37 protein-coding genes are annotated in these 46,673 nt (G+C 70.9%); 21 read left to right on the forward strand and 16 right to left on the reverse strand.

Annotation, left to right across the window (positions count from 1 at the left end):
• Nucleotides 1-654 precede the first annotated feature (654 nt).
• The 8 genes from VT52_RS39375 to VT52_RS08970 all read left to right on the forward strand — a co-directional run bounded on the left by VT52_RS39375 (nucleotide 655) and on the right by VT52_RS08970 (nucleotide 10,577).
• Complete coding sequence (locus VT52_RS39375; RefSeq protein WP_276207940.1) at nucleotides 655-786, forward strand: hypothetical protein; 132 nt, start codon at nucleotides 655-657, stop codon at nucleotides 784-786.
• Between the two features lie 178 nt (nucleotides 787-964).
• Nucleotides 965-1,252, forward strand: coding sequence for a hypothetical protein (locus VT52_RS08940; protein WP_143070856.1), 288 nt, complete (start codon nucleotides 965-967; stop codon nucleotides 1,250-1,252).
• Nucleotides 1,253-1,841: 589 nt separating this feature from the next.
• The gene (locus VT52_RS08945; protein WP_240509694.1) at nucleotides 1,842-3,521 is read left to right on the forward strand and encodes a ricin-type beta-trefoil lectin domain protein; all 1,680 of its coding nucleotides are present in this window, start codon (nucleotides 1,842-1,844) and stop codon (nucleotides 3,519-3,521) included.
• Nucleotides 3,522-4,064: 543 nt separating this feature from the next.
• Entirely contained in the window at nucleotides 4,065-4,430 is a 366-nt protein-coding gene (locus tag VT52_RS08950; RefSeq protein WP_046425746.1) for a DUF805 domain-containing protein, read from the forward strand.
• Nucleotides 4,431-5,005: 575 nt separating this feature from the next.
• Complete coding sequence (locus VT52_RS08955; protein WP_046425744.1) at nucleotides 5,006-6,589, forward strand: FMN-binding glutamate synthase family protein; 1,584 nt, start codon at nucleotides 5,006-5,008, stop codon at nucleotides 6,587-6,589.
• A 16-nt stretch (nucleotides 6,590-6,605) separates the two neighbouring features.
• Nucleotides 6,606-8,363 (forward strand): thiamine pyrophosphate-dependent enzyme, encoded by a 1,758-nt coding sequence (locus VT52_RS08960; RefSeq protein ID WP_046425741.1) that lies wholly within the window; start codon nucleotides 6,606-6,608, stop codon nucleotides 8,361-8,363.
• 324 nt (nucleotides 8,364-8,687) lie between these two features.
• Nucleotides 8,688-9,770, forward strand: coding sequence for a protein kinase family protein (locus VT52_RS08965; protein ID WP_046425780.1), 1,083 nt, complete (start codon nucleotides 8,688-8,690; stop codon nucleotides 9,768-9,770).
• A gap of 300 nt (nucleotides 9,771-10,070) precedes the next feature.
• Entirely contained in the window at nucleotides 10,071-10,577 is a 507-nt protein-coding gene (locus VT52_RS08970) for an SRPBCC family protein (RefSeq protein WP_046425739.1), read from the forward strand.
• A gap of 407 nt (nucleotides 10,578-10,984) precedes the next feature.
• Here the strand turns inward: VT52_RS08970 and VT52_RS08975 are convergent, their stop codons facing one another.
• Nucleotides 10,985-11,155: a hypothetical protein gene (locus tag VT52_RS08975; RefSeq protein WP_046425737.1), complete on the reverse strand. Its 171-nt coding sequence runs from the start codon at nucleotides 11,153-11,155 to the stop codon at nucleotides 10,985-10,987.
• Nucleotides 11,156-11,389: 234 nt separating this feature from the next.
• Here VT52_RS08975 and VT52_RS08980 point away from each other — a divergent pair, with 234 nt between their 5' ends.
• The gene (locus tag VT52_RS08980) at nucleotides 11,390-11,653 is read left to right on the forward strand and encodes a hypothetical protein (RefSeq protein WP_046425734.1); all 264 of its coding nucleotides are present in this window, start codon (nucleotides 11,390-11,392) and stop codon (nucleotides 11,651-11,653) included.
• 96 nt (nucleotides 11,654-11,749) lie between these two features.
• On the opposite strand, the gene VT52_RS08985 is transcribed toward VT52_RS08980, so the two are convergent.
• The gene (locus VT52_RS08985; RefSeq protein ID WP_046425731.1) at nucleotides 11,750-12,115 is read right to left on the reverse strand and encodes a hypothetical protein; all 366 of its coding nucleotides are present in this window, start codon (nucleotides 12,113-12,115) and stop codon (nucleotides 11,750-11,752) included.
• 188 nt (nucleotides 12,116-12,303) lie between these two features.
• Nucleotides 12,304-13,650: a DUF2254 domain-containing protein gene (locus VT52_RS08990; RefSeq protein ID WP_046425729.1), complete on the reverse strand. Its 1,347-nt coding sequence runs from the start codon at nucleotides 13,648-13,650 to the stop codon at nucleotides 12,304-12,306.
• 409 nt (nucleotides 13,651-14,059) lie between these two features.
• On the opposite strand from VT52_RS08990, the gene ctaD reads away from it, so the two are divergent.
• Entirely contained in the window at nucleotides 14,060-15,778 is a 1,719-nt protein-coding gene (gene ctaD, locus VT52_RS08995) for an aa3-type cytochrome oxidase subunit I (protein WP_046425727.1), read from the forward strand.
• Nucleotides 15,775-16,167: an aa3-type cytochrome oxidase subunit IV gene (gene ctaF, locus VT52_RS09000; RefSeq protein ID WP_046425725.1), complete on the forward strand. Its 393-nt coding sequence runs from the start codon at nucleotides 15,775-15,777 to the stop codon at nucleotides 16,165-16,167. Before ctaD ends, ctaF begins: the two co-directional genes overlap by 4 nt.
• A 54-nt stretch (nucleotides 16,168-16,221) precedes the next feature.
• On the opposite strand, the gene qcrB is transcribed toward ctaF, so the two are convergent.
• Nucleotides 16,222-17,871, reverse strand: a complete 1,650-nt coding sequence (gene qcrB, locus VT52_RS09005) for a cytochrome bc1 complex cytochrome b subunit (RefSeq protein ID WP_046425778.1) — start codon at nucleotides 17,869-17,871, stop codon at nucleotides 16,222-16,224.
• Between the two features lie 247 nt (nucleotides 17,872-18,118).
• Here qcrB and VT52_RS09010 point away from each other — a divergent pair, with 247 nt between their 5' ends.
• From VT52_RS09010 to VT52_RS09040, 7 genes are all read left to right on the forward strand, one after another.
• The gene (locus VT52_RS09010; RefSeq protein WP_046425723.1) at nucleotides 18,119-18,679 is read left to right on the forward strand and encodes a hemerythrin domain-containing protein; all 561 of its coding nucleotides are present in this window, start codon (nucleotides 18,119-18,121) and stop codon (nucleotides 18,677-18,679) included.
• 535 nt (nucleotides 18,680-19,214) lie between these two features.
• A complete protein-coding gene (locus tag VT52_RS09015; protein ID WP_107481273.1) occupies nucleotides 19,215-20,039 on the forward strand; it encodes a potassium channel family protein in 825 nt (274 codons plus the stop codon).
• Nucleotides 20,040-20,301: 262 nt separating this feature from the next.
• A complete protein-coding gene (gene hpnR / locus VT52_RS09020) occupies nucleotides 20,302-21,813 on the forward strand; it encodes a hopanoid C-3 methylase HpnR (protein WP_046425720.1) in 1,512 nt (503 codons plus the stop codon).
• Between the two features lie 163 nt (nucleotides 21,814-21,976).
• Nucleotides 21,977-23,449 (forward strand): cation:proton antiporter domain-containing protein, encoded by a 1,473-nt coding sequence (locus VT52_RS09025; RefSeq protein ID WP_046425718.1) that lies wholly within the window; start codon nucleotides 21,977-21,979, stop codon nucleotides 23,447-23,449.
• 335 nt (nucleotides 23,450-23,784) lie between these two features.
• The gene (locus tag VT52_RS09030; RefSeq protein ID WP_079174939.1) at nucleotides 23,785-26,877 is read left to right on the forward strand and encodes an FAD-binding and (Fe-S)-binding domain-containing protein; all 3,093 of its coding nucleotides are present in this window, start codon (nucleotides 23,785-23,787) and stop codon (nucleotides 26,875-26,877) included.
• Nucleotides 26,878-26,951: 74 nt separating this feature from the next.
• The gene (locus tag VT52_RS09035; RefSeq protein ID WP_206306469.1) at nucleotides 26,952-28,781 is read left to right on the forward strand and encodes a thiamine pyrophosphate-requiring protein; all 1,830 of its coding nucleotides are present in this window, start codon (nucleotides 26,952-26,954) and stop codon (nucleotides 28,779-28,781) included.
• A complete protein-coding gene (locus VT52_RS09040) occupies nucleotides 28,781-29,914 on the forward strand; it encodes an enolase C-terminal domain-like protein (RefSeq protein ID WP_046425714.1) in 1,134 nt (377 codons plus the stop codon). Before VT52_RS09035 ends, VT52_RS09040 begins: the two co-directional genes overlap by 1 nt.
• A 109-nt stretch (nucleotides 29,915-30,023) precedes the next feature.
• Here the strand turns inward: VT52_RS09040 and VT52_RS09045 are convergent, their stop codons facing one another.
• From VT52_RS09045 to VT52_RS09075, 7 genes are all read right to left on the reverse strand, one after another.
• The gene (locus VT52_RS09045) at nucleotides 30,024-30,239 is read right to left on the reverse strand and encodes a hypothetical protein (protein ID WP_046425711.1); all 216 of its coding nucleotides are present in this window, start codon (nucleotides 30,237-30,239) and stop codon (nucleotides 30,024-30,026) included.
• Between the two features lie 38 nt (nucleotides 30,240-30,277).
• On the reverse strand, nucleotides 30,278-31,522 hold the full coding sequence (locus VT52_RS09050; RefSeq protein WP_046425709.1) for an MFS transporter: 1,245 nt from the start codon (nucleotides 31,520-31,522) through the stop codon (nucleotides 30,278-30,280).
• Complete coding sequence (locus VT52_RS09055; RefSeq protein WP_046425707.1) at nucleotides 31,519-32,427, reverse strand: phytanoyl-CoA dioxygenase family protein; 909 nt, start codon at nucleotides 32,425-32,427, stop codon at nucleotides 31,519-31,521. The genes VT52_RS09050 and VT52_RS09055 overlap by 4 nt, the downstream gene beginning before the upstream one ends.
• Before the next feature lie 200 nt (nucleotides 32,428-32,627).
• On the reverse strand, nucleotides 32,628-33,341 hold the full coding sequence (locus tag VT52_RS09060) for a dienelactone hydrolase family protein (protein WP_046425704.1): 714 nt from the start codon (nucleotides 33,339-33,341) through the stop codon (nucleotides 32,628-32,630).
• A gap of 98 nt (nucleotides 33,342-33,439) precedes the next feature.
• Nucleotides 33,440-34,873 (reverse strand): MmgE/PrpD family protein, encoded by a 1,434-nt coding sequence (locus VT52_RS09065; protein ID WP_079174941.1) that lies wholly within the window; start codon nucleotides 34,871-34,873, stop codon nucleotides 33,440-33,442.
• A gap of 462 nt (nucleotides 34,874-35,335) precedes the next feature.
• Entirely contained in the window at nucleotides 35,336-36,622 is a 1,287-nt protein-coding gene (locus VT52_RS09070; RefSeq protein ID WP_079174942.1) for a citrate/2-methylcitrate synthase, read from the reverse strand.
• 59 nt (nucleotides 36,623-36,681) lie between these two features.
• Complete coding sequence (locus VT52_RS09075) at nucleotides 36,682-37,395, reverse strand: L-threonylcarbamoyladenylate synthase (protein WP_079174943.1); 714 nt, start codon at nucleotides 37,393-37,395, stop codon at nucleotides 36,682-36,684.
• Nucleotides 37,396-37,741: 346 nt separating this feature from the next.
• Here VT52_RS09075 and VT52_RS09080 point away from each other — a divergent pair, with 346 nt between their 5' ends.
• Entirely contained in the window at nucleotides 37,742-38,704 is a 963-nt protein-coding gene (locus VT52_RS09080) for a Vgb family protein (protein ID WP_420856272.1), read from the forward strand.
• A gap of 140 nt (nucleotides 38,705-38,844) precedes the next feature.
• Here VT52_RS09080 and VT52_RS09085 read toward each other — a convergent pair whose 3' ends face one another.
• The gene (locus VT52_RS09085) at nucleotides 38,845-40,104 is read right to left on the reverse strand and encodes a citrate/2-methylcitrate synthase (protein WP_143070857.1); all 1,260 of its coding nucleotides are present in this window, start codon (nucleotides 40,102-40,104) and stop codon (nucleotides 38,845-38,847) included.
• Between the two features lie 787 nt (nucleotides 40,105-40,891).
• On the opposite strand from VT52_RS09085, the gene VT52_RS09090 reads away from it, so the two are divergent.
• Nucleotides 40,892-41,518 (forward strand): RNA polymerase sigma factor, encoded by a 627-nt coding sequence (locus VT52_RS09090; protein WP_079174944.1) that lies wholly within the window; start codon nucleotides 40,892-40,894, stop codon nucleotides 41,516-41,518.
• A gap of 36 nt (nucleotides 41,519-41,554) precedes the next feature.
• On the opposite strand, the gene VT52_RS09095 is transcribed toward VT52_RS09090, so the two are convergent.
• The gene (locus VT52_RS09095) at nucleotides 41,555-42,448 is read right to left on the reverse strand and encodes a hypothetical protein (protein ID WP_046425764.1); all 894 of its coding nucleotides are present in this window, start codon (nucleotides 42,446-42,448) and stop codon (nucleotides 41,555-41,557) included.
• Nucleotides 42,449-42,646: 198 nt separating this feature from the next.
• On the opposite strand from VT52_RS09095, the gene VT52_RS09100 reads away from it, so the two are divergent.
• The gene (locus VT52_RS09100) at nucleotides 42,647-43,912 is read left to right on the forward strand and encodes an MFS transporter (protein ID WP_053055655.1); all 1,266 of its coding nucleotides are present in this window, start codon (nucleotides 42,647-42,649) and stop codon (nucleotides 43,910-43,912) included.
• Between the two features lie 32 nt (nucleotides 43,913-43,944).
• Here VT52_RS09100 and VT52_RS09105 read toward each other — a convergent pair whose 3' ends face one another.
• The 3 genes from VT52_RS09105 to VT52_RS09115 all read right to left on the reverse strand — a co-directional run bounded on the left by VT52_RS09105 (nucleotide 43,945) and on the right by VT52_RS09115 (nucleotide 46,276).
• Nucleotides 43,945-44,343 carry a DUF6234 family protein gene (locus tag VT52_RS09105; RefSeq protein ID WP_046425759.1) on the reverse strand — a complete coding sequence of 133 codons (399 nt, stop codon included), beginning with the start codon at nucleotides 44,341-44,343 and terminating at the stop codon, nucleotides 43,945-43,947.
• Between the two features lie 77 nt (nucleotides 44,344-44,420).
• Nucleotides 44,421-45,728, reverse strand: a complete 1,308-nt coding sequence (locus VT52_RS09110) for an MFS transporter (RefSeq protein WP_053055650.1) — start codon at nucleotides 45,726-45,728, stop codon at nucleotides 44,421-44,423.
• Nucleotides 45,729-45,943: 215 nt separating this feature from the next.
• Nucleotides 45,944-46,276 carry a YidH family protein gene (locus tag VT52_RS09115; RefSeq protein ID WP_206306470.1) on the reverse strand — a complete coding sequence of 111 codons (333 nt, stop codon included), beginning with the start codon at nucleotides 46,274-46,276 and terminating at the stop codon, nucleotides 45,944-45,946.
• Nucleotides 46,277-46,673 lie beyond the last annotated feature (397 nt).

The raw sequence follows: 46,673 nt of genomic DNA on the forward strand, positions 1-46,673 counted from the left end.
AACGGTTGCGGCATATCGGTGCGGGCCAGTTGATCCAGCCCCGGCGGCATGGGAGAAGATAAGAGGGCAGGCACGGTCTTCACTTGTGATCATGGGACTTCGACACTCACATGATCACGCAGACCGTGCCTGCAGCCGCATCCGGACCTACCTACAACCGACATGCCGGCCCATCAGCGAATCAACCGCCCAACTCGCGAGCACGCAACGGCCCTGCCGCTCCGCAGGCCTTCACCTTCCACCACTCGTTCGCCCCGGACGGAACTCCGGCCGGGATCAAGGGCATCGGGCCGAAGAGCGACCAGGTTCCCTGACAGGGGCCCGAACGACCGGCACTGGCCGAAGGCTCGCTCGTGCAGGTGGGAGTGCCGGGCCGGGATGGAGCACCAGGGCATGTGCGGCTCGTCAGGCGTGCGGGCATAGCCACGTCGGCTCCACGAGGGGCAGGTGTCGAGAGTGCCGGTGCGGCACGGTCGGCCTCGGGTCAGGGGCGTCGTCGCCGCGGCGGCCGGCATGGTGGTCGCGGCCCTGGTCTGCGCCGCGCCGCAAGTCAGCGCGGCGGCAGGCGAAGGGGCACCACCGGTTCCGGCCGATCGGTTCGGGCTCACTCAGGTCGCCCCTGCCACCGGTACCGCCACGAACTTCGTGATCCCCGTGGCCACGAACGAGGTGGCGGGCGAGCACCACATCCGCGTCCTGCTGCCCGGCGGCTGCCAGGACCACTCTGATCAGCGGTATCCGGTGTTCTACCTGCTGCACGGCGCGCGATCGGGCAGACCGCTCTGAAATGGCTCCGATGTCACCTTCGACGGCCGCCGCTCCGCGGCCCGCCGGCAACCGTCGCCCCGGTTTCACCGTTCGTTCGGCAGACCCGCCGCCCGCTGCGATCAGTCACCTGATGAGACGAATGGCCGGTTTGTTTCCGCACAGCGGGGCAGAGGGGCCGGTGAAAGGCGGTGATTTCATGGACGAGAGGATCCGCAGGTATTTCACCCGCGCCTCGCTGATGGGACTACTGACCGGAGCTTTGGTCGGCTTCGCGTCGGGAGGAGTCTTCGGTGCCCTGGTGGGCGCGGGAATCGGCTTCGCCCTGGCCGCCGGCAGCGTCCTGTACTGGGGCGAGCACGGTGGCGCACGCCGCGGCAAGCCGACGGGTGAGGTGCCGTCGGTCCGCTGGGACCAGCGCCTCGTGAGGACGGGCACGGTACCCGGTCAGAGGACCGGCACCGGTCGGCCCCACCTGCGTCACTGACCTCGCGGGCGACCTGACCGGTACGGCTTCGTGGGTCCAGGGACCTCCGCTCTTCGCACACGGCTTCCCGGCCGTGTGCGAAGAGCGGAGGGACCGCACCGGCGAATGGCCCGGAAGCAGCCGACACGACACGCGGCCTCGCTCGCGGAACCAGCGGAGCATCAGCACCGCGCGCCGGAACGGACCCAGCGCCCGGGGCAATCCCGGCGGGCCGATCCGTCGGCGGTGGACGGCCATGTCGCGCAGCCTTGACGGTGTTGGTCTGGGCCAATACCGTCTGCCTCGCACAGAACTCCACACGGCACAACACCATTCATCTTCATCGGAGTTGACGACGCATCCGCTGGTCGGGGGACGAGAGCCCCGGCCGTCCGCCGTGGGCATGTCCGGCGACGGCAGCCCGGACGCCGGCCGTCGCCACCCGTCGTCGTCATCCAGATCCGCAAGGGCGCGTGCACTGCCGACCGCCGATGGCGACCACCAGAGGCGGTGCGGCGAACAGACGCGATCATGTCCTTCCCCGGAGGTCAGACCTATGCAATCACTCCCCGCAGGGGCACAGCGCGGCGGGTGGAAGAGAGCGCTCTCTTTGATTCCCGTCGTCGTGCTGACGGTGGCGTTCAGCGTCACCACGACGCTGAACGCCCAGGCGGCAGTGCCCTCGGCACCGCCGGGCTTCACACTCACCTGGAGCGACGACTTCAACGGTGCGTCCGGCACCGGCATCGATCAGAACCTGTGGAAGTACGACACCGGGCCGGGCGGCAACTTCGGCACCGGCGAGATCGAGACGATGACCAACAGCACCTCGAACGTCTACTACGACGGTCAGGGTCATCTGGTGCTCCAGGCCCTGCACTCGGGTTCCGACCCCCGCGGCGGGTGGACCTCCGGGCGCGTGGAGACCCAGTCGGCGGGCTTCGGCGCCCCGGCGGGTGGTGTCGTACGCATCGAGTCCGTCCTCCAGCAGCCCAATGTCTCCACCGCCAACGGGGCGGGCTACTGGCCGGCGTTCTGGATGCTCGGCGCGCCCCTGCGCTCCGGTGTGACCTGGCCGAAGTCCGGCGAGGTCGACATCATGGAGGACATCAACGGCCGCAGTTCCGTCTTCAGCACCCTGCACTGCGGTGTGAACCCGGGCGGACCGTGCAACGAGTCGACCGGCATCGGCTCGGGTGAACGCGCCTGTCCGGGCTGCCAGGCCGGCTTCCACGACTACGCGGCGGAGATCGACCGCTCGGTGTCACCGGAGCAGATCAGGTTCTACCTCGACGGGAACAACTTCTACACCGTCAGCGCCAACCAGGTGGACGCCACGACCTGGTCCGACGCGGTCGACCATCCCTTCTTCATCATCTACGACCTGGCGATCGGCGGCGGCTTCCCGGACGCCTTCGGCGGGGGCCCGAACGCGTCCACGGTCTCCGGCGGCAAGCTGGTCATCGACTCGGTGGCCGTCTACAACAAGGCGCCCGGCTCGGGAGGCGGTGGCGGCGGCGGTTCGGTGAGCGGCCAGACGATCACCGGCCCCGGCGGCAAGTGCGTTGATGTCTCGGGTGACGACACCGGCGGCGACGGCACCGCGGTCCAGCTCTGGGACTGCCAGTCGGCGGCCAAGGACCAGCACTGGACCTGGAGCGGACAGACCCTGCAGACGCTCGGCAAGTGTCTGGACATCGCCGGTGGCAACAGCGCCGCCGGTACGAAGCTGCAGCTCGCCACGTGCAACAGCGGGGGCTACCAGTCCTGGGTGCGGCAATCCGACGGCTCGCTGCGGAACCCGACGAGCGGCCGGTGCGTCGACTCGCCGTCGGGTGCCACCGCGAACGGCACACGCCTGCAGATCTGGGACTGCAACGGCTCCGCCGCCCAGAAGTTCGCCATCGGTACCCCGATCTACGGACCGGGCGGCAAGTGCGTGGACGTGGCGGGCGACGACACCGGCGGCGACGGCACCGCGGTCCAGCTCTGGGACTGCCAGCAGGCCACGTCGCTCGACCAGAAGTGGACCTGGAACGGCCAGACCCTGCGGACGCTCGGCAAGTGCCTGGACATCGCGGGCGGTGTGAACGCGGCCGGCACAAAGCTCCAGCTGGCCAACTGCAACGGCGGCGGCTACCAGAACTGGGTCGTCAACGCCGACGGATCGATGTCCAATCCGACCACCGGCCGATGCATCGACTCGCCGTCGGGTGCCACCGCGAACGGCACACGCCTGCAGATCTGGGACTGCAACGGCTCCGCCGCCCAGAAGTTCTCGCCGGCGTGAGCACGCGCGATCCTGCCTGAAACGCGACAGGGGGCGTCGAAGGGCCGCACCTCGACCGGTGCGGCCCTTCGGTATCTCGCCGCCGCGCGGACGACCCGCGCTGTCTTTGTCCGCACCGCCGGCTCGCCGGGATCCGCCCCCGCCGACCGCACCCGGGGCAGGCACCACTGGAGAGCGCGGTCTTCTTCCCCTCGGTCCCGGCCGACGACCGAGGCGACGCACAGGCCGCGGTGTCGGACACGGACGGAGTTCGTTCCGGTACCGAAGCGGTCGCGGACCGGCCTCGGTTCACCTTCGGTTGGATCACGGAACGAACTCGATGTTCCGGGTGACGTGCCGCCATCCGGCGGAAGAGCCCTGCTCATGGGGAGATCTGTCCTGGAATCGATGTTTGAGGCAGGGTGATTCGCGCCCTCAAGCCGCGGTCGGGGTGTTGACCTGGGCTCCTCAACCGGAATGACGCGGTCGTGACAAGCCTCTAATCTCTGCGCTGGCCGGATCCGGTTCACGGACGGTCCGAACATCGATCCCAGGGGGGTTCTCATGAGCTGGTTCATTGCCGCGCTCAAGAAGTACGCGGTCTTCAGCGGACGTGCGCGCCGCAAGGAGTACTGGCTGTACGTGCTGTTCATGTACATCATCTTCGCCGTGCTGGGCATCGTCGCCGGTGCGAGCCACGCGTCGGCCGTCTTCGCCCTCATGGGCGTCGCCTACCTCGGCTTCCTGCTGCCGACCTGGGGCGTGAGCGTGCGTCGACTGCACGACACGGGGCGCTCCGGCTGGTGGATCCTGTTCGGGATGGTCCCGCTCGTCGGCGGTATCACCCTGCTGGTCTTCTTCTGCACGGACGGCGACGCGGGCGCCAACAAGTACGGCCCGAACCCCAAGGAGGTCCAGGCGTTCGCCTGAACGCCTGGTGCACGGGACCAGGATCCCGGAGGGAACCGGTGTCCGCGAACGGCTGCCGGTGTCCCGCCGCGGGGTGGCCTCCCGAAGGTCGACCAGTGGGCCGGTGGCTCGGTCAGGCGCTCACGCCACCGCCACCGGTCCGTGCTGGCCGGGGCTCAGTAGCGGATCCGGCCGGCTCGGGCCGGTCGTAGCCGATGCCGCACGCGTACCCGGGACGGCCGCCCCGGTGGTCCGCGAACCGGAGTGGCGTTCGCCGAACCCGGTCATGCCGACGGCGTGAGCGTCTCCGTTCACGTACACGTTCATGAGGGCCCTGCCGGTCGTCCGGCAGGGCCCTCATGGTCGAAGCGCCGGTCCGGTGGCGGTCCTCCGCTCGCAGGGCCGCTCGGACGCTCTCCCCGTCCACTTCTGCCGGGGCCGTCCGAGCGCGTTCCCCGCCGGCCCGATCCGCCACGGCGGGCCGGCGGGCAAGGAGCACGCCGCCGAGGGGGTCGTGCCGGCCGCCGCGCGAGGAAATGACAGGTTCTTGGCCGGCCGGGGCGCATAGAGGCCGGTCATCGGGCAATGCGCGAGTCGTGACACGCATTGTGATCGTCTTCCTTACTCTGATCGCCGCGACCGTGAGCGCCGCGATGGCCGTCGGAAGCTCGCCCTATTGGTGGTTCGTGGCCGTTCCCCTGATGTTCCTGGGCGTGCTGGGCGGCTGGGACCTGGTCCAGCGAAAGCACTCGGTGCTGCGCAACTACCCCGTCCTCGGCCATGCCCGCTTCCTGCTGGAGCGAATACGGCCGGAGCTCCAGCAGTACTTCATCGAGCGGAACTTCGACGGCCGCCCCTTCGACCGGGACGTGCGCAGCATCGTCTACGAGCGCGCCAAGGGCACGGACGCGGAGGAGCCGTACGGCACCGAGCGCGACGTGTACCGGCCGGGCTACGAGTTCCTGGTTCCGTCGATGGCGCCGTGCCCGGTGCCGACGACCGCGCCGCGCGTGCGGATCGGCGGGCCGGACTGCGCCCGGCCCTACGACATGGCCCTGCTGAACGTGTCGGCGATGAGCTTCGGCTCGCTGTCGGCCAACGCGGTCCTGGCGCTCAACGGCGGCGCCGCGGCGGGGAATTTCGCCCAGGACACCGGCGAGGGCGGGCTGTCGGAGTACCACCTGCGTCCCGGCGGCGACCTGGTGTGGGAGATCGGCACCGGGTACTTCGGCTGCCGCACCCCGGACGGGGACTTCGACGCGGCGGAGTTCGCCGGCAAGGCGGCGCACGACCAGGTCAAGTGCGTGTCGCTGAAGCTGTCCCAGGGCGCGAAGCCCGGCATCGGCGGGGTGCTCCCGGGGGCCAAGGTGAACGCCGAGATCGCCCGTGTCCGGGGCGTGCCCCAGGGCCGGACGGTCGTTTCCCCGCCGTACCACCGGGTGTTCTCCACCCCGCGTGAACTCGTGCGCTTCGTCGCCCGCATGCGCGAGCTGTCCGGTGGCAAACCCGCCGGGTTCAAGCTGTGCGTGGGCTCGCGCCGGCAGTTCCTGGCCGTGTGCAAGGCCATGCTGGAGGAGGGCACGGCGCCCGACTTCATCGTGGTGGACGGCGCGGAAGGCGGCACCGGCGCGGCGCCGCTCGAGTTCGCCGACCACATGGGCACCCCACTCACCGAGGGACTGCTCACGGTGCACAACGCCCTCGTGGGGGCGGGCCTGCGCGACCGGATCAGGATCGGGGCGAGCGGCAAGATCGCCACGGGTACCGATCTCGTCAAGCGCATGGTCCAGGGCGCCGACTACGGCAACGCGGCGCGCGCGATGATGTTCGCCGTGGGCTGCATCCAGGCGCAGAGGTGCCACACCAACGCCTGCCCCACCGGCGTCGCCACCCAGGACCCCCGCCGGGCCCGCGCCCTCGACGTCCCTGACAAGACGGCACGCGTCCAGCGCTTCCAGGAAGCGACCGTGGCCGGCGCGCTGCAGCTCATGGCATCCATGGGTGTCACGGATCCCGCCCAACTGCGTCCGCACATGCTCCGTCGACGCGTCGACCCGCTCACCCAGCGCTCCTACGCGGAGCTGTACGAGTGGCTGGAGCCCGGCCAGTTGCTCGCCGAGCCGCCGGCCTCGTGGGCGGCGGACTGGAAGAGCGCCGACCCCGACCGATTCACCGTCTGAGACCCGGAGGACCCACATGTCCCGTACCGTTGCCCGCGCCATCGTGGACGCGCTGAGCGAACTCGGCGTGCGCCAGGTGTTCGGCGTCGTCGGAGACGCGCTCAATCCCCTGACCGACGCCATCCGCAGCACCGAGAGCCTGGAGTGGGTGGGCTGCCGGCACGAGGAGGCGGCGGCCTTCGCCGCCGGCGCCCAGTCCCAGCTCACCGGAAACCTCGGCGTGTGCATGGGCACCGTCGGACCTGGTTCCGTCCATCTCCTCAACGGGCTGTACGACGCCGCCAAGAGCCACGCCCCGGTCCTGGCCATCGCCGGTCAGGTGCCGCTCGCCGAACTCGGCAGCGACTACTTCCAGGAGGTCGACAACGACGCCCTCTTCAGCGACGTGGCCGTCTTCCGCGCCACCATCACCTCGCCCGACCAACTGCCGCAGATGCTGGAGACGGCGGTGCGCAACGCCCTCGGCCGCAAGGGAGTCGCCGTCCTCAGCGTGCCGGGCGACATGGGAGAGCGCGAGCTGACGGACGACCGGCCCGCCCGGTTCTCCCTGACCCCTGCGGTGAGCCGGCCGGAGGGTTCGGCCGGCCGGCGCGCCGCGGAACTCCTCGACCGGTCCGAGCGCGTCACCCTGCTCGTGGGGGAAGGAGCGCGTGCCGCCCGCGAGGACGTCCTCGCCCTCGCCGACCGTCTGGCGGCGCCGATGGTGCTCACGCTGAAGGCGAAGGCGGGTTTCGAGGGCGACCACAACCCCTTCCAGGTCGGTCAGACCGGCCTGATCGGCAACCCCGCCGCAGCGGCGGCCCTCCAGGACGCGGACACCCTTCTGCTGCTCGGCACCGACTTCCCCTACCGGGACTGGTACCCCGAGGGCAGGACGGTGATCCAGGTCGACACCGAGGCCACTCACATCGGACGCCGGGTGCCGGTCGACGTCGGGCTCGTGGGCGACACCGGCGCCACCGTACGCGACCTCCTGGACCACCTTGCCACCGCGCCCGGAGGCGAACGTGACCGTTCGCACCTGGACAAGGCGCGCGAACGCTTCGACCAGTGGCGCGCCGGCCAGGCCCGGCTCGCCGACCCCGCTCATGACGAAGGCATCGTGGGGCGGCTCCGCTCCGCGCTGGACAACCGCGCCCACGACATCAGGCCCGAGGTGCTGGCCGCAGCGGTGGACCGGGCCGCCGCCGACGACGCCGTCTTCACCTCCGACACGGGCATGGCCACGGTGTGCCTCTCCCGCTTCGTCGAGATGCGCGGTGAGCGGCGCCTCATCGGTTCGTACAACCTCGGTTCGATGGCCAACGCCATGCCGCAGGCCCTGGGCGCCCAGTGCCTGGACCGTGAGCGCCAGGTCGTGGCCTTCTGCGGCGACGGCGGGCTGAGCATGCTCCTCGGCGACCTCATGACCCTCAAGACCCACCGCCTGCCCGTCAAGCTCGTCGTCTTCGACAACCGCCGTCTGGGGATGGTGAAACTCGAACAGGAGCAGGCCGGTCTGCCCGAGTTCGGCACCGTGCTCGACAACCCCGACTTCGCCGCCGTGGCGGAGGCCATGGGCATCACGGGCATCCGCGTGACGGACCCGTCGGAAGTGGAGAACGCGGTGCGACGGGCATTCCGCAGTCCGGGCCCGGTCCTGCTCGACGTCCTGACCAACCCCGACGAGGTCGCCGTTCCGGCCAAGCCGACCGTCGAACAGGGCTGGGGATTCGCGGTGGCCAAGGTGAAGGAGGTCGTACGCAGCCACGGAGACAACACCGGCGGCCACTGAGCGCTCCGAGGCGTCCCGCGGCGAACGGCCCCCGCCGGCCTCGCTCCCGGCCACGGGAGGAACGACCGCGCTCGTCGTCGTCCTCGTCCGACTCGATCGTGTCCGGGTCGCTCAGCGGGCGCGGGGCGCCGGCCGGCCGGGACGCCGGCGGTGCAGCCGCAGCGGCCGGGCGGGTTCGGATCGCGGTGCTTCAGCGGGGAGCGCCGGGCGTCGTCCTCCTCGCGGATCTCGTGGTCTCCGGCCGGGAACCGGGCGACAGCGAATAGGCTCGGCGGCGTGCACGAGATCATCGGCACTCTGGTTCCGGGCACCGAGGAGTCGTCGATGCGTCAGCTGGACCCGCGGCATGCCGCACGGCTCGCCACTCATGGGACCGTGGCCACGCGCCTGTCCCTGCTGAGCGACCGCCGGCTCGGCGAGGTCGTGGCCGCCGCCGACCCGCTCGGAGCCGGCATCGGCGGCAGATCGGCGGAGCTGGACGTCGCAGGCACGCGGGTGTTCGTCAAGCGGGTCCCTCTCACGGACACCGAGTTGCGGCCGGAGAACGCGCGGTCGACGGCGAACCTCTTCGGACTGCCGATGTTCTACCAGTACGGTGCGGGCTCGGCGGGTTTCGGAGCCTGGCGGGAGCTGGCCGTGCACGTCATGACCACCAACTGGGTCCTCGGGAACGAGTACGAGGGCTTTCCTCTGATGTACCACTGGCGGATCCTGCCCGACTCCCCGCCCGAGGGCTTCACCGACGCGTTCGGGGGCGTCGACGGGGCGGTCGCGCACTGGGAGGGGTCACCGGCCGTGCGCGAGCGGCTGGAGGCCATCGGGAGTTCCTCGTTCAGCCTGGTGCTCTTTCTGGAACATGTTCCGCGGACACTCGCCGACTGGCTGCACGACCACCGGACCGCGGCGCCGGAAGGCAGCGAGGGTTCGCCGTACCCATGGGTGGAGGAGACTCTGGCGCGCGGGATCGGCTTCATGAGCTCGCGCGGACTCGTCCACTTCGATGCTCACTTCGCCAATGTTCTGACCGACGGCCGGCTGCTCTATTTCGCGGACTTCGGACTCGCCTTGAGTTCCGGGTTCGAACTGTCCGCGGCGGAGGCGGAGTTCCTCTCCGACCACCTCGTGTACGACCGCTGCCACACCGTGAGCCATCTGCTCCGCCACCACCTGCCCGAGGGCCTGCGTGGCGGTATGGAACACGACGCGTTCCTGCGCCAGTGGATCAACGGTCACCGGCCCGACGGCGTCCCGCGCGAGATCGCCGCGATCATCGACCGGCATTCCCGGGCCGCCCTGGCCTTGGGCGAATTCCAGCGCCAGTTTCTGACCGAGAGCAAACAGACGCCGTTCCCGGCCGCCGAGATCGAGCGGGCCTGGCGCACCGTTGCTGTCACGGCGCCCCGCTGAGACCGGAATGCCGCGGAAGACCGCCATCAGGACGCACATCGCGCGACGGCGGGTGCGCCGGGCCGAGGCGACGACGCCGCGGTGCGCGGTTCTCGCTCCGGGCGGCGGGGGCCTGCCCCACGGGTGCGCCGGCCGCTGCCTGTCGCAAGCTCTGCAAGCTCTCGCCCCGGTTCCCCCTCTGCCCGTGATCGAGCAGATGCAGCGTCGCCGGTGGTCCGCGACGGCCGGCGGTGACGGCATGCCACAATCCCTACCGAGGAGTAACTCCCAGGATGTCGAAGAGTCGAGGAAAGGTGCCCCATGGCCCGCGTGTTCACGGTGAGCGGCAGCATCCGTATCGACGTACCGCCCGATGTGGCCTACCGGGCCATATGCCGTCCCGGTGACATGGGCCGCTGGAGTCCGGAGAATCTCGGCACCGCGGAGGGGACGGGGCAGGCACCGGCGGGGCTCGGCACCACGTTCGTCGGACGGAACAAGCGTGGCCGGTTCCGCTGGGTGACCCGGTGCACGGTCACGGCGGCCGAGCCCGGCCATCGCTTCGCCTTCCGTGTTCACGCCATCGGCATCGGCCGACCGCGCCTGCGCGGCCCGATCGCCAGCTGGGAGTATCGTTTCGAGCCCGCCGACGGCGGTACGCGGGTCACCGAGACCTGGACGGACGACCGGCGCGCCTGGCCCGCCTTCGTGGCCAACGCCTTCGATCGAATCGCCACCGCGGGACACACCTTCGCCGCCTTTCAGGCCCGCAACATCAACGTGACGCTGCGCAACCTCAAGCGCGAGCTGGAGACCGGCGCGAACTGACCCGCGCGGTCACGCCGGTCTCGGACCGCGCTCGATCCGGTCGGCGTTCGGGCGGTCCGAGGCAGGCTACGGCCGGCTTCCGGTCTCCATGACTCTCGCGGCGGGCCGGGGAGCCGAGCCGGCCTCCGGCGTCCGGGCGATCCCGACGAACCGCGACGTCATGGCGCTCTCCCCGCCGCGTCGATGGGCCCGCTCCCGTGACGCCGGGGGCGGGGACGTGACAAGGAGGTCGCGCGGGTTCCTGGCGCGCGTGTCCGTCCCGCCCCCGGCTGCGACGCGCCTGCCCCGGTTCCGGTTCGGGACGCGTTCTCCCGGTGCGATTCCTGGCCGGTGCCCGGACGTGCCCGCAGGGCCCGGCGGTGTGGTCGGCCGAGCCCTGTGGAACAGCGGGTGTCTGATCTGTCAGGTCACCATCGGTACCAGCGGCCACGGCCGCCGCCGGCGTTCGTGGAACGCATGACGAACCCGAGCAGCCACACCACCAGGACGATCAGCGCCACCCACCACAGAATCTTGAGGGCGAAACCGGCGCCGAACAGGACGAGCGCGAGAAGCAGGACGAGCAAAAGGGGAACCATGTTTATCAACCTCCTGACCCGCCGTGTGCCCCCCATCATGGAGGGCATTCCTCGGCTTCGCCTTTGTTTACGAGGGGCATGCCGGGGCATGAGCCGGCCGCCCCAGCAACCGAAGAACACGTCGAGGCCTTCGAGGAAGGCAGGGCAACGCATCGCTGCATCCGCATGAGATGAATGGAAGGAAAAGGGATTGGTTACTCCGACAGGCAACCCCCACGGAACGGAGACAGTCCCATGGTGATCAAGAAGATGCACGACATGGGCATCCGCAGCGAGCACGCCTACATCGCCGGCCTCGCCTCGATCGGCCTGAGCTTCGCCTCCTGGTTCACGAGCCTGCAGGCCGAGAAGGCCGGCGTGGAGCGCGCCGACAGGTGGGGCATCTTCGTCGGTGAATGGGCGCCGACGTTCATCGGCCTCGGCCTCGCGCTCTCCCACTACGAGCAGCAGGAGGGCACCCTCAGCGGCTCTCTGCACGTGGCGAAGCAAGCCGACTGACAGCCCGCGTCCACCTTCGTCGCCGCGGGGGAATCCGTGTCCGGGTCCCCCACTGCCCGTCACGGTGGGGACATGGACGCTGCCTCGCCGCCCTGGTCACGCGAGGTCTGTCAGGTCCTCCGCGAACACCTGCGACAGGGGCTGCGGTCCCACGTACTGCTGGCAGTTGCACTGACCGGCCTCGAAACGCAGTGGCTTCTTGTTCTCGTCCCAGGCCGTCGGCACCTCGACGCGCTCGTGGCATCGGCCCTGCTTGTCATGCTTGGCGAGATGATGCGTGCATCCGCACACGGGCTCCGGAGGTCTGTGCGCCGCTTCGACCGCGGACCGTTCCCCTCTCGCCGCCTCCAGCAGCTGCAACTTGCGCTCATGTCGATTGCGCAGCGCGGTGCGGACGTTGTCGGCCACCCACGCGAAGCCACCTGTCCAGAAGACGATGAGCACCCACCAGAACCAGTCCATCCGCTGTCCCCCTGTTCTCCTGCGGACCAGCATAGATGGCTCATCGCAAGCGTGTTCGCAGCGTCACGCCCGCCTCGGACGTGGCTTGTTCTCGGGCGGGCGTCGCCGTCACGTCGCCCGAGGGCAGGATGCCCCGTGGTCGGGCAGATCGGTAAGTGCACGCGGTGGCCGGGGAGATGGGGTGCACGTCAGGATACGGTGGGGGGCCATCGGCCGGTCAGGGCTTGCTCGACGCCGTCGGCGAGGCCGGCCAGGCCGGCTCTGTCGTCGGGGTGGAAGTCCTGGGCGGCGGCGGTCGAACGTACCCGCACGAGGTGGCCGGCGATGGTGGGGCGCTGCTCGGTCGTGCTGTGCCAGGCCAGTTCGCGCAGCAGCATGCAGAGGCGGGCCAGGACCGCCGGCTCCGCGGCGCCGTATCGCAACGGCTGGGCCACCGCGAGGTGAAGCAGCTCCGCCAGGGTGGGGCGGCGCAGCACGACGCGAGTCCGGCCCTGGTCGTCGTGCAGGAGTCGGGGGGAGAGGTCACGCCGCGCCAGCTCGCACAGCAGCGCGGAGGAATGGGAGAGCGCGTGCACCGCCGTGGTGGGGTCGTTGATGCCGGGCGAGAGCGCCTTGACGGCCACATCGGTGAGCTGGCGCAGCCCGAAGGCGATGTCCTGCTCGGGGGTCAGCTCGAACTCGTTGGTGAGAGCGCCGGCCGCCCGCTCGACCAGGCGGTTCCGTGTGTTCCGGGCGAACGGCTCGCCGTCGAGGGGCCAGGCGGCTCCGGTCGGGGTGCCGGCGATGAGTGAGCTTCCGGGACAGCGGTCGATCAGGACGACGGCGTTCGCCTCGACGGCTGCCGCGAGGAGCGCCTCCTCGTTCACCGCGGCCAGGAAGCCCGAGGACCGGGCAGGCAGTGGCAGCGCGTCGGCGGGAGGCCGCGGCACGCCTGCGCGCTCCGCGGTGGCGGGGCCGGATTCCGTGAGGAGCCTGCGGATGGTGGCGTCGGCGGCGCCGTGGACGTCGCGCAGCATGGCTTCGACCCGGATCTCGCGTGCCAGGTGGGACAGGAACACCACAAGCGTGAACACGCTCACCAGGGCGAGGAGGAAGGCCACGGTGACCGACAACTGCGGAACGAACGGAGGCTGCCCGCCGGTCCGGGCGCGCACCGTGCGCAGCACGGTGAGTGCGTAGGTGAAGGTCGCCAGGAACAGTGCCAGTGTCGTCTGCACGTAGCGGTCCTGGCTGAACGTCCGCAGCAGACGAGGGGAGAACTGGCTGCTCGCCAGCTGCAGGGTCACCACCGTGAGCGAGAAGGTCAGGGCCGTGACACTGATCAGCGATCCGGCGATCGCCTGCAGCACGGCCCGCGCGGCCGCGGGACCGCCCGTGAAGAGATATCCGGCGAGGGCGGGCGGCACCTTGTGCAGGATCCGCATGTCCAGCCGGGGCAGTCCCACACCGACGGTGACGGCGAGCACGACGCCCAGAGCCGGCAGCGGCCACAGCTGGGTTCGGAGTGCGTCGCGGATCAGCGGAAGCCGCCCCATGGCGCACCCTCATTCGACTCATGGCGGGGACACGGCACGACTCCACCCTGACAGCCGGCATCGTCCGAGGACCGCGTAGACACGGCGATCGGTGCCGCGGCACCCCGATTTCCCTCGCACGGGCCCCTGCGATCGAATCGACTCGGGACAAGGCCGCGTCCATGCGCGGGGACGACGCCCCGGACGGTCGACGTCGTCCGCACAAGGGTGCGCGGCCCCTCGGTCGCCGCGGAGATGCCGCGCATGTCCGCCCACGGCTTCGCCGGCGCGTCGGGCCGGGGGGGCGGTAGGGCGCTCCCGGCCGGCCGGAAGCCTGGCGGCATCCAGGTTTACGAAGAGAGCACGAGGGCTAATCCCCCTGCGTTCGTCACGGATGCCGACACGTCGGTGCACCGCACGGGGAGCGCTCATGTCGAAGACGTACCCGGGGCCCGGACAGGAGGAGGGCACCCGTTCCCGGCCCCGCGTCCAGACGGGTGACCGGATCAGGGACTACCTCACGACCACCGACCACAAGAAGATCGGGAACCTGTACCTGGTCACGTCCTTCGGCTTCTTCCTGGTCGGCGGGCTTCTGGCCATGCTGATGCGCGCCGAACTGGCACGCCCTGGACTGCAGATCGTCAACGAGCAGCAGTACAACGAGCTGTTCACCATTCACGGCACGATCATGATGCTGTTGTTCGCCACGCCTACGTTCACCGGGTTCGCGAACGCCATCATGCCCCTGCAGATCGGTGCGCCGGACGTGGCGTTCCCCCGGCTCAACGCTCTCACCTACTGGCTGTTCCTCTTCGGTGGACTGACGGTCCTGTCCGGTTTCCTGGTCGGGGGCGGTCCGGCCGCGTTCGGCTGGTTCGCCTACTCGCCGCTGAACAACGCGGTGCACAGCCCCGGACATGGCGGCGACCTGTGGGCGATGGGACTGGTGCTGTCGGGCGTGAGCACCACGCTGGGGGCGGTCAACTTCATCGCCACGATCGTCTGTCTGCGCTGTCCGGGCATGACGATGTTCCGCATGCCGATCTTCACCTGGAACGTGCTGTTCACGTCCGTTCTCGTGCTGCTGGCCTTTCCCGTCTTCGCGGCCATCCTGCTGGCCCTGATGGCCGACCGGCGGTTCGGCGCGCACATCTTCGATCCGGCGAGCGGTGGGGCACTGCTGTGGCAGCACCTCTTCTGGTGGTTCGGCCATCCGGAGGTATACATCGTCGCGCTGCCCTTCTTCGGGGTCGTCACCGAGATCTTTCCGGTGTTCAGCCGCAAACCGGTGTTCGGCTACGTCGGCATGGTCGGCGCCACCATCGCGATCACCATGCTGTCGGCCACCGTCTGGGCGCACCACATGTTCGCCACGGGCGCGGTACTCCTCCCCTTCTTCGCCCTCATGTCGTTCCTGATCGCCGTGCCCACCGGAGTGAAGTTCTTCAACTGGATCGGCACCATGTGGCACGGCAGCCTGTCCTTCGAGACACCCATGCTCTGGTCGCTCGGGTTCCTCGTCACCTTTCTGCTGGGCGGGCTCAGCGGCATCCTCATCGCCTCCCCGCCCCTGGACTTCCATCTGACCGACACCTACTTCGTCGTCGCCCACCTGCACTACGTCCTCTTCGGGACGATCGTCTTCGCCATGTTCGCCGGCTTCTACTTCTGGTGGCCCAAGCTGACGGGCCGTCTGCTCGACGAGCGTCTGGGAAAGATCCAGTTCTGGCTGCTGTTCGTCGGCTTCCAGACCACGTTCCTGGTCCAGCACTGGCTGGGTGAGATCGGAATGCCGCGGCGCTACGCCGACTACCTGCCCGCCGACGGGTTCACCGCTCTCAACACCGTCTCGTCGGCCGGGGCCTTCCTGCTGGGACTGTCGACGCTGCCGTTCCTCTACAACGTCTGGAAGACCGCCCGGTACGCGCCGATGGTGGGCATGGACGACCCCTGGGGCTACGGACGCTCGCTCGAATGGGCCACCTCCTGCCCCCCGCCCCGGCACAACTTCGTGGCCATGCCGCGGGTCCGCTCCGACTCACCGGCCTTCGACCTGCACCACCCCGAGTTCAAGGAAGAGCTGCCCCCGGCGGCTCACGGAACCGTGGAACCGACTCCCGACACCCTAGGAACCCAGAGCGAATGAAGTCCGAGGCATACCTCTTTGCCGGCCTGGCCGTCTTCTTCCTGCTCAGCGACGCCGCCTACACCTGGTTCGCGCGGGAGCCCGCGGGGATCACGGCCCTCAGCATCTCGTTTCTCATGGCCTCGGTGATCGCCTTCTTCTCCATGGTCAACTACCGCCGCAAGGGGGCTCGCCCCGAGGACCGTTCGGACGCGGAGATCCAGGAGCGCACCGGCCGTGTCGACTTCTTTCCCCCGCACAGCCGGCATCCGGTGGTGACCGCCGTCGGCGCCACGGTGGTGGCCAACGGCATCGTCTACGGCGACTGGCTGATCCTGATCGGCCTCGGCGTCCTGGGGCTCGGGGTCTTCGGCATGGCCTTCGAGTACAACGGCCGAAGCGGCGGCTGACGCGGGCACCCGTCCGTCCGCGGGACCGGTGTGATCACGTCCCACCGGACATGGTCAGCTCTCCCCTCCGTCCTTTCCGGTACCGCTCGAGACGGGATCGATGGTCCGGCCTCCGGCCTGAAGGCGTTCCTCGGCCGTCGCCGGCATGTCGACTCGCTCGCCGTAGTACCAGGAGCTGAGGGACGCCCTGATCCTGCTCCGCAGCGGTGCCGAGCGTCCCGGGTCGCCCAGCGGACGGGCGAGGTCCCGGACCAGTAGCTTGTAGCGCTCTTCACGGCCGACGGGCTCGTGGGACTCGCTCATCCCGCCCGCCACGTCCTGGTGGACCTCGCCGGTCTCCTCGCCCTCTTCGAGCAGCCGGCGATCGTGCCGCTGGAGGGCGAGACAGACACGCTTCGTCACGACGTAGGCGAGCACCGGGACGACGAACACGGCGACCCGGAAGGTCCACGTCAGCATGTTCAGGGAGACGTCGAACCAGACAGCCATCACGTCGTTGCCGCCGGCCATGATCAGCACCGCGTAGCAGCTGATGGCCGCAACGCCCAGGCCGGTCCGGGCGGGCCGGTCCCGGGGCCGGTCGCACAGATGGTGCTCCACCATGTCGCCCGTCACCCAGCGCTCGAAGACGGGATACAGATAGAGCACCAGGAACAGCAGAGCAGGCAGCACGAGCGCCGGCAGCAGGACGTTCCACATGAACGTGTGACCGGCGACGTCGGTTTCGACCCCGGGCATCAGCCGCAGGGCTCCCTCGAGGAATCCCACGTACCAGTCGGGCTGGGCGTCGGTCGAGACCTGGTCGGGCTGGTAGGGGCCGAACAACCACACCGGGTTGATCTGCGCGACCGCGCCCAGGACGGCGGTGAGGCCGGCGACCATCAGCGACAGCCCGGTCGACTTCGCGACGAACGAAGGGAACATCGGCAGTCCGACGACGTTGCGGTTGGTCTTCCCGAGGCCGGCCCACTGGGTGTGCTTCAGGTAGACCACCAGGATCAGATGCACGGTGATCAAGGCGATGAGGGCACCGGGCACGAAGAGGACGTGCACGATGTACAGGCGGCGGTCGATCGCCGTTCCCGGGAATGCTCCGCCCCACAGGAAGAAGCTCAGATACGTACCGACGACGGGGATCGACAGGACGATGGAGTTGGCGGTGCGAAGGCCCGTACCGGACAGCAGGTCGTCCGGCAGTGAGTAGCCGCAGAAGCCCTCCAGAAGTGCCAGCAGGAACAGGGTCACTCCGATCACCCAGTTCAGCTCCCGCGGCCTGCGGAACGCGCCGGTGAAGAAGACCCTCAGCATGTGGACGCCGATGGCCGCCACGAAGACGAGGGCCGCCCAATGGTGCATCTGGCGCATCAGCAGACCACCGCGCACATCGAAACTCAGCTGCAGCGTGGTCTCGTAGGCCTTCGAGACGAGCAGCCCCTGCAGGGGCTGGTACGAGCCCGTGTAGGGCACCTCGGCAAGGCTGGGATCGAAGAAGAGGGTCAGGAAGGAGCCCGTCAGCACGAGGACGACGAAGCTGTAGAGCGCGATCTCCCCCAGCAGGAAGGACCAATGGTCCGGGAACGCCTTGCGCAGGAGCTGGCCGGCGAGCTCCGACACGGGCGCTCGCCGGTCGGCGCTGACGTACGCCCGGAACGCGGCCTGTCCCGCTGTCGCCCTCGACCTCGCCCCGCGTCGCCGTGGCAACATGCCCACACCAAGCTCCTCCGTCCGACCCGTACGCGCCCCCGCGGCCGGCAGGTCGCACAACGGGCGCAGAGGTACCCGGTGGCCTCGTCCGTCAACCAACGGCACAGGCATTCGGGCGAGCATGAAAAAACAGGCTCATGGGGAAACCCGGGTACGGGTCAGCTGCCGGCGACCGCCGAGCCGCTCGAAGACGCGGTCGTGTCACGACCCTCGCGCGGGACCGCACGCAGGCCTTCAGGGAGCGTCAGTGGGGAGCGACAGCGGCATCATCGCGGAGCTCGCGACGGACCACCGCGGGGTGCAGAACCTCCTCGACCGGGTGCGCGCCGCCGCGCCCGGCAGTGAGGAACGCGCCTTCTTGGTGGAGCAAGTCAGCACACGCCTGGTGCGTCATCTGACGGCGGAGCAGGAGCACCTTCACCCTCTTCTCCACCGGTACGTCGTGGACGGCGACGCCTGGACGGACCGGCTGGCCACCGGGGACAGGGAGATCGAGCGGACGTTGCGGTCCCTGGAGGCCGTCCCTCCGCACACCGAGGAATACGTACGCCTCTTGCTGTCCCTCACCGAACACGTCACCCGGCACGTCGTCGAGCTCGAACAGCAGGTGTTCCCCCGCCTGCAGGCCGTGAGCCCCGATGCCGTCCTTCGCGACGCCGGGGCCGGGGCGCACCGCACGGAAGCCGTCGCGCCCACCCGCCCCCGTCCCGCGGCGCCCGGCTCACCGGAACCGACGAGGCTGACCGCCTCCGTCCGGGGCCCCTGGGACCGGCTGCGCGACAGGGTGACTCGCCGCGGTCGCCCGTGACCCCTCACGCGCGGCCACCTCATCAGCCGACGGTGCGCATCCCCCTCCCGCGGTTCACCCAGTCGCAGCGGGCGACCGAGGCGTCCGCGTTCTTCCAGGACGCAGGACCGCCTCGCTCGCTCCACCCTCGACCGCCGTCGGCTGCTGAAGGACCCGGCGGGTCTGCCGCGGCACCCGGCAGCGCCGGCCAACGAGTACTACGACCCCCCTCGGCACGGACGTCGGCCGTCTCGGCAGGGAACGCGGCACGGTGACGCACGCCGTCGACACCGGTCGGATCCTGCGGTCGTCCGGCCGACGGCCGCCGCCACGTGGGCCGCGGCCGTCATGCTCGGGCTCGGCACGGGGCCTGCCGCGCGGGGTGGCCGACGCAGGCACACGCTCGCGGCCATGGGGGCGTCGTCCGACCCTGAAGCCCATCGGATCACGGTGTCACCTGGTCGCACCCGCCACGCGAGGCCACTCCCCCCGGCCATCGCGCCGGAGCGGGGCCGCCGTGACCGGCGTACCGGACCCGATGCCACAATGGCGTGCCATGTCTGCCACACCTGCCATCAGGGACCGACGGCTTCGACGCTGGGAGCAGCGCACCGGCGGCTGGCTCATCGGCCTCGCGATGATCTACCTCACGGCCTACGCGGTACCCATCCTCGACCCGCAACTACCCCGGACCTGGCGGAACGCCGCCGAGACCGTGACCTTCACCATCTGGGCGCTGCTGGCCGTCGAATTCGTCCTGCGCTTCGCCATGGCCGGCAGCCGGTGGCAGTTCCTCAAGGTACGTCTGTTCGACCTGGCGACCCTGGTCCTCCCGCCGCTGCGTCCGCTGCGCCTGGTGACCATCGTGTTCATGGTGGTGCGGCGCAACACCTCCACGCTGGGCCGGGTCCGGCTGCGTCTCGGCTCCTACGTGGCGGCCTGCACGGCGCTGCTGCTGTTCCTCTCCAGCCTGGCGATCCTCGACGTCGAGCGGCGCAACCCGGACGCCTCGATCACCACGTTCGGCGACGCCCTGTGGTGGTCGGTGACGACCGTCACGACCGTCGGATACGGCGACCTGTACCCCACGACGACCGAAGGGCGCCTGATAGCCATCGCGCTGATGGTCGGCGGCATCGCGCTCGCGGGCCTGGTCACCGCGACCCTGGCGTCCTGGTTCACGGACCGGTTCTCCGATCTCCGCGCCACCGAGGCCCGGACGACCAGCGAGATCTCCGCCCTCACGGAAGAGGTCCGCCGGCTCCGCGAAGAACTGCACGCCCGGCACCCCGCCGCCCCGTCGGCTTCCGCCGCAGGTCCGCGCGTCGCCTCGGACGCCGGCCTCGACGGGAAGGCGCCCTGCGCGCGGAAAGGCTCCTGACCGGCGCGGCGCAGGACCCGGTCTGCCTCCCGGCGTCGGGTGCCGGTGATCCGTACGGCGTCGTGACCCCAGGCGAGTCCGCGCCGGACCGGCTGCGCCGAGCGGAGCCAGGGGCCGCGCCGGGCGTTTGGCCTAGGCGAAGATCACACGGGTGCAGCTTGCACCCCGGCCGGTGTGCCAGACGGCTGAGCGGGGACCGACGGTGCTGGGATGGTGCGACTCCCGACGCCCGCCCACGCCCGCCCCGTGCCCGAGGTGACTCATGCGCCTGCTGCTCGTCCACCCCAGTGCCCTGATGTACTCCGAGATCTTCCTGAGACTGGAGCCGCTCGGGCTGGAACGGGTCGCCGCCGCCGCCCGGGACGCGGGGCACGAAGTGAGAGTGGTGGACCTGCAGGTGAGACGGCACCAGGACCTGCGGCGGACGGTCGCCTCGTTCGTGCCCGAAGCGGTGGGCTTCTCGCTCAACTACCTGGCGAACATTCCCGAGGCCATCGACCTCGCGCGGAGGATCAAGCAGGCGGTGCCCGGCTGCTTCGTCTTCTTCGGGGGACACAGCGTGTCCTTCGTCTCCGGTGATGTCCTCGAACAGGCGGAGGGGGCCGTGGACGCCGTGATCCGCGGGGAGGGAGAACCCGCGGTGGCGCCGCTGCTGGAAGCGGTGCGCGACGGTGGGATCGAAGGCGTGCCCGGCATCATCACCCGGGCGGGCCACGGGCCGGCGCCGACCATGCTGCACTCCATCGACAGCCCTCGCCCGGCACGGGACCTCATGTCCCACCGCAGGAGCTACTTCATCGGCGAGCTGGACCCGTGCGCCTCCATCGAGTTCACCCGCGGCTGTCCCTGGGACTGCTCCTTCTGCTCCGCCTGGACGTTCTACGGCCGCAGCTACCGCAAGGCCTCCCCCGAGGCCGCCGCCGAGGAACTCGCGAGCATCCGCGAGCCGAACGTGTTCATCGTCGACGACGTGGCCTTCATCCGGCCCGAGCACGGTGACGCCATCGCGCACGAGGTGGAGCGGCGGCGTGTCCGCAAGCAGTACTACCTGGAGACCCGCAGCGACGTACTGCTGCGCAACACCGAGGTCTTCGACCGCTGGACGCGACTCGGCCTGCGGTACATGTTCCTGGGTATGGAGGCCATCGACGCCGAGGGGCTGGACCTCTATCGCAAGCGGGTCAGTCCCGACGACAACTTCCGGGCGCTGGAGACGGCGCGGAAGCTGGGCATCGACGTCGCCATCAATCTGATCGTCGACCCCGCCTGGGACGCCGAGCGCTTCCGGATCATCAGGGAGTTCGCCCTGTCGGTGCCGGAGATCGTGCACCTGACGGTGATGACTCCCTACCCCGGCACGGAGATCTGGCACACCGAGGCGCGCCGGCTGACCACCCGGGACTACCGGCTGTTCGACATCCAGCACGCTGTCGTACCCACCACGCTGCCGCTCGACGAGTTCTACCGGGAGCTGGTGCGCACCCAGGCCGTCATCAACCGCAAGCACCTGGGCTGGCGCACCGCGTTCGGGGCCGCACAGGTGCTGGGACGCAACCTGCTGCGCGGCCAGACCAACTTCGCCCGCATGCTGTGGAAGTTCAACCAGGTCTACAACCCGGCACGGCAGCTGGCCGACCACCACCGCTCCGTGCGCTACGAGCTGCCCCTGCCGCGCCACCTCGACGTCGGCGACCGGCGCCGGCTGTACGTCCACACCAAGCCCGCGGCCCGCTCCCGCGCCGACCGGCCGAAGGACGTCGACAGCGGCGAGTAGTCCACCCGCGGGCGGGCGAGGACGGCGGCGTGGGCAGGCGGGCCCCGGGACGGTCACGACCGGCCTGTTCCCGGGCGCCTTGTCGGTGAAGGGTGACCTGCGACCGCGATGACACGCCGACGGCCTGGAGACGTGGGCGAGAGACGAACGACGGAGGGTACGAGTGGAGGGCGTGAGGTCGTCCGGCTGGTGGATCCTCGTCGTCGCGGTGGCCGTACTCGCCGCGGTGCTGTCCAACCGGTTCAGCGAGCGGACACGTATTCCGGCTCCGGCGTTCTTCCTGGTCGCGGCGGCGGTCGCCTCGGACGCGGTGCCCGCGCTGCGGCAGTTCTCGATCACCACGGTGCAGAACGTCGTCACGGTCGCCCTGGTCCTCCTGCTCTTCCACGGAGGCATGGAGCTGGGGTGGCGCCGGCTGCGCCCCGAGGCCGGACCCGTGATCTGGATCGGCGTCGTGGGCACGTTCCTCACGGCGGGACTGGTGGCGTGCGCCGCTCGCCTTCTGGGGTTCGACTGGCATGCGGCGCTCCTGCTGGGGACCGCGGTGGCCCCCACGGATCCGGCCGTGGTCTTCTCGGTACTGGGCGGCAAGGAGATCACCGGGCGCACCGGTGTACTGCTGCAAGGAGAGTCGGGGGCCAACGACCCGGTCGGCATCGCGCTGATGGCGGGGCTGCTGGGGGCCTCCGTCGGTTCGGCCCAGGCCGCGGCGGGGCGGGTGGCTCTGATCTTCGTCGAGCAGATGGCGATCGGCGCGGCGGTGGGCGCGGCCGGGGGGCTGGGGCTGAAGTGGTTCATCAGCAAGGTGCCGCTGCCCGGCGAGGGCCTGTATCCGCTGCGGCTGCTCGCCGGCGCGTTCACGGTGTACGGGGCGGCCGCGGTGGCCCATGGATCGGGGTTCCTGGCCGTCTTCCTCGCGGGCATCGTGCTCGGTGACGCGCGGGCCCCGTACAAGCGGGAGATCGAGCACTTCCACACGGCGCTGGGCAGCCTGGCGGAGATCGTCGCGTTCACCATGCTCGGGCTCACCATTCCGCTGAGCAGCTTCGCCTCGCAGGGCGCGTGGGGCGACGGGCTGGTCCTGGCCGGCGTACTCGCCTTCCTCGCCCGGCCACTGGTGATGGCGCTCCTTCTCGTTCCCCTGCGTCTCGGTGCGGGCGAGCGGGTGTTCCTGGCGTTCGCCGGGCTGAAGGGCGCGGTGCCGATCCTGCTGGGCAGCTTCGTGCTGAGCGCGCACCTGTCCCATTCGAAGCGTATCTACGACGTCGTCTTCGTCGTGGTGGCCTTGTCCGTCATCGTCCAGGGCGCGCTGGTGCCGACCGTCGCCCGCTGGTGCCGGGTCTCCATGCGCTCCAGCGCGGTGGAACCCTGGGCACTGGGCATCCGCTTGCGCGATCGCCCGGAGGGCGTCCAGCGCGTGGTGGTCCGGGCGGGCTCGATCGCCGACGGTTCCGCCATCGCGGACCTCGACCTCGGTGAGCACGTGTGGATCAGCTTCGCCGTCCGCGAGGGCCGCCTGCTGGCCGCGGGCGGGTCCACCCGGCTGAGACCTGACGACGAACTGATGCTGCTGACCGATCCCGAGGGCCCCGACGACTGGAGCCGGATGTTCACGGAGCGCCCGGAGCAACGGTGACCGTCGCGCCGGCGGGGCGCCCGTGCGCCATTCGGCGCACACCGACTCCCCGCGGGTTCGGCCGAGTGCTGTCCGGCCCTCCGCCCGTGTCGGGCGTTTCTCCGCCGGTCCGGTGGTTACCCGCCGGCAGGGATCGACAGGACCGGCGCCCGACGTTCAGCGGGCGGTTGTCCACCAAGGTCATAAATTGTCGGATAGCGGCCGATCAGTCCGTTCTCCTCGTGCGGCCGAAGCGGCGGGTGACGAGATGAGCGGTCCGCCGTGCGGCGACCCGGTACCGGGGACAACGGGTCCGCGCCGTGAGTCCGGGAACGTCGCGAGGAATGGATCGGGATATGACTGCGCAGCCGCTGCCGGACGGGTCCGGTGCCAGGGCCGGGGAGGACGGGAGGGTGGACGCCGCCGGTCTGCGGCAGGAGCTCGGGCGGCGGGTCCGCGGGGAGGTGCGCTTCGACGCGGGGAGCCGGGGGGCGTATGCCACCGACGGTTCGAACTACCGGCAGGTGCCGATCGGTGTCGTGGTGCCGTACGACGTCGACGCGGGCGCCGAGGCGGTCGGGGTGTGCGCGCGGTTCGGCGTCCCGGTCCTGTCGCGGGGCGGCGGGACGAGTCTGGCCGGGCAGTGCACGAACGCCGCCGTGGTGATCGACTGGACGAAGTACTGCAACCAGGTGCTGTCGGTGGATGCCGAACGCCGGACATGCGTCGTGGAGCCGGGCATCGTCCTCGACGAACTCAACCGCCACCTGTCCGACCTCGGACTGATGTTCGGGCCGAAGCCGTCCACGCACAGTCACTGCGCCCTCGGCGGGATGATCGGCAACAACTCCTGCGGCGCCTCCGCCCAGGCTTACGGCAAGACCGTCGACAACGTGCGGCGCCTGGAGATCCTCACCTACGACGGACTGCGCTGCTGGGTGGGGCCCACCTCGCAGGAGGAGTTCGAGTCGATCGTGGCGGGCGGGGGCCGGCGGGCGGAGCTCTACCAGGGGCTGCGGGAGATCACCGGCCGGTATCTGGGGGAGATCAGGACCCGGTTCCCCGACATCCCCCGTCGCGTCTCGGGCTACAACCTGGATTCGCTGCTCCCGGAGAAGGGGTTCGACCTGGCGCGGGCGCTGGTCGGCAGCGAGGGGACCCTCGTGACGGTCCTGCGGGCGGAGCTCGATCTGGTCCCGGTCCCGGCGTGCGAGTCGATGGTGGTGCTCGGGTACGACGACATCTGCGCCGCGGCCGACGACGTGCCGCGCCTGCTGGAGCACAGCCGGCCCGAGTTGCTGGAGGCTCTGGACGGGCGGATGGCGCAGCTCATGCGCGAGGAGGGCTCCCATCTCGCCTCTCTGGAGCGGTTCCCCGAGGGTGAGAGCTGGTTGCTGGTGCAGTTCAGCGGCGACAGCCGTGCGGACGTCGACCGCCAGGCACGCGACCTGCTGAAGGCTCTCGGCCGCGCCGAGGACGACCCCGCGGTGTCGCTCTCGGACAATCCGCGGCGCGAGCAGCAGATGCTCAAGGCGAGGGAGGCCGGGCTGGGGGTGACGGCCCGTCCGCCGGACGGCCGGGAGACCTGGGAGGGGTGGGAGGACTCCGCCGTTCCTCCGGACAGGCTCGGGGACTATCTGCGGGACCTGAAGGACCTGTTCGCCGAGTTCGACTACGACCATCCTTCGCTGTACGGGCACTTCGGCCAGGGCTGCGTGCACACCCGCATCCCGTTCGAGCTGAAGACCGCCGAGGGCGTCGCGGCGTTCGGTGGGTTTCTGCGCAAGGCCGCGGACCTGGTCTCCGCCTACGGCGGATCACTGTCCGGCGAACACGGCGACGGCCAGGCACGCGGCGAACTGCTGACCCGTATGTTCGGTCCTCAGGTGGTCGCGGCGTTCGGTGAGGTCAAGGCACTCTTCGACCCGGACAACCGGATGAATCCCGGCAAGGTCGTCGACCCGCACCGCGTGGACGACAACCTGCGGCTGGGGCCGCTGTGGCGCCCGCGCGCCGAGGACACACGGTTCGGCTACCCGCAGGACGGCAATTCCTTCACCCGGGCCGTCATGCGCTGCGTCGGGATCGGGAACTGCCGCAGCCACGAAGGGGGTGTCATGTGCCCCTCGTACCGGGCCACCGGTGAAGAGGAGCACTCCACCCGGGGCCGGGCCCGACTGCTGTTCGAGATGCTCGGCGGTCACGCCGACTCACCGATCACCGAAGGGTGGCGCTCCACGGAGGTCAAGGACGCCCTCGATCTCTGTCTGGCCTGCAAGGGCTGCAGGTCCGACTGCCCGGTCGGCGTCGACATGGCCACCTACAAGGCCGAGTTCCTCTCCCATCACTACGCCGGGCGCCCGCGCCCGGCGGCGCACTACTCGATGGGCTGGCTGCCGCTGTGGGCGAGGCTGTCCCGGCTCTCCCCCCGCTGGGTCAACGCGGCCCTGCACGCGCCGGGTGTCGCCGCGATCGGCAAACGGCTCGCCGGGGTGGCCGTCGAACGGGACGCGCCCGCCTTCGCCGAGGAGCCCTTCGTGCGGTGGTGGGCCTCGCGTGGCCTCGCAGAGCCCGACCCGGCCGACCGCAGAACGGTGGTGCTGTGGCCCGACACCTTCAGCAACACCCTCCATCCGAACGTCGCCAAGTCCGCGGTCCGGGTGCTGGAGGACGCCGGCTTCCACGTCGCCGTGCCCGCCCGGACGGTGTGCTGCGGCCTGACGTGGATCTCCACCGGCCAGCTCGCCACCGCCAAGCGCGTCCTGCGCCGCACTCTGGAGGTGCTGCGGCCCTACATCGAAGCGGGTACGCCCGTCATCGGTCTGGAACCGTCCTGCACCGCGGTGTTCCGCGCGGACGCGCCCGAGCTGATGCCGGACGACAAGGACGTCGAGCGGCTCGCCCGGCAGTTCCACACGTTCTCGGAGTTCCTGCTGAACTCGGCGCCCGAAGGCTGGCGGCCCCCCTCCCTCGCCAGGACCGCCACCGTGCAGACCCACTGCCACCAGCACGCGGTCATGCGCTACGACGCGGACCGCGAGCTCATGCGCCGCGCCGGGATCGACGCCGACGTCCTGGACGCCGGCTGCTGCGGACTCGCCGGGAACTTCGGCTTCGAACGGGGCCACCACGAGCTGTCGATGACGATCGCCGAACAGGGCGTGCTGCCCGCGGTGAGAGAGGCGGCACCCGGTTCCCTCGTGATCGCCGACGGCTTCAGCTGCCGCACCCAGATCGAGCAGGCCGGCACCGGGCGCCGGGCCATGCACCTGGCCGAAGCCCTCGCCCTCGGCCTGGACGGGCCCGCCCCGGCCGACCATCCCGAAAAGCTTGTCCCGCGCCCCGAGGCGTCCAGGCGCCGTGCCTGGTTCTGCACCGGGGCCGCGTGTGCCGCCCTCGCGACAGCGGCGGCAGCCGGCTTCGGCCGGTTCCACCGCCGGCGCGGCTGACGCCCACGCCGCAGCACCGCAGAGGCACAGCGGCACAGCGGCACAGCGGCACACCCACGATGAGAAGAGGCTCCATGTCGATCAAGGTTTCCGACTTCGTTCTGCAGCGGCTGCGCGAGTGGGACGTCGATCACGTCTTCGCCTACGCGGGCGACGGGATCAACGGCCTGCTGGCCGCCTGGGGACGCGCGGACGACCGCCCGCGGTTCATCCAGGCCCGGCACGAGGAGATGGCCGCCTTCGAAGCCGTCGGCTACGCGAAGTTCTCCGGCAGGGTCGGCGTCTGCGCGGCCACCTCCGGACCGGGGGCGATCCACCTGCTGAACGGCCTGTACGACGCGAAACTCGACCACGTTCCCGTGGTGGCCATCGTCGGCCAGACCAACCGCAGTGCCATGGGCGGCTCCTACCAGCAGGAGGTGGACCTGCTGAGCCTCTACAAGGACGTCGCCTCCGAGTTCTGCGAGATGGTGACCGTCCCCGAGCAGCTGCCGAACGTCATCGACCGCGCGATGCGCACCGCTTACGCGAAGCGCACCGTCACCGCGGTCATCATCCCGGCCGACGTGCAGGAACTCGACTACACGCCGCCCACCCACGCCTTCAAGATGGTCCCCTCCAGCCTCGGCGTGGCTTCCTGCGCACCCGTGCCGGCCGACGCGGACATCGCGCGCGCCGCCGAGGTCCTCGACGCGGGCGAGAAGGTCGCGATCCTGATCGGCCAGGGTGCGCGCGGAGCCAGGGCCGAGGTGGAGGAGGCGGCGGACGTGCTCGGCGCGGGAGTGGCCAAGGCCCTGCTCGGCAAGGACGCCCTGCCCGACGACCTGCCCTACGTGACCGGCTCCATCGGCCTGTTGGGTACCCGGCCCTCGTACGAGCTCATGCGGGACTGCGACACCCTGCTCGTCATCGGCTCCAGCTTCCCCTACACGCAGTTCCTGCCGGAACTGGACCAGGCGCGCGCGGTGCAGATCGACATCGACCCGTACATGGTCGGGCTGCGCTATCCGTTCGAGGTCAACCTCGTCGGTGACGCGGCCGCCACCCTCAGGGCGCTGCTGCCCCTGCTCAAGCGCAAGAAGCACGGGAAGTGGCGCAAGAAGATCGAGAAGGACACCGCCCGCTGGTGGGAGGTGATGCAGCGGCGGGCGGCCGTCGACGCGGATCCGATCAATCCCGAGTACGTCGTGCACGCGCTGGACGCCCTCCTGCCGAAGAACGTGATGCTGGCCGCCGACTCGGGCTCCTCCGCCAACTGGTACGCCCGTCACCTGCGGATGCGCGGACAGATGCGCGGCTCGCTGTCGGGGACGCTGGCCACCATGGGGCCGGGCGTGCCCTATGTGATCGGTGCGAAGTTCGCCCACCCGGACCGGCCCGCGATCGCCCTCGTCGGGGACGGCGCCATGCAGATGAACGGCATGGCCGAGCTCATCACCGCCGCCAAGTACTGGTCCGAATGGCAGGACCCGCGCCTGATCGTCGCCGTTCTCAACAACCAGGACCTCAACCAGGTCACCTGGGAGATGAGGGCCATGTCCGGAGCCCCCCAGTTCCTGCCCTCCCAGGCCATTCCGGACGTGCCCTACGCCGACTTCGCCCGCTCCATCGGGCTGGACGGGGTCCGCGTCGAGAAGCCCGCGGAGGTGGAGGCCGCCTGGCACCGGGCACTCGGCGCCGACCGGCCCTTCGTCATCGATTTCCGCACCGACCCGGCTGTCCCGCCGATCCCCCCGCACGCGACCCTCGACCAGATCGAGGCCGCCGCGTCCGCCGTCCTCAAGGGCGACAGCGACCGCACCGGCATGGTGCGCCAGGGCCTCAAGGCGAAGGTCCAGGAGATGCTCCCGGGCCACCGGCACGCCGACCACCGCCCGGACGCGCGGCGCAGCGGGGAGGGCTGATGCCCCGGGGTGAGACCCACAGCGCCCCGGGAGAGCCGGTGGTGGACGGGCTGGAGACCGCCGTCTACACCGTTCCCACCGACGTGCCCGAAGGGGACGGCACCCTGGCCTGGGACTCCACGACCATGATCGTGGTCCGGGTACACGCGGGCGACACCACCGGACTCGGCTACACCTACGGCGCCCCGGCCACCGCTCACGTGATCGAGCGGCAACTGGCCGACGTGGCGACCGGCCGCAGCGGGTGGGACGTACCCGCGGTCAACGAGGCCATGAACCGGGCTGTGCGCAACGCGGGGCGTCCGGGTCTGGTCGCCGGAGCGATCTCGGCCGTCGACATCGCCCTGTGGGACCTCAAGGCCCGTCTGCTGGACCTGCCGCTGGTGCGCCTGCTCGGACGCTCCCGCGCCGTGGTTCCGGTCTACGGCAGCGGAGGGTTCACCACCTATGACGCCCTCCGGCAGGACCGTCAGCTGCGGACCTGGACGGAGGAACAGGGCATCGGCCGGGTCAAGATCAAGATCGGCGAGTCGTGGGGAGGCGCCGAGCCCCGCGACCGGGAGCGCATCGCGGCGGCCCGCCGGAGCATCGGGGACGAGACCGAGCTGTACGTGGACGCCAACGGCGCCTACACCCACAAACAGGCCGTCCGCCTCGGCCCGCACCTGGAGGACCACGGGGTCACGTGGTTCGAGGAGCCGGTCTCCTCGGACGACCTGACCGGCCTCGCCCTCACGCGGCGGGCCGTCACGGCCGACGTGACCGCCGGGGAGTACGGCTACACACTGCCCTACTTCGCCGCGATGCTCGACGCGGAGGCGGTGGACTGCCTGCAGGCCGATGTCACCAGGTGCGGAGGCATCACCGTCTGGCTCAGGGCAGCGGCCCTCGCCGAAGCCCGGGGGACGCAGATCTCCGGTCACTGCGCCCCTCATCTGCACGCCCACGCCGCCGCGGCCGTACCGAACCTGCGCCACCTGGAGTGGTTCCACGACCACGTCCGCGTCGAGGAGCTCATGTTCGAGGGCACGCTGGATCCGGCCGGCGGCGCACTGCACCCGGGCGCCTCGGGCGCGCCGGGTCTGGGGCTGACCCTGCGTACCGAGACGGCCCGCAGATACCGAGTCGCCTGACCTCCCGGCCTCCCGGCCTCCGGGCATGTGGACCGCCTCACCCGCGGCCCGTCGCCCGACCGCCTTCGTATCCGACCCGGCCGGGCGACGGGCCGCGGGTGAGGGGCCGTCAGTCGAGGCCCCGGACGATGTGGGCGTCGTCCGGGTCGTCCGGGTATCCGGAGAGGCGGAGCGGGCGGGGAGCGAGCCACAGGCCGCGTGCGCAGACCTCGCCGAGCCGGGACGGCGCCTGCGCAGGGGGCCGCGGTCCGGCGGTGGCGGGGTGGGGCCGGTCGCCGGACGTCGCGGTGCCGAGGGCGGGTGCGGTGCTGTCCAGGGTGGTCATCGCTCGTTCCTCCTCGATCGAGTGGCTGCCTGTGCCGGTCAGTTGAGCGCCTGGGCCGGGGTGGGGGTGCGAGCCCCGGGCCGGGCGGCGAGGATCACGGCGCCGGTGACGGCCACGACGGCGGCCGAGCCCCACATGACGGCGGGTGCGTGGCCGGCGCCCAGGCCGAGTCCGCCCAGGACCAGGACCAGGGTGTTGGCGCTTCCGGTGAGCTGCTCCATGCGGACGGTCACCCGGCCCCGGGTGGGGCCGTCCAGGGTGGACAGGCCGTCCTGGGTGAGGGGGCGGGCCGCTCCGGCGCCGAGGCCCAGCAGGGCGATGGCGACGATCACGGGCACCAGGCGGGACGTCGTGGCGAGCAGGACGAGGGAGGCCGCGACGCAGGCGAGGGTGGCGGCCAGCAGTGGCGCGGCGGACGTGGTGCGCAGCAGTTTCGCGGTCCAGCGGGCGACGAGGAGCGCCGCGACGTTGAACACGGCGAGGAGGACACCGAACAGGGCGAGGGAGACCTTGGTGCGCACGAACAGCAGGTAGGGGATGAAGCCGACGAACGCGGCCAGGGCGACGCCGCGCAGGCACACGTAGTAGGCGATCCACCATCCCGATCCGCCCGTCCAGCTCCCGCTCCTCACGGGGGCGCCGGAGCCGGGGGTGGTGCGGGCGGCGGGGAGCCGTACGGGGCCGATGCCGGTGGCCGCGGTGGCGGCGGCCGCGCAGGCGAGCGCGGACAGCAGGAACACGGTGAGCCGGGCGTGCTGGAAGATCACGGCGCCGGCGATGCCGGAGACCATGACGACCGCGAAGATCCAGCTCTGGGTGCGGGCCTGGATCCTCGTGGCGCGTTCACGGTCGGGTTCCAGGACGCCCACCAGCGGGGACTCGACGCTCGCGGTCAGCGCGTAGCCGAAGCCGCTGAGTACCTGTCCCGCGACCAGGCCCGGGGTGCCGCCGGCGACGGTGCCGATCAGCAGCAGGCCGGCGGCCTTGACGAGTTCCCCGCCGACCAGGAGGGTGCGGGGGCCGAACGCGGCCGAGAACCGGCCGACGAACGCTCCGGAGACCATCACGGTGAACCCGTAGAGGGCCAGCAGGGTCTGCGCGAGGGCGATGCCGAGGTGGTGCAGGTAGAGGAAGGCGAACAGGACGGGCAGGTGGAAGTAGGCGCGGGAGATCAGCCGGTAGGCGAACAGGGCACGCAGGGCGCCGGGGCGGGGCGTGTCACCGGCCCCGCCCGGGGCGGCCTCGGCTCCGGGCGGGGTGGCGGACCGGGGGGCGCCGCTCACTCCATCGCCCCCGAGGAGGCGAAGTAGTTCCTGTCGGCGCCGCTCTGGGTGGTGAACACCGACGAGGAGTCCTTCGCTCCGGGCAGCGGCAGGTGGACCGGGACCGGGGCGAGCCGGACCTGCCGGTCCTGGCCGCGCACCAGGAGGTCCTGGTAGGCGTCCCAGTCGCCGCCCGCGCACAGGTGGCGGTCGCCGGGGGCGCCGCAGCCCACGAGCGGCCAGGCGTCGGCGGCGGCGTAGTTCTGGAAGATGACGCGGCGTGAGCCTGTGGAGCGGTTGGGGCCGCTGGCGTGGACGGCGCGGACGTGATGCAGGGTGATGGACCCGGCGGGCGCGGTCAGCCGGACCGCGTTGTCGAGCATGTCCTTGATCTGGGTGTGGTCCAGGGCGCCGGCGAAACGGCCGCCCTGGTTGTGGGAGTACACCTCGCCCAGGTGCGATCCGGGCACGACCAGCAGGGGGCCGTTCTCCTCGGTCATGTCGTCCAGGAGGACCCCGACCGCGACGAGGGAGTCGTTGGTGTGGGGGTAGAAGCCCCAGTCCTGGTGCCACTGGATGGCGTCACCGGTGCCCGAGGGCAGCTTCAGGTTGATCTTGCTGCCGTACAGGCGCAGGTCGTCGCCGAGGAGGCCCGCGACGATGTCGAGGATGCGCGGGTGGCGCACCGTCGCGTCGTAGACCGGATGGTGGCGGTGCGGCGACTTGACGCGGCGCACGTAGGGACGGCCCTCGTGTTCGCCGATGTCGAGGACGCGGCGGTCGGCGTTCGCGTCGCCGGCCTGCGCGGCGAAGCCGTCGGTGACCTCGCGCAGTTCCGCGAGTTCGGAAGCGCTGAGGACGTTCTCCACCACGAGGTAGCCCTTGGCGGCGTACTGGTCGAGCTGGGTTGCGTCGAGAGTGTGCATGTCTCACCTCTGCGTCAGGAAAAGAGATGCGGGGCCGGGGCGGGGTGCTCCGGCGAGGGGCCGGGGCCGACGCGGCACGGGCGTCGTGCCGCGCGGTGTCGTGCCGGCACGGTGTCGTGTCGGCCCCGGGAGGCCGGCCGGGGCGGGCCGGGCCGGTGGGTGGACCGTCGGCCGGGTGGCCGGGCCGGTCCGGTGCCGGTTCAGGCGGTCGCGGGGACGGTCAGTTGTTCGGTGAGGAAGGTCAGGGTGCGCTTCCAGGCCAGCTGGGCCTGGGTCTCGTCGTACGTGCCGAGGAGGTTCTCGTCGTTGTGGAAGGCGTGGCCAGCCGGGTAGAACTGGAGCTCGACGGGGGCGCCGGACTGGCCGCGGATCTGCCGGGCGAGGTCCTGTGCGCGCTCCGGCGGGGCGTAGGCGTCCTTCTCCCCGAAGTGGCCCAGTACGGCGGCCCTCATCCCGGAGAAGTCGGGGTCCTCGCCGGCGAAGACGCCGTAGAAGGCGACGGCCGCGGCGATCTTCTCGCCGGCGGCCGCGGCGAGCGCGAGGACGAATCCGCCGCCCATGCAGAACCCGACGGTGCCGAGGGCGTCGCCCTTGACGGCCTCGTGCTCCAGGAGCCAGTCCACGGCACCGACCAGGTCCTCGACGCCCTGTTCGAGGGGGAGGTCGCTCATCATCTGCCCGGCCTCGTCGGAGTCGTGGGTGGTTCGGCCGCCGAACAGGTCGGGTGCCAGGGCGACGAAGCCCGCCTCGGCCAGCCGGTCGGCCACATCGGCGATGTGGTCGGTCAGCCCCCACCACTCCTGGATGAGGATCACGCCGGGCCCGCGGCCGGACGCGGGCAGCGCCAGATAGGCGTGGATCTCCTTGCCGTTGCGGACGAAGTGGGTGTTCTGCCGTGCCTCGGGGGCGCTCATCTTCTGCGGTTCTCCTTGACGGGGACGGGGACGGGGTCCGGTGGCCTGGGCGGCCTTCGGGGGTGAAGGGGGCCGGGGCCCCGCCGGGGCGGCGGGGCTCAGCGGCTCGGTTGCAGGGCGCGCCGCACCAGCAGCGCGGACAGCCGTCGTACGGAGTCCAGCGCGGGCAGATCGCGGACCATCTCACGGACGTGGGCGGCCTGTTCGCCGTCCAGGGCGTCGGAGGTGATGCGGGAGAACTTGCCCCAGACCTCGTCGCCGGTCATGGGGTTCTGCGGGGTCCCGGTGGCGTAGCGCACGCGGCGGCGGTAGGTCTGGCCGGCGGTGGTCGTCAGGGTGACGACGCCGCCCCAGTTCTCCGGGTACTCGGCCTCCGCGACGGGGTCGGTCTCGACCCGCACGCGGTCGGCGAAGGCGTGGAAGCGGGTGTCGGCGAGCTGTTCGTCGCTGTAGCTGTCCAGGTCGGGCAGTTCACCGTAGGCGGCCATGCCGAGGGTGAACTGGACGCTGAACTGGCCGCCGAGCGGGTCGACGGGGTGCACGATCGAACCGACGTGCACCGCGCCGTGCGCGGACAGCCCCACCGTGACCTCGGCGATGTCACTCGGGACCAGGTTCTTCTGCCGCATGAGGAACTGGAAGGCCTCGAGCGGGGCGTGGATGAAGTAGCAGCAGTTGTAAGCCTTCAGGCCCACCTTCTCGATGATGTACCGCGTGCCGAGCCGGTCGGTCAGGCGCTCGACGCTGCCCTTGTCGGCGAAGACGTTCACGAATCCCTTCGCTCCGTCCAGGACGGTCAGGGGTCCGGTCATGCCGCGCCGGGCCAGGGCGACCGCGCGGATCCCGGCGGTGGTCGGGATCGCGGTGTGGATCCGCTTGACCGAGCCTCCGGACTGGGTGTACTCGATCAGGCCGCCCGAGAAGCTGCCCGCGATCGCCAGCGACTGCGCGAGCTCCCGCGGGCCCTGGCCGTGGAGGAGGCCCGCGGCGATCGCGGCTCCGAACGGGCCGGCCGCGGGCGGTGTGTGGTGCCCGCGGCGCAGGCAGTCCGGGGAGACCGCGTGCGCGGCGCGGAGCATGACCTCCAGGCCGGCGGCGGTGGCCCGCAGCAGCTGCTCCCCGGTGGCGTCGACCTCCTCGGCCACGGCCAGCGCGACCGGGATGACGACGGCACCCGCGTGGGTCTGCACCATCTGACAGGTGTCGTCGAAGTCCTGCCCGTGCCCGAACGTCGCGTTGGCGAAGGCCGCGTGCTCGGGGTGCGTGCGCAGCCCGTGGAAGAGCACGGTCGACGATCCCGTCGCGCCGAACTCGCGCACGTAGTCGTAGGCGGCCTGGCTCCACGGTAGCCGTGAGCAGGCCAGCTGGAGGCCGAGCTGATCGATGATCAGCTTCGTGACGTACTCCTGGACGGACGATGGAATGCCGTCCCTGTATATCTGGTGTGCGAACTCCGCGAGTGTTTCCGCCGCGGCGGCCCGGGATTCGTTCTCTGAGGGTTCTTTCCGCTGCTCCGGAATGAACACTGTCACCCTTTCCCTCCCCCTGGGGGATCGACTGCGCCCTCACTCCATGAAACTCACACGCTCATGGGATCCCGAAGGCGCTCGACAGAGATATTCGCCGCAGGGAAATAATCCGGTCAAGGTTGATCGCCGAATCAGCATCGGCGAAAGTTGATCCATACACGGAAGCAAGAGGACGCCGGCTCGGCGCGGAGGACCGTGCGATGGAAAACATCATGGAACACCACGGAAAAGAATACGAAACAAAGATGTACGACGGGAGGAAACAGCCGGGCGCGGGGAAAGAGCCGAAAAAGGCCGGATACGCGGACGGGCGAGAGGCGGAGCGGCCCGGACCGGAACCGAGCGGGACCGGCCGGCACCAGCGGGGGGCTGCGCGCGCCTCTGTGAGGGAGAGACGCGCGCAGCCGTCCGCGGGGTGCCCCCTCGGCGCCCGCAGGCACGGCGGGGGCGGGTGGAGCGGTTGGCTCAGAACTGGAGGTCGCGGGTCTCGGGCCCGGTATACAGCTGGGCGGGCCGGCCGATGCGGCGTTCGGGGGCGGTGGCCGCCTCCGTCCAGTGGGCGATCCAGCCGGGGACGCGGCCGACGGCGAACAGCGCGGTGAACATCCCGACGGGGAAGCCCATGGCCCGGTAGATGAGGCCGGAGTAGAAGTCGACGTTCGGGTAGAGCCTGCGTTCGAGGAAGAACTCGTCCTCGCGGGCGATCTCCTCGAGTTCCAGGGCCATGTCGAGCAGCGGGTCGTCGGCGGCCTTCCCGCACACCTCGCGAGCCACTTCGCGGATCACGCGGGCGCGGGCGTCGAAGGTGCGGTACACCCGGTGGCCGAATCCCATGAGCCGGAAGGGGTCGTCGCGGTCCTTGGCCTTGGCGACGTACTTGCCCAGGTCGCCGCCGTCGTCCCGGATCGCCTGGAGCATCTCGATCACGGCCTGGTTCGCGCCGCCGTGCAGCGGCCCCCACAGGGCGGAGAGGGCCGCGCTGACGGAGGAGAAGAAACCGGCGTTGCTGGAGGAGACCAGGCGCAGGGTCGCCGTCGAGCAGTTCTGCTCGTGGTCGGCGTGCAGGACCAGCAGTGTCTCGAGGGCGTGGACCATCGCCGGGTCGGTGGCGACCGGGCTGTCGCCGAAGCACATCCGCAGGAAGTTCTCGACGTACCCGGCCGACGGGTCGTACGGGCGCCGGGGCCGGTCCTCGGCACGGGCGAACGCGTGCGCGGCCAGGACCGGCATCGTCGCGAGCAGGTCGAAGCCGGCCTGCTCGGCGGAGGACGGGCCGTCGGGGGCGAGCGAAGTCATCACGGAGGTCGCCGCGGCGAGCATGGCCATGGGGTGCGTCCCGGCCGGCATCGCGTCGAACAGCGGCCCCCACACCGGGCTGGAGGGCAGTGTGCTGGCCGCGATCCGGGAGAGCCACCGCTCCTCCTGGGCGCCGGTGGGCAGCTCACCGGTGGTGAGGAGGTGGGCCGTCTGGAGGAACGTGCACTTCTCGGCGACCTGCTGGGCGGGATAGCCGCGGTAGAGGAGGATGCCCGCGTCACCGTCGATGTAGGTGATCGCGGACCGGCATATCGCGGTGTCGGCCAGGCCCGGGTCGTACACCAGGCAGCCCTCGCGCGCCAGGTCCGCCGCCGCGACGGCCGGGCGTCCCAGCACCGGCTCGCTGACGGCGAGTTCGGCTCGTACGACGTTCTTCCCGGCGGCGGTCCGCGGCTCGGGTACCCCGGGCGGTGTCTCGTGCGCTGTCCTGCTCATCCAGGTCGTCCCCTAGTTCGTGTGTCCGTGGGCTGCGCCGACCGCGCCGGCCGCGTGGTTCACAGCGCCACGCTCAGGCGTTCGGCCAGCGCGGCCTTGTAGGCGTCGGTGTCGAGGACCAGATCCGGGATGACGGGCAGCAGCAGCGAGGGCGGGTAGGCGCCGTCGCGCACCAGGTAGGGCCGCTCGAAGGTGAAGTCCACGATGGTGTTGGAAGGGTTGACGCCCTCGGCCTCGACATCGACGCACTCGTCGTCGCGCTCGTTGACCAGGACCGCGTCCACCGCTCCCCCGACGTCCGCGATCGCCTTCTCGCGGGTGACGACGAAGTTGCCCTGCCCCGAGAGGTTCGCCGAGGTCAGCGCGACCGGCCGCCCGAACACCGCCAGGAGCCGGTTCAGCGCGCAGGAACGCTGGTACATCACCGCGACCGTGTTCGCCCCCATCGTCATCCGCGGCGAGAACGCGTACGTGAGATCGAAGATGAACGAGATCTCCGCCGGCCAGATCCGCTTCAGCTCGGGCAGCCCGAATCCCTCGGGAAAACCGACATACTTTTCCGTGTCCTCGATCCTCGGTACCGCGAGTGTCAACGGACCGAATTTCGTACGCTTCTTCGCCTCGAAGACACGGGCGATCGCCTTCTCGTTCTCCGCGTCACAGATCAGCACATAATTCGTCCGACTCGGAACGACGACGACACCGCCGTCACCGAGAATTCCCGCCACCTCGGCCAGGGAAGACTCGGATTCCTCAAGGATGAGGCCCGCCATGACACCTCCATTCAAAGCCGCCGCATACTGCCGGACGCCGATCGCAGCCCGGTCTCGATCATTGGCAAGTCTCCGCAGGGCCGCACACCCCGGTCAATCGTGATTAGCAAATCAATCAACATCCACAGAAACCCGCCCTGCGGCACGGGAAGGGAAGACACGGCACGCGCCGGCACGGTGCGGTCACGTGAAGCGAGGGAACGGTCACAGGAACCGCGGCGGCATCGGCACCGCGACACAAAGGGACGATGACGGAGGGCAGTTGACGGGGAGGCGGTCACAGGGCGCTTCGGATAGCATCCGCAGTCGCCGAACTTCGCCACCCATCGCCGAGGGAACCCGCACCGTGCCACGCCGTCCGACTCCTCCGATCGCCGAATTCCCCGTGTCCGACGGGGACGCCGGTCCTTATGGCATCACCTGCGGTCCCGACGGCGCACTGTGGTTCACGCTGGTCCATCACGGCCGGATCGGCCGGATCACCCCGGACGGCGAGGTCACCACCTTCCCGCTCGCACCCGCTTCCGGCGGGCCCTCGGTCATCACGGCGGGCCCCGACGGCGCCCTGTGGTTCACCGAGTTCCGCGGCCACCGGATCGGCCGCATCACCACGACCGGGACCATCGCCTCGTTCCCGCTGCCGACGCCGGACGCCGGGCCGTTCGGCATCACCACCGGACCCGACGGGGCACTGTGGTTCACCGAGACGGCCGCCGACCGGATCGGCCGCATCACGCTCGACGGTGACGTCACCGAGTTCCCGCTGCCGCTCTCGGGAGCCTTCCCGTCAGCCATCGCCACCGGCGCCGACGGCCGTCTGTGGTTCACGATGAACCGGGCGAACGCGATCGGCGCCATCGGGGTCGACGGTGAGGTCACCGTGAGCCCGCTGCCCACCCCGGACGGCGCCCCGGTCGGCATCACCGCGGGCGCCGACGGTGCCATGTGGTTCGTCGAGATCGGCGCCGGCCGGATCGGACGGATCACACCGGACGGCAAGACCGACGAATTCGCCCTGCCCGACCGCGCCGCACGCCCGCACGCCATCACGGCCGACGCCGACGGGAGCTGCTGGTTCACCGAATGGGGAGCCGCCCGCATCGGCCGGATCACCCCCGGCGGCCGCATCGACGAGTACGACCTCCCCACCCCCTCCTGCGAACCGCACGGCATCGCCCTGGGGCCGGACGGCGCGGTGTGGGCCGCGCTGGAGACCGGCGCGGTCGCACGACTCGCACCCCATCGGGACCCGGCTCCGAGAACGGGTGCCGCGGGCCGTGCGCCCGGCGGCCCGCGCCAGGGCGGGTGACGCCGCCTTCCGGCGCCGGGGTGCCGCGAACGCCGGTCCCGGGTGGCCATCGGCCCCGCACGCCGCGGACGGGTTCGCCGTCCCACGGGGGGCGGGGGCGCCGCCGGGCGTGGCGGTGGTGCCCGTCGGCGCCCTGAGGGTCAGCCGTTGCCGCCCCGCAGGACGGGCCCGGTGTAGACGAACCGCATGCGGAAGTTGGTGTTCTGGGTCAGCTGTTCCAGCAGATGGGCGACCCACCCGGATATGCGGGCTATGGAGAACAGGGCCTCCCCCGCCCCCGGGCTCATGCCGGCGACGAAGCACAGGGCGCTCATGGCGAAGTCGAGGTTCACCGGGACCAGACCGGCCCCGCGGATGTCGGCGAGGGCCTCACGCAGGGCGGCCATCCGCAGCGCACCGCCCGCGGGCAGGTCGGCGTCCGGGGGCCACTCCGCGGCCATGCGCTCCAGCAGGATCGCCGCCCGTGGATCCCGCTGACGGAACGCCAGATGCCCGATTCCCGGCACCGGCCGGTCCGAGGCGACCAGCTTCGCGACGTGCGCACAGCCCGGATTCTCGTGATAGCGGACCAGCAGCTCCTCCACCCGGTGCGCCGCCGCGCCCGGTGCGGTGCCCCGCATGGCGCACAGCCCGGCCAGTACGGCCGCCTTCATGTCGCCCCCGACCGAGGCGACGATCCGGCTGCACACCGTCGGCGCAGCCAGTCCGTTCTCCGCCGCCAGGTTCAGCGCCACATCCACCAGGGACACCAACGCGGTCGGTGTCACCGCACGCTCCGACGCGGGCAGCAGGCCTCTCGCCAACGCTCCGGCCACTCCGCCGTGCTCCACCGGTGGCACCCCGGTCGCGCAGTACACGGCGTAGGCGATGATCCGCTGCGCCTCAAGGGTGCAGTCCTCCTCGATCACGCTGCGGTGCCCGGCCCCCGACAGGGCGGCGAGCCCGGACACGATCCGGTCCAGCGGCAGCGGGAACCGCCCCCGGTCCGCATCGGCGACCGGCTGCCACTGCGCGGGGAACGCCCAGGCACGCGGCACCGCCGGCAGTGCCTCCACACTCGCCCCCCACAGCAGGTGGGACACGTTCTCGAACCCCATCCCCCGGCACAGCAGCAGCACGTCGTAACCCCGGTAGAACAAACGGTCGTTGCGGATCAGGGCGATGCTCGACTCCAGAACCGCCCGCGAGCCCTCCCGCTCCCGCGTCTTGCGCCCCCGCACCGCGAGACGCTCGATGTCGTCGCGCCGGAACCGGCTCCCCCGCGTCCCGTCGCTCGCCCTGCGCAGCAACCCCCGGCTGGTGTACGCGTAGATCGTCTCCCGCTTCACCCCCAGCCGTCTCGCCGCCTGTTCCGTCGTCAGCCACATCCCGTCGTCCGTCCCCGACTCCTCGACACTCACGCCGCGTGTCCCCCTCTGGTCAATGTGAATGAGACCTTCACGTAAAAGTTGCGAAGCACCCACAGAACGTTGACACGAAGGTGTAAGTTTTCGGCCGGATCCCGCCCCGCGGGCACCACCACACCGACGCGACGACGGGGGCCCATCCGATGGGAACGGTTGCGCACCGAACAAGCCGCAGGAGACGCCGTCCCGCGCGCCGGCGCACCCGCGCCAATTGCGGCGCGCACGAAGCGCGTTCTCCGGCCGCGAGACGCACCGGCATACCCGCTCACCAGGCACGACCGTCACTTCACCGCCCGCCCGACGCCACGGCCGGAAGGCTGGAGGGGACGGGCACGCGGGGTGCCGTCCGGAACGCGAACCGGCCTCCGCACCATCTGGTCGCGCGGGCCCGCGCCTCTCACCGAGGTGTGGAAGGGGGAGCGGGCGGCCGCTATCGGAAGGAGCGAATCCGGACAACCACGCGCCGTCCGAGCAACCTCCACGCGCCTTCGGCACTCGTCGCCGGACCCCGTGCCTCACCCCCGCCCCGGGGCCACCCCGGCGACCGGTGCCGGTGGGAACGCACAGCTCGCTGACGGCGCGTCAGCGCTGCCACCGGCTCGGCCCGCACGACGGATCGACAGCAAAGAGACGAACGACGTCACGGCGCGCAAGGCCACTCGCTCCCTCCCGCACCCCGACGCCATGCCCCGCAGGCGATCGGGCCCGACGGCCGGGGAGCCGGGGAGACCCGGGGGCGGGTGCCATGACGCGGCTACGCAACAGGGGATGCCAACACTTGATGACCGGCACCAGACGCAGACCAGGCGCAACCACCGGCGAAGCGGCGGCCGCGTCCACGGACGACACGGCACAGCCACGACCGAAGCCGGAACGGAAGACACAGCCGGAGCCAGGGCCGGACCGGTGCTCGGAGGAAAGCGACCGGGAGACAGTCCTGACCCGGCTCTTCCAGACCCAGTACACCTCCCTGCTCCGCCTCGCGTCGAGCCTGGGTGCCGACGACCCCGAGAACATCGTCGCCGAGGCCTACTTCCAGCTCTGCAAGCGCTGGCAACACCTCCACCAGAAACAAGCGGCCTCCGCCTACCTCCGCACCACCATCCACAACCTCACCCGCATGCACCACCGCCACCAGCGCACCATCCACCACCACACGCGATCCACCACCGTCGAAACCGTCTTATCGGCGGAGACCACCGCCCTCCAGCACCACGACCACCACACCCTCCACCAAGCCCTCCGCCAACTCCCCGCCCGCCAGCAGCAGACACTCATCCTCCGCCACTGGCACGACCTCAAACAGAACGAGATCGCCACCCTCCTCCAGGTGACCGTCGGCACCGTCAAGACCCACACCCACCGGGCCCTCACCGCCCTCACCCACACCCTCACGCCCCTGCGCTGACCGCCGGCCCTCGAACGCCCGGCGTCCGGCACGGCGTCATCGGGGAGCCGGCCCCTGCCCGGGTGCTCGCTCGCGCAGGACGAGCAGGGTCCACCCCCGGCCGGCCGGATCGAGTGGTCCCGTCGCGGTGCTGAAAAGTTCCGCGGCCCGGCGGTAGGACAGCCGGCCGCGGCCGGTCAGCGGGCAGCGGTCGGCCGCCGCCGTCGTGACCGGCGCCCGCCGGCCGGTGACGAACACCGGGCCGGCGGTACGCCCGGCCAGCAGCATGGGCAGCAGGCGCGCGGTGCCCGACCCCCAGCTCAGGGGCCTCACCGCCCGCTCCCTGGTGCGTCGGTGGCCCAGATCCAGGTGGTCGATGTCGAGGGCGAGCACCTGTTCGACGGCGGCTCGCGACTCGTGCAGGAGGTGCCACAGCGTCAACTCCCTGAGCGGAGCCCGCAGAGCCAGGACGGCGCGGGCCCGATCCGGGGCAGCGGCGGTCGCCCCCGCACCGGTGGGAGCACCGGAGGGGGCGTGCGCCGGTCCGGGAAACGGCGTCGGCGCCGTCAGTCCGGTCGCCGGGTCCGCGGTGATCCAGCCCTGCGCGAGCCACCATGCGGCAGCCGCTCTGAGGCAGGCCAGTTCGCGGGCCAGGGTGCGTGGTCGCGCGGCGGCGGCGCGGTCGTCCAGACCTCGGCGCAACCGCTCCGGGGCCTTCGGGTCGTCGAGCAGGGCAAGGGGAACGACGGGCGGCTGCGAGCCCCTGCGCTCAGGACCGGTCGGGGCCCGGCGGTCGACCAGCGGCCAGGCCCAGCCGTACAGCGAGATGCGGTAGACCCGGCGGGAGGCGCTGCCGAGATCGGCCGCGGCGAGGTAGCGGTCGACGGCGGCGCCGTATTCCACCGGTGCCGGACGGGGCGTTTCCTCGCCGTCGCTCTGACGCTTACCCATGCTGACCATCCGCAGTAAATGAGCATTCCCAAGGCCACGCTGTTCTTCCACAACCGAGCCTACCACCAGCCATGTTGCAGTAAATCCGAGCTATTTACTGCGTCACTTCACGCTATCGCAGAATTACTCGTGAAAGACTTGGCTTCTTTCCTGGAAACGCTTGCGGGAAATAGCTCGGCGGAGGAAGAGTGCGGGCCCATGACGCTTCGCACTCGCCCTCCCGCCGCGCCCGCGTCCCGGACGGCCGCTCGCCGTCTGCGCGCGCTGCGGCACTCCCGGTTCCGCCGTTTCCTCGTCGGACAGAGCACATCGCTGCTCGGCTCCGGGATGAACACCATCGCCACGGCCTTCGCTGTGCTGCGATTGCCCGGCGGCGGGGTCGACGCCGTCGGCGTGGTGATGGCGGCCCGGATTCTCGCGGTCCTTGTCGTGCTGCTGCTCGGCGGAGTGCTCACCGATCGGCTCGGGGCCCGTGCGGTCATGCTGACGGCGGATCTGCTCCGGTTCGCCTCCCAGGCAGTGCTGGCCGCGCTGCTGCTCACCCACAGCGCGAGGATCTGGGAGGTGGCCGTCCTCGCGGTGGTCCTCGGAATCGGTGAGGGAGGGTTCGGCCCGGGGCTGACGGCCCTGGTACCCGGTCTCGTACCGGCGGAGGACCTCGCGGACGCCAACGCGGTGCTGCAGATCGCCCAGGCCGTGGCCTCGGTCGTGGGGCCAGGTCTGGCCGGTCTGCTCATCGCGGTCTCCGACGCGGGCTCGGTGGTCGCGGCCGACGCGGTCAGCTACGGCGTGAGCGTCGTCGCCCTGGCCGGACTGCCCCTGTCGCCGCCGGCCGTGCTCCGCCGTGGATTGCTCGCCGAACTAGCGCACGGGTGGGCGGAGTTCGTCTCCCGCACATGGTTGTGGGTCACGACCCTCCACATCAGCCTCTTCAACCTCCTCCTCTGGGCTCCGTTCCTGGTACTGGGACCGGCTCTCGCCCGGCAACGGCTCGGCGGCGCGCGGGCCTGGGGCCTGGTGTTGGCCCTGTACGGCATCGGTTCGATCGCCGGTGGTTCGGCGCTGATCGGCAGGCACCCCAGGCGGGCACTCGCCTGGTCCATGGCCGCATCCGCCGGCTGGGCGTTGCCGGCGGCCGCGCTGGCCGCGCGGGCGCCGCTGGCCTGGGTGGCGGCCGCCGCGTTCCTCGCGGGGGGTGGTGCGGCGGTGTGCACCACCCTCACGACGACCGTCATCCAGCGTGAGGTGCCGGCCGGGATCCGCGGACGCATCAGTGCCTTCGACAGCCTGGGCGCCTTCGCCCTGGGACCGCTCGGACTGACGCTGGCCGGGCCGGTGTCGGGCGTCGTGGGAGCGGATCGGCTCCTGGGGCTGGGGGTGCTGTGGCAGCTGACAGCAGTCGCCGTGGTACTGGCGCTGCCCTCCGTGCGAAGGCACGACTCCTCGCGGGCGCCGCGGTGTTAGACCGCTTCCCGGCTGGTTCCCGCCCGGTCGTCTCAGCAATTCGCGCTGTAGCGGACGCATCCGGCCGGCGGTCTGTGGCTCTGCTCCCACTCGTGCTGCGCGGCCATCAGTGATCCGCCCACCAGGAACGCCACCAGCAGGTGTGCGATCACGGTCCAGCGAGCGCGGAAGACGGCCGCGAGCACCGCCAGGACGAGTACGACGACGAGGAGCACCCGTAGCCGCCCGATGTGCGCGAGGGCGGCCGCGTCGATCTGGGACCGGTTGCCTTGCGCTGCCCATACCTCCAGGCCGTAGCCGTAAATCCAGTCCAGCACGAGCCACGCGGACTCCAGCAGGAACAGCGGGATCGCGAGGGCGAGGTCCGCGCCGGGACGTGTGCGGCGCGACCAGGGGCGCCGGCGTGACGGGGCTGGGCGGAGGGCGGTCATGGGTGCAGGGTGTCGCAGGCCGGTGGAGATGCGCATGAGTACCCCTACTCAGCCGCCGGACCCCGGTCCGGCACGGTTCACCGCGCGGGCTCCGCGTCACGCCCGGCCTCGCCCGGCGTCACCGCTTCGGGTGCGGCCTGCGCGGCATGGGAGCCGTCGTCGAATCCACGCAGTGCCGGGGTCACCTGACTTGCCACTGCCAGCAGCGCGAACACGCCGGCGAGGCCGAGAATGGACGCGGTCGGCGAGAAGCGGTCGGCCAGCGCGCCGCAGACCAGCGGGGCGAGCCATTTCAGGGACTGGGCGGCCATCGAGGTCGTCGTCATCACCCGGCCGGCGATCCGGTCGGGGACGGTCGCCGCCATCCGCGCCTGGAAGGTCACGTTCAGCGGAACCATGAAGAACACCAGGCTGCCGAAGCACAGCGCGGCCGGCCAGGGCCGGGCCGTGAGGGCGGCGACGCCGAGCGTGCCGGCGACCATGAGCCAGGACATCGTGACGACGATCCGGAAGCCCGACACCCGCCGCACGATCCTGCCCGCGGCCAGCGCGCCCAGCAGACCGTACGCCATGACGAGCGATTCCGAGGCGCCGACGACCGCCGCCGATGCGCCGTGGCGCCGCAGCGCCACCACGAACATGAAGGCCAGACCGGCCAGGGTGCAGTTCGACAGGGCGGCCCACAGCAGAAGGAACCGGAGGAACGAGTCCCGCCGCAGGAACCGGAGGCCCTCCCCCACGTCCTGGCGCACGGAAGTGGGCCCGTCGCCCTTCTCCTGCGCTCGGTCGGGTCCCAGAGGAGTGCGGATGAGCAGCGCGGCAAGCGCGACGAAGAGGTAGGACACCGCGTCGAACGCGAACGGGAGCCACCGCGCCAGACCGAACAGCAGTCCACCGAGCGGCGAACCGGCCAGTTGCGTCCCCATGTCACGCGCCTGTTCCCTGGCAAAAGCCACTTTGAGCTGACCATTCGGAACGATGCGGCGCAGGGACGGAGTCGTCGCCGCCGCGTGCACCGCCGACATGGCTCCCTGCACCAGCGCGGTGACGGCCATCTGCGGCACCCACACGTGTCCGCCGGCCACGGCGAGCCCCACGGCCGCCATGAGGACCAACTGCACGGCCGAAGAGACGATCAGCAGGGCCCGCCGCGACAAGCGGTCGGCCGCCACCCCGGCCGGCAGGGCGGCACCCAGGTAGCCGATGTTCGCGCAGGCCGCGACGATTCCCGTGGACGAGGCGGATGCCGTACCACCCAGGACCAGTAGCGGACAGGCGAGTTGACTCACTCCACTGCCCAGCTGAGAGACGGCCGAGCCGCTCCACCACACGTTGTAGTCCCGGTTCCGCCACAGCGGCGGCGTCCCGGCCACGGGTCCCGGCACGCGGACTCCCCCCGCCGTCGTGAACTCCTGGGAATTCCAGGGAGGTCGATGATGGGCGTGACGCTAACCTCATCCCGCCCCGATCCGGGAGGCGGCTCACCGTACCGGTCGTCGGGCAGGCGTCCGCGGGGTGGGGCCGACCGCTCCCGGCCGCGCCTCGGCCCGGTGCCGGGTTCCTCACGGCAGGACGACGACAGCGACCACGGCCAGAGCCGTCACCAGGTCGCCGCCGTGATCACGCCGGACCTCGCCGGAACGAAGTGGCCGGAATCCAGCTGCCGGCCGACCGAGCGGTACCGGAACGTTCCGTAGGAGCTGACCAGAGGGCCGCAGAAGACCAGGATCGCGCCCGAGGCCACGGCGTGAACCCCTCGGTGCGGAGCGAACTTGGCGATCGCCACACCCAGGCCGGCCACCGCGATGCCCGTGCGCAGCCACGCCAAATAGGTGCGTTCGTCGGCGAGGTAGTCCGAGGCCTTGCCGCTCGGCTTCGGCGTGACACCGTCCGGCTTGCGCCCGCCCACCCCGCCTCCCATCTGTGCGGTCACCCACCCGCGGGCGCCGATCGCCGGCGCGCACCGATCCGGTGGCCCGGGGCGGGTTGATTCCGTGGGACGTCCAGGGGCCTATCCGCTCTTCCTCCGGGCGAGCCCCTCCCGGCGACGGCGACCACCGAGCACGCGGGCGAACAGTCTGCACTCAGGATTCCGGCACGGACCGGGCCCCCGTACCGGCACCCACACGCCCAGGGTCTTGTACGGCCGGACGGCCTCCGCCACGGACCGCCCGCAGGCGGGGCAGACATATCGTTCACCTGCCATGCCTCCCAGCCTAGGACCGACAGGGCAGCCGTGCCCGCCGTCCGGCACCGTGCTCAGATCCGCGCGATTCCCCTGTGGCCGACAAATCAGGCGATAGCTAAGCTTGGCGTTTAACCTCGCGGGT

Origin of the sequence: Streptomyces malaysiense (genome assembly GCF_000980885.2) — a bacterium.
Lineage (GTDB): Bacteria > Actinomycetota > Actinomycetes > Streptomycetales > Streptomycetaceae > Streptomyces > Streptomyces malaysiense.

Coding starts and splice junctions, on each gene's coding strand:
- VT52_RS08985 (WP_046425731.1), bottom strand. CDS start 12,115: ATGGACTGGTTCTGGTGGGTGCTCATCGTCTTCTGGACAGGTGGCTTC.
- VT52_RS09060 (WP_046425704.1), bottom strand. CDS start 33,341: ATGAGCGCCCCCGAGGCACGGCAGAACACCCACTTCGTCCGCAACGGC.
- ctaD (WP_046425727.1), top strand. CDS start 14,060: ATGTCGAAGACGTACCCGGGGCCCGGACAGGAGGAGGGCACCCGTTCC.
- hpnR (WP_046425720.1), top strand. CDS start 20,302: ATGCGCCTGCTGCTCGTCCACCCCAGTGCCCTGATGTACTCCGAGATC.
- VT52_RS09095 (WP_046425764.1), bottom strand. CDS start 42,448: ATGGGTAAGCGTCAGAGCGACGGCGAGGAAACGCCCCGTCCGGCACCG.
- VT52_RS09030 (WP_079174939.1), top strand. CDS start 23,785: ATGACTGCGCAGCCGCTGCCGGACGGGTCCGGTGCCAGGGCCGGGGAG.
- VT52_RS09015 (WP_107481273.1), top strand. CDS start 19,215: ATGTCTGCCACACCTGCCATCAGGGACCGACGGCTTCGACGCTGGGAG.
- ctaF (WP_046425725.1), top strand. CDS start 15,775: ATGAAGTCCGAGGCATACCTCTTTGCCGGCCTGGCCGTCTTCTTCCTG.
- VT52_RS09055 (WP_046425707.1), bottom strand. CDS start 32,427: ATGCACACTCTCGACGCAACCCAGCTCGACCAGTACGCCGCCAAGGGC.
- VT52_RS08970 (WP_046425739.1), top strand. CDS start 10,071: ATGGCCCGCGTGTTCACGGTGAGCGGCAGCATCCGTATCGACGTACCG.
- VT52_RS09105 (WP_046425759.1), bottom strand. CDS start 44,343: ATGACCGCCCTCCGCCCAGCCCCGTCACGCCGGCGCCCCTGGTCGCGC.
- qcrB (WP_046425778.1), bottom strand. CDS start 17,871: ATGTTGCCACGGCGACGCGGGGCGAGGTCGAGGGCGACAGCGGGACAG.
- VT52_RS08975 (WP_046425737.1), bottom strand. CDS start 11,155: ATGGTTCCCCTTTTGCTCGTCCTGCTTCTCGCGCTCGTCCTGTTCGGC.
- VT52_RS08980 (WP_046425734.1), top strand. CDS start 11,390: ATGGTGATCAAGAAGATGCACGACATGGGCATCCGCAGCGAGCACGCC.
- VT52_RS09045 (WP_046425711.1), bottom strand. CDS start 30,239: ATGACCACCCTGGACAGCACCGCACCCGCCCTCGGCACCGCGACGTCC.
- VT52_RS08960 (WP_046425741.1), top strand. CDS start 6,606: ATGTCCCGTACCGTTGCCCGCGCCATCGTGGACGCGCTGAGCGAACTC.
- VT52_RS09035 (WP_206306469.1), top strand. CDS start 26,952: ATGTCGATCAAGGTTTCCGACTTCGTTCTGCAGCGGCTGCGCGAGTGG.
- VT52_RS09090 (WP_079174944.1), top strand. CDS start 40,892: ATGACCGGCACCAGACGCAGACCAGGCGCAACCACCGGCGAAGCGGCG.
- VT52_RS08965 (WP_046425780.1), top strand. CDS start 8,688: ATGCGTCAGCTGGACCCGCGGCATGCCGCACGGCTCGCCACTCATGGG.
- VT52_RS08950 (WP_046425746.1), top strand. CDS start 4,065: ATGAGCTGGTTCATTGCCGCGCTCAAGAAGTACGCGGTCTTCAGCGGA.
- VT52_RS08990 (WP_046425729.1), bottom strand. CDS start 13,650: ATGGGGCGGCTTCCGCTGATCCGCGACGCACTCCGAACCCAGCTGTGG.
- VT52_RS09100 (WP_053055655.1), top strand. CDS start 42,647: ATGACGCTTCGCACTCGCCCTCCCGCCGCGCCCGCGTCCCGGACGGCC.
- VT52_RS09075 (WP_079174943.1), bottom strand. CDS start 37,395: ATGGCGGGCCTCATCCTTGAGGAATCCGAGTCTTCCCTGGCCGAGGTG.
- VT52_RS08940 (WP_143070856.1), top strand. CDS start 965: ATGGACGAGAGGATCCGCAGGTATTTCACCCGCGCCTCGCTGATGGGA.
- VT52_RS09040 (WP_046425714.1), top strand. CDS start 28,781: ATGCCCCGGGGTGAGACCCACAGCGCCCCGGGAGAGCCGGTGGTGGAC.
- VT52_RS09070 (WP_079174942.1), bottom strand. CDS start 36,622: ATGAGCAGGACAGCGCACGAGACACCGCCCGGGGTACCCGAGCCGCGG.